We start from the raw sequence: 57,671 nt of genomic DNA, 5'->3' as shown, positions 1-57,671 counted from the left end.
TTGAATCATAAATAAAGAGATTGTGTCTTATTGAGACACAATCTCTTTTTATAATTGGGATTCAAAATATGTTTTTAACTGTTGAGACGATAAACTATTACTTAAACCAACTAATAATTTCAAACGTGCTTTAGGGCCATTTAATCCATTAGAAAAGATAACGCCTTTATCCGCCAACGTTACGCCTCCACCTTCATACGCATAAATAGGGCCTACGATACCATTAAAGGATCTAGATACTAGTATAATAGGTATATTTTTATTTAAACATGCTTGTAACCCTTCCAGACAAGTAGGGGGTAAATTACCTTGTCCCAATGCTTCTATAATAATGCCATCTACTTTATTTTGACTATGAAAATTTAACACATCGCTATTCATACCCATATAAGCTTTTACTAGCGGAATATTTAATTCGTGATTAATGTTAGCCAATACTTTTTTAGCGAAAGGTCTATGGTGAAATTGCACACTATTTTTAGTAATAACACCTAACGGGCCGTGATTGGGACTTTGGAAAGTATTTGTATTAGATGTATGTGTTTTAGTGACGTTACGTGCAGTATGTATTTCGTCATTAAAAACAACCATTACACCCATGTTTTCTGCTGCATTCGTAGTCGCTACTCTAATAGCAGCAATAAAATTATATAATCCGTCAGAACCTATTTCATTAGAAGAACGCATCGCACCTGTAATTACAATTGGTTTAGAAACTTTTAAAGTTAAATCAAGTAAATATGCTGTTTCTTCAAGCGTATCAGTACCATGAGTAATAACATAGCCATCATATAATTGCTCTTCTTCTGCATTGTCGATAACTTGTTTTAGATGTTGAACATCACTAATTTGCATATGTGGAGAAGGAATATTAATAGGTGTTATTTCTGTAACTTCAGCATATTGGTCAATTATTTTTGCATGTTTCGTAATTGGGTTTTCGTCGTTTGTTATTACCTTATTTGATTCATCTTGAGACATACTAATTGTCCCGCCCGTATGAATAACGAGAAGTTTTTTCATGTATACTTTCCTCCTAGTTTTAAAATACATATTTATGATAAAATATTATTCATAAAACAACAAGGAAGGGTTTCTTACAATGAAATTAATAAATATCGCTTTAGATGGTCCAGCTGCAGCAGGTAAAAGTACAATTGCTAAATTAGTTGCCGCAAAATTATCCATGATATATGTCGATACGGGCGCTATGTATCGAGCAATTACTTACAAATATTTACAAAATAATAAAGATGATGATTTTACTAACTTAATTAATAACACTACATTATCTTTAACTTATGATGCTGAAAAAGGACAACGTATCATTTTAGATGATCAAGATGTAACGGACTATCTAAGAGAAAATGATGTGACAAATCATGTATCTTATGTAGCTTCTAAAGAACAAGTACGTTCATTTGCAGTTGAAAAACAACAAGAATTAGCAAGTAAAAAAGGTATCGTCATGGATGGTCGCGACATTGGTACCGTAGTATTACCAAACGCAGATTTAAAGGTTTATATGATTGCATCTGTTGAAGAACGTGCAGAACGTAGACAAAAAGATAACGAATTAAGAGGTATTGAATCTAATATCGAACAACTTAAAGAAGAAATAGAAACACGCGATAATTATGATATGAATCGTGAAATTTCACCTTTAACAAAGGCACAAGATGCCGTTGAGCTTGATACAACAGGTAAATCAATTGAAGCTGTAACTAATGAAATTTTAGCTATGGTTGAGCAAATCAATTAATCCAAACAACCCGAGTTATTATAACTATTTAAAAATATTCACTGTTACGTTTAGTCATACTTTGATGTAGGGTATAACATAACTATCTATCAAATAAATACAATTGCGGTGGTTAAAATTTATTACGATTCAGTTGAAATTTTGTTAATTGAGATATTTAACCATTTTAAATTTTAACTATTTAAAATACCGTTCAAATTAAAGCGGTATTCCTTGACAATTTAGTGACTTTGTAAGATGTTATAATTATGTAGTGTAATAAGGAGGCAGACAAGATGACGGAAGAATTCAATGAATCAATGATTAATGACATTAAAGAAGGTGACAAAGTTACCGGCGAAGTACGTTCTATTGAAGACAAGCAAGTCATTGTAGACGTTAATGGTGGTAAGTTCAGTGGTATCATTCCAATCAGTCAATTATCTACACATCATATAGATAGCCCAAATGACGCTGTAAAAGTTGGCGATGAAATTGGTGCTTATGTGACTAAGATAGAATTAGACGAGGAAAATGAAACTGGTACTTACATTTTATCTAAACGCCAACTTGAAACAGAGAAATCTTACGAATTTTTACAACAACAATTAGACAACAATGAAACTATTGAGGCCAAAGTAACTGAGGTAGTCAAAGGTGGACTCGTCGTTGATGTTGGTCAACGTGGCTTTGTTCCAGCTTCATTAATTTCTACTGATTTCATTGAAGATTTCTCTGATTTTGAAGGACAAGTATTAAAACTTAAAGTTGAAGAACTTGATCCTGAAAATAATCGTGTCATTCTTAGTCGTAAAGCTGTAGAAGAAGTGGCAAATGCTCAGAAGAAAGACGAGTTATTACAATCACTTAATGAAGGTGATGTCATTGAAGGTAAGGTTGCTCGTTTAACTAATTTTGGTGCATTTATTGATATCGGCGGTGTAGATGGACTTGTTCACGTGTCCGAATTAGCTCACGAACATGTTAAATCACCCGAAGACGTTGTGGCTATTGGTGATACAGTTAAAGTTAAAGTTAAATCAGTAGATAAAGATAGTGAAAGGATCTCATTATCAATTAAAGATACTTTACCAAGTCCATTTGAATCTATTCAAGGTCAATTCAATGAAGGTGACGTTATCGAAGGTAAAGTTGCTCGTTTAGCTAACTTTGGTGCCTTCGTTGAAATTAAACCAGGTGTACAAGGCTTAGTACACATTTCTGAAATAAGCCATAAACATATTGGAAGTCCAGGTGAAGTATTAACACCCGGTGACGATGTAAGTGTCAAAATTCTTGGTATCGATGTAGAAAACGAACGTATTTCACTTTCTATCAAAGCTACGCTACCTAATGAAGATGTAGCTGAAAGTGATGATGCAACAACAAAAGCTTATCTCAGTTCAAACGATGAAGATGAAGACAACCCTACTTTAGGAGACGTTTTCGGAGATAAACTAAAAGATTTTAAATTTTAATTATAACTATATTTAATCTTGCCTTATTTATTAAGGCAAGATTTTTATTTATGCCAAATCTTTTACGTAATTTATAACAGCTATCAAAATATCTTTTTCTTTATGTTTGCCATATGATAAAATTATAGAGATTCAAAATAGAGAGGAAGTTAGTTTATGACTAAACCTATAGTTGCAATTGTAGGCAGGCCAAATGTTGGTAAATCTACAATTTTTAATAGAGTAGTAGGTGAACGTGTTTCCATCGTAGAAGATACGCCTGGCGTAACTAGAGACCGTATATATTCTACTGGTGAATGGTTAACACATGAATTTAATATTATTGATACAGGCGGTATCGAAATAAGTGATGCACCTTTCCAAACACAAATAAGAGCACAAGCTGAAATTGCTATTGACGAAGCCGACGTCATTGTGTTTATGGTTAATATTAGAGAAGGATTAACACAAAGTGATGAGATGGTCGCTCAATTATTATACAAATCCAAAAAACCAGTTGTTTTAGCGGTAAATAAAGTAGATAACCCTGAAATGCGCAATGAAATCTATGACTTTTATGCTCTAGGATTTGGTGAACCTTATCCAATTTCAGGTTCTCACGGACTAGGCTTAGGTGATTTATTAGATGCCGTTGTCGAACATTTCAAAGAGGAAGAAGAAGATCCATACGATGATGAAACAATTAGATTATCAATCATTGGCAGACCAAATGTAGGTAAATCAAGCTTAGTTAACGCAATATTAGGTGAAGATAGAGTGATTGTATCAAATGTCGCAGGAACAACGCGTGATGCAGTAGATACAGAATATTCTTTTGATGATCAAGATTATGTATTAATCGATACAGCTGGTATGCGTAAAAAAGGGAAAGTATATGAATCTACTGAAAAATATTCAGTATTAAGAGCACTTAAAGCGATAGAACGTTCCAATGTAGTTTTAGTCGTTATCGATGCTGAACAAGGTATCATTGAGCAAGATAAGCGTGTAGCTGGTTATGCTCATGAAGAAGGGAAAGCAATCGTAATCGTAGTAAATAAATGGGATACTGTAGAAAAAGAAACCAATACAATGAAAAAATTCAAAGACAAAGTGCGACGTGAATTCCAATTTTTAGATTATGCTGAAATTGCATTCGTTTCTGCTACAGAACGTCAGCGTTTAACGACACTATTCCCGTATATTAAACAGGCTAGTGAAAATCACAAAAAGCGCGTCCAAAGCTCTACTTTAAATGAGGTTATTACGGATGCCATTTCAATGAATCCAACGCCTACAGATAAAGGGCGCAGACTTAATGTCTTTTATGCTACCCAAGTAGCAATCGAACCACCAACGTTCATTGTTTTCGTTAATGATGTAGAACTTATGCACTTTTCTTATAAACGCTATTTAGAAAATCAAATCCGTGATGCATTCGGATTTGAAGGTACACCAGTGCATATCGTGGCTAGAAAGAGAAATTAAAACACGGAGGGGAAATCGATGACTAATATTACTGTATTTGGTACTGGAAGCTTTGGTACAGCTTTAGCAAATGTACTTGCTGAAAATGGCCATGAAGTTTTAATGTGGGGTAAAAATGAAGGTACCATCAACGAAATAAACACAAGTCATAGCAACACAAAATACTTAAAAAGTGCTCAGCTGAGCACTAAAATTATAGCTACAAACAAGCTACAAGAAGCGGTAGAGCATGCCGATATTTATTTAATCGCACTACCGACTAAAGCTATTCGCGCAGTCGTTTCAGAAATCGATCAATTTTTAGCAACGTCAAAAGTATTTATTCACGTAGCTAAAGGTATCGAAAACGGTACATTTAAACGTGTATCTGAAATGATTGAAGATTCACTAACATCTTCACACAATGGCGGCATTGGCATCTTATCTGGTCCGAGTCATGCTGAGGAAGTGGTAATTAAACAACCAACAACAGTTGCAGCATCATCTAAAAACATAGAAATAAGTAACTTAATACAAGACTTATTTATGAATGATTATTTACGCGTCTATACGAATAATGATTTAATCGGTGTTGAACTAGGTGGCGCATTAAAAAATATCATCGCTGTGGCTAGTGGTGTTATAGCAGGTATGGGCTTTGGTGATAACGCTAAAGCAGCATTGATGACTAGAGGATTAGCAGAAATTAGTAGATTAGGTGAGACATTAGGTGCTGATCCAATGACTTTCCTTGGTTTAGGCGGCATTGGTGATTTAATTGTAACTTGTACTTCTACACATTCTAGAAACTTCACATTAGGCTATAAATTAGGTGAAGGAAAATCTGTAGATGAGGCTTTAAACGAAATGAATATGGTTGTGGAAGGTATTTATACGACTGAATCTGTTTACCATTTAGCTGAAAAACATCAAGTAGATATGCCGATTACCGCTACTTTATATGGAGTTTTATTTGAAAACAAACCTGTAAGTGAAAGCGTTAAATACTTGATGGGACGCGAAAAGAAAGCAGAATAACAGTGTAAATTTACAATATAGTATCTAATTTCTCTAAATTGTGATAAAAAACCTATAATTACAACGTTTTTTGCATATAAATCATTGCAGTGTCAATAATCGTTGTGTTAAAGTCATAGCATAATGATATTAAATTATCATTATTAACCCTAGGGGAGGTGAATTTGTAATGAATAAAACAGATTTAATCAACTCAGTTGCTGATCAAGCTGATTTAACAAAAAAACAAGCAGGTTTAGCTGTTGACGCAGTATTCGAATCTATTCAAGCTTCACTTGCTAAAAGTGAAAAAGTTCAATTAATCGGATTCGGTAACTTTGAGGTACGTGAGCGTGCTGCACGTAAAGGACGTAACCCTCAAACTGGTAAAGAAATTGAAATCCCTGCAAGTAAAGTTCCAGCATTCAAAGCTGGTAAAGCACTTAAAGATGCAGTTAAATAATTCTTTACTTATTAAAAGCCCTTTTTAAAAGGGCTTTTCTTTTTGCCTTCATTCTAAAGATTACTTATTAAAATAAAGCTAAACGCTTTCATTCACTAATTAGTCAAATACTTTAATACATACATATATAATGAACTGTGTTGTTAATGTTATAATTTATATCTATGGAAAACATAATTTTATTGTAAACTTTCATTATTTCTTGTTAACTCAATCATCCTGCATTTTATTTTTTTACATATAATGTTAATATGAATATTGATTACAACGTGAGGTGTGAAGATGGAAACGACATATAGAATATTAGAAAATCAAATTACGCAACGGTTGGCTGGTATAAATAATTACGAACCAATACATATTAACCATACCTTAAGTCATTATTTAGATTCGTACCAATTGCCAATGAAAGCTAAACTAGCTTGCCTCACAATTGACACGGCTATGCGCCACTTAGATACAACTTCAGCAAATAATTTATCGAGACACTCTATTTTAATTGGCGATTTATTGAGTGCTCATTTTTATACGTTATTAGCGGAATTAAATGAACCTACATATCAAGACAAAATAAGTAAAGCAATTGTTACAGTAAATGAATTAAAATCTTCTATACAACATCAACAATTGAGCGTGGAGGAATTAGTTAATGCCATTGTGAAGATTGAAACAATTTTCCCACATATTACTGCAGATTACTTTTCTGTTAAAGTATCTTTGACAGATTTAATTAAACAACTTATTCCATCAATCGCTGAGAATCCCCCGATTTATTTAAGTAACTTTTCTCACGCTAGCTTAATTGAACTGCAAAATGAAATTGAAGCTTATTATATATAAAAGAGGTAATTAACATGACTGAAAATAAAGCTAAAAAAGAACAGGTACACACAGTATTTCAAAACATATCAAATAAATATGATCGTTTAAACAATATTATTAGCTTCGAACAACATATCATTTGGAGAAAACATACCATGAAAGAAATGAATGTTAAACTAGGAAGCAAAGCATTAGATGTATGTTGTGGCACTGCAGATTGGACTATCGCATTAAGTAAAGCTGTGGGCAACAATGGGCATGTTACTGGCGTAGATTTTAGTGAAAACATGTTAGCCGTCGGTGAAGAAAAAATTAAAGGCTACAATAATATTAAATTAGTTCATGGTGACGCAATGAATCTACCATTTGAGGATAATACTTTCGATTATGTAACAATTGGTTTTGGTTTACGTAACGTACCAGATTACCTAGCTACTTTAAAAGAATTAAACAGAGTATTAAAACCAGGTGGCATGGTTGTGTGTTTAGAAACAAGCCAACCTACAATGCCTGTATTTAAACAGTTTTATAAAATGTACTTTAAATTTGTAATGCCTATTTTCGGTAAAATATTTGCCAAATCCAAGGATGAATATGAATGGTTACAACAATCAACATTTAATTTCCCTGATAAAGAAAAATTAAGACGCTTGTTCAATCAAGCTGGTTTTAGCAATTTAAAAGTTCGTAGCTATACAGGTGGCGTTGCTGCAATGCACCTTGGCTATAAATAAATCGAAACAACCAAAGGTGATTAACGTGGCAAAGTTAAACATGAACAACGAAATCAAGAAAATTGAAAAGTACTTACAACAAGCAATAAAAAGTAATGATAAAGTTTTAGAAGAAGCTGCTTTTCACTTACTATCATCAGGGGGCAAACGCGTTAGACCTGCTTTTGTTATTCTAAGTAGCCAATTTGGTAAAGGAAATGAAAGTTATACGAATCGTGTAGCGGTCGCCTTAGAACTTATTCATATGGCCACACTAGTACATGATGATGTCATTGATAAAAGTGATACGCGCAGAGGGCGTTTAACCATTTCTAAAAAATGGGATCAACAAACGGCAATACTAACAGGAAATTTTTTACTTGCTCTAGCTTTGGAACATATTTCATACATTCCTGATCAACGTGTCCATAGTGTTATTTCAAATGCGATTATCGATGTATGTAAAGGAGAGTTATTCCAATTCCAAGATCAATTTAATAGCCAACAATCCATTACAAATTATTTACGACGCATAAATAGAAAAACAGCACTCCTTATACAGTTATCTACTGAAGTAGGTGCAATCTCATCAGGTGCAGATGAACAAACTGTTCATCGTTTAAAATTTATTGGTCATTATATTGGCATGAGTTTCCAAATCGTTGATGATATTCTAGATTTTACTAGTACAGAGAAAAAGTTAGGCAAGCCAGTAGGTAGTGACTTAATGAACGGTCACATTACTTTACCAGTATTATTAGAAATTAGAAAAAACCCTGAATTCAAGCAATATATTGCGGCTTTAACACCAAACAGCTCCAAAGAAGATTTTAAATACTGCATCGATGTTATTAGAAATTCTGATAGTATTAACGAAGCTCAAGCCGTTAGCGATAAATATTTAAACAAAGCAGTAACACTTATCAATTCGCTTAATAATAAAGAAGCCCAAACGCTGTTTAACAAATTAATTCAAAAAATGAGTAAAAGAAATGTGTAACATTTATGAAAAGCATTGAAAGCGCTTTTACATACTGTTATCATAATATTGTGTTGTTAGATATGACATACTATTTGAATATTTTTAACACAATATATTGATACATAAACACAGGGGGATTTACTCACAATGGAAAGAACATTTTTAATGATTAAACCTGACGCAGTTCAACGTAACTTAATCGGAGAAATTATTACTCGTATAGAACGCAAAGGACTAAAACTTGTCGGCGGTAAATTAATGATGGTTGATACATCTTTAGCAGAAACACATTATGCTGAACATGTAGATAAACCATTTTACAACAACTTAGTATCATTTATTACTTCTGCTCCAGTATTTGCAATGGTAGTCGAAGGGGAAGACGCTATCCACGTAGCACGTCATATTATCGGCGCAACAAATCCTTCAGAAGCCACACCAGGTACGATTAGAGGCGACTTAGGTTTAACAGTTGGCAGAAATATTATTCACGGCTCTGATTCCGTAGAAGCCGCGACTAAAGAAATCAATTTATGGTTTAATACTGACGAATTAAGTGATTACGAACAGCCACGTAATCCTTGGTTATATGAATAATAATTTTACTAATTAACTTATTTTAATATATCAGGATGACTTCGAAATGATATTTGTGTAGAAGTCATCCTTTTTATGTTTTAATAAAACGAGCGATTCATTGAGTAAAAGTTAATAATAAAATACTTTTAATTTTACTCATACACTTTAATCATGTTTTACTTAAGTTATAATAGTTAGAATATTTTCACATTATATAAAGTTTTGAAGTCACGATAAAATTGCTTAGCCATACATGAATGTCGAATGCAAATTGACTATGATTGAAACAAAACTTATCAAATCGTAAAAATACTATTAATATGACTATATTAATGTGATAAGATATAGAACATATTATAATTTAAAGCACTAAAGAACGGAGAGATTATTAATGAGATATTTAACATCGGGCGAATCACATGGACCACAATTAACAGTTATAATTGAAGGAGTACCAGCAAATTTAGAAATCAATGTTGAAGATATAAATGAACAAATGTTCAAACGACAAGGTGGTTATGGCCGCGGTCGCCGTATGCAAATCGAAAAGGATACTGTAGACATTGTATCTGGCGTACGTAATGGTTATACATTGGGGAGTCCAATTACTTTAGTCGTAAAAAATGATGATTTTACGCATTGGCGAAATATAATGGGCGCTGATCCAATTAGTGACGAACATCGAGAAAATATGAAACGTGTCATTACTAAACCAAGACCAGGACATGCAGATTTAATCGGTGGTATGAAATATAATCATCGCGATTTACGAAACGTATTAGAACGTTCTTCTGCACGTGAAACTGCTGCTCGTGTTGCAGTAGGTGCAGTTTCAAAAATACTTTTAAAACAATTAGATATCGAATTTTATAGTCGTGTAGTAGAAATTGGCGGCGTTAAAGATCAAGGTCTGTATGATTTAGAAACAATTAAAAATGGTGTAGATAAAAATGATGTACGTGTAATTGATGAAAGTATTGCTCAAACTATGCGTGACAAAATCGATGAAGCGAAAAAAGCAGGCGATACTTTAGGTGGCGTAGTACAAGTTGTTGTTGAAGGCTTACCTGTAGGTATTGGCAGTTATGTACATTATGACCGTAAATTAGATGGCAGAATCGCACAAGGCGTTGTCAGTATCAATGCATTTAAAGGTGTAAGTTTTGGTGAAGGCTTTAACGCTGCAGAAAAACCAGGAAGTCAAATCCAAGACGAGATTTTATATGATGAAACTAATGGCTATTACAGAGGTTCAAACCATTTAGGTGGATTTGAAGGTGGAATGTCAAACGGCATGCCAATTATCGTAAACGGTGTAATGAAACCTATCCCAACACTTTACAAACCTTTAAACTCAGTTGATATAAACACTAAAGAATCATTTAAAGCTTCTATAGAACGTTCGGATAGTTCAGCCGTGCCAGCTGCAAGTGTAGTAGTTGAAAATGTAGTAGCATTTGAAATTGCAAAAGCATTATTAGAAGAATTCCAATCAAATCATATTGAACAATTACAAGCACAAATTAAAGAACGCCGTTTACTTAATATTGAATACTAAGATTAATTATTTAATTTAAATCATGAATAGGTGAGTATATGAAACTAGAAACTACGTATCAATCAAATAATTATCCGATTATCGTAGCGCGAAATGCATTAAAACAACTACATCAATATCTTGATTCATATAAAGATGTAGTATTAGTAGTAGATGCAGAAGTGAATCAATTATGGGAAGATGTATTAAGTTTTATAACAACAGATTATGATGCACATAAAATTGTAATACCATCAGGTGAAAGTACGAAGACATTAGCATTTTATGAAGAAACAATCGAATCTCTTTTAAGCAAACATTTAACAAGAAATACATGTCTAATCGCTGTTGGTGGGGGTGCTACTGGTGATTTCACTGGCTTTTTAGCTGCAACATTATTACGTGGCGTAGATTTTATTCAAGTACCTACGACTATTTTGGCACATGATTCAAGTGTAGGAGGTAAAGTAGGTATTAATTCACAGCACGGTAAAAATTTAATCGGTGCATTTTACCGCCCTAAAGCCGTTATTTATGATTTGAACTTTTTAGATAGTTTGCCATATAGCGAAGTTATAAGTGGTTATGCTGAAATATACAAACATGCATTATTAAATGATAAGGATGCTGTGTCCGCTTTAGAAACGCAATATAATAATAGCGACAGTTTACACCAACTTACAGATATTGACTATTATATTTATAAAGGTATTGAAACAAAATTAAATATTATTATTCAAGATGAAAAAGAAAGTAACGTGCGTAAATTTTTAAATCTTGGTCATACTTTTGGACATGCTGTAGAGTACAATCATAAAATTCCGCATGGTCACGCGATTATGATAGGTTTAATTTATCAATTTATCGTCTCAAATAAACAACTAAATACTAGTTTTGATATTCAACATTTTATTAATTATCTAAATGCGCTTGATTACCCATTAGATCTTATTAAAACATTCAATTTTGATATTTTATATGATTTGATGCTTAGTGATAAAAAGAATGACTTTGAAGGCGTACAAATGGTATTACTAGAAGATTTTGGTAAACCTATAGTACAACACGTTAATAAACAAGTACATAAACAAGCTTTTGAAACTTTACAATCATATTTTAAGTAGGTGACTATATTGAGCAACAGTGAAACAATAAACATAAATGGCCCTTTAGTGGGCGAAATTGAAGTACCTGGAGACAAATCCATGACACATAGAGGTATTATATTAGGGTCGTTGGCAAAGGGTAAAACAACGATATATAAACCTCTTTTAGGTGAAGATTGTTTACGTACTGTAGAAATTTTCAAACGTCTGGGTGTAGATATTACAGTGAACGATGATAAAATCTCTATAGATTCTCCAGGATACGAACACTTCAATACACCTCACCAAGTACTGTATACAGGTAATTCAGGTACTACAACACGCTTAGTCGCAGGATTACTTTGTGGTCTTGGTATTGAATCTGTATTATCTGGTGATGCATCCATAGGTAAAAGACCTATGGATAGAATTATGAAACCTTTAACATCAATGGGTGCTCACATTTCAGGTATTGATGATAACTACACGCCATTAATTATTAAACCAGCTAAAATATATGGCATAAATTACCAAATGGAAGTGGCTAGTGCGCAAGTTAAAAGTGCTATTCTTTTTGCCAGTTTATTTTCACAAGAAATTACGACTATTGAAGAAATAGATATAACGCGTAACCATACGGAAACGATGTTTAAACATTTCAATATACCTATAGAAGTGAATGGCAATAAACTTCATACACAACCTAATGCTATCAGTCATATTAAACCCGCTGATTTTACTGTACCTGGTGATATTTCTTCTGCCGCATATTTTATTGTAGCAGGTTTAATTACGCCCGGAAGTGATGTTACAATTCATAATGTTGGCATTAACCCTACACGTTCAGGTATTATAGATATCGTTGAAAAAATGGAAGGGAACATTGAGTTATTTAATGTCACTGAAGGGCCAGAACCTACTGCATCAGTTCGAGTTCGCTACACATCGAATTTAAAAGGCATTCATATTGAAGGTGACTTAGTACCTAGGGCGATTGATGAAATGCCTATCATCGCTCTATTATGTACTCAAGCAGCAAACAGTAGCGTTATAAAAGATGCCGAAGAATTAAAAGTTAAAGAGACAAATCGTATTGATACTACAGCAAATATGTTGAATTTATTAGGATTTACATTACAACCAACAAATGATGGTTTAATCATACATCCTTCTAAATTAGAGCAAACGGCTACTGTCGATAGTTTTACTGACCATCGTATTGGTATGATGCTAGCAATCGCTTCTCTATTAACAACTGAGTCACTTACGATTGAACAATTTAATGCAGTTAATGTTTCGTTCCCAGGATTCTTATCAACATTAAAACAATTAGAAAACGAGGGATAATCTATATGCAAGATATCTACAAACTTATAGACGATATCAATGTACAAAAATTGGATAATTTAGATACTCGTGTTAATGATGCATTAAGTTCTACAAATGATGATGCTTTATTTATTTTAGGTGAGACTTTATTTAATTTTGGTTTAACACCACAAGCTATTGAGGTATTTAGAACGCTTTATAGTAAATATCCAGATGAAAGTGAATTATTAATTTATTTAATCGATGGTCTGATAGCGGAAGACCAAACTGATGAAGCTTTAGAATATTTAACAGAAGTTGAAGTATCACCAGAAAAATTAATGCTTGAAGCCGATTTATATCAACAACTTAACATGTTAGAAGTAGCAATAGATAAATTAACTGAAGCACGTGAATTACAACCTAACGATCCAATTATTCATTTCGCATTGGCAGAAATATTATATTATGATGGCCAATACTTAAGAGCTACCTCAGAATATGAGACAGTACTTGAAACAGGTGAATATGAAATTAATGGCGTAAATCTATTTTCGCGTATTGCTGACTGCAGTTTACAAAGTGGGAACTATAGTGATGCTATAAAGATGTTCGATGAGATAAATGATGACGAAATGAACTCTGAAGATTACTTTAAAAAAGCAATTGCGTATGACAAAAACGAATTAACGCAAGAAGCAATTAAATTAGTTCAAACGCTATTATCTAAAGACCCAGACTTTTTACAAGGTTACTTTTTCTTACAACAATTGCATGAACAAGAACATAATTATGCGGATGCTATCGAAATCGGTAAAGAAGGATTACGTTTAAGTCAATTTTATAAAGAATTAATGGTAACGACAGGTAAACTTGAAATAGACCACGGCGATGCAAATGAAGGTGTATCACTATTAACACAAGCATTGGATGTAGATAATTCTTATCAAGAACCTTTACTTATTCTTAGTGATCTATTTAGAAGTGAAGAAGATTATGAATCTCTAATTTCACTTTTACAATATGTAGATGAAGAAGATCTTGACCCAGTATTTATGTGGCATTTAGCTTATGCCTATGGGCAAGAAGAGCGTGATAAAGAAGCGCAACACTTCTTTAATCTTGCTTATCCAACTTTACAAACACAAGCAGAATTTTTAAGCGACTACTATTACTATTTAATTGAAATTGGTCAAATAGATACTGCTAAAACGATATTAAATCAATTATTAGAACTTGAACCAAGTAATGAAACTTGGCATGAAGAAGCACAACGTATACAATAAGATAAATCTATAGTGAGGTGAGCGCTAATGACAACAACTTTAAATCAAATGAAAATTAACTTTATCGAATATTTGTTGTTCCAATATGAATTTAAATCTAGAATTAGCGTCTGGGTGCTAAACTATCTTAAAAGCTCACCTCAACATATAGATAACATTCATTTTGTTTACGAAATAATCCATAATCATAATACATTGGATATATCAACAAAATCTGCCAATGAAGAAGCGATTACTTTAAAAACAACAGATAGTATTCTCATCAATAGCAATGAAATATTTACTTTCATTGCTAATTCTAATTTATCGCTAGATATTAAAATCAATTTTGCTCAAAACAGTAAACGAGATCGCCGACTGGATGAATTATTAGTATATCAATTACTAAAGTCTCCATATTATGCCATTTATATGAATGATATCTTTACAATACCGTTGTCTACACAACACGAGTCATCAATTATTCAACACTTACAAGACAATATTGATTTAAGTTTACAATTTAGACAGCCAGAACAATTTTATCAATTATCTCAAATTTTAAAGCTATTTAAATCTAGAAATTCAAATTCTTAGAGGAACGACTTATGTCTATACAAACAATCATTAACGCGTTAATTTATAATAAAGTAGCCTTATGGATATTATTAATATGCAATTTGGCAGGTACAATTTATGGTTATATTTGGTACGATACGCAATTGAGCATAACTGATTGGCAGTTCGTCATATTTGTACCAGATAGCCCGACCGCTTCATTATTCTTATGTTTTGTTATCTTAGCTGTTATATTTAACAAAAGTAATTCCGTCATTGAAGCTTTAGCCTTCGTATCTTTATTTAAATATGGTGTGTGGGCTGTATTAATGAATATAATAATGTTTATCGATGAGCGTCAGGTCTTTTTAAACGGCTTAATGTTAATTATCTCTCATAGTATAATGGCTTTAGAGGCAATCATTTTCTATCCTAGAATGAAAGTGACAATATTAGGACTTATTATTGGAATGATTTGGGTCTTTCATAATGATGTTATAGATTACGTTTTTAAACAATATCCATATTACCCATTTATCGAACAACACGTTAGCGCTATAGCATATTTAACGATGTGGTTAAGCATTATCTCAATACTATTATATTTATGGCGCGTTTTTAAGAGTAAAACATTTGACCATTTTTAACGTTGACAGTAAAATAAGAATACAAAGGAGTGAGGATTTTTGTCTTTAATATCTTATATTATATATATTGTTATTTTAATGCTCCTACCATTGTGGGCGCAGCACAAAGTCAAATCAAACTATGAAAAATATTCACAAGTTAGATCCACGAGTGGTAAGACAGGTCAAGAAGTTGCATTAGAAATCTTACATGCGAACGGCATTTATGATGTTGATGTCGTAGAAGGTGAAGGCTTCTTAACAGACCATTACGATCCACGTAAAAAGGTCGTTGTATTATCACCAGCCAACTTTAGTAGACCTTCTGTAGCCGGAACAGCAATTGCAGCACATGAAGTTGGACATGCGATTCAACATGCACAAGGCTATTTCTATTTAAGATTTAGAACAGCATTAGTACCATTGGCTTCTATTGGTAATTCAGTAGGATATATCGCTATTATTGCTGGTATCATCTTAACAAGTATGCAAAGTGCAATAGGTACTACTGCTTTATGGATTGGTATTGCATTTATGGCTTTCGCGGTACTATTCTCTATCGTTACTTTACCAGTGGAGTTTAATGCCAGTAGCCGAGCAATGAAACAAATTACTAAGTTAAACATTGTTAATGAGAATGAATACAAACATGCTAAAAAAGTATTATCAGCGGCAGCAATGACATATGTTGCATCAACAGCAGTTGCTTTAGCAGAACTTGTAAGATTTATTCTTATTGCTAGATCTAGTGATTAATCATTTTTATAGTAGCACATCTTTTCAATTGAAAAGATGTGCTTTTTTCTTATGTTATTACATTAAATTTAATGCCATATTGTTGTTGCATCATTAATGCATAGCGCTTTGATTTAGTCTATACTAAATAGGACATGATTATACAAAGGAGCGATTAAATTGAAATCAATGACAGAAATGCAAAAAGAAGTAGATGCGTTTATTGGTCAATTTAACACTGGCTATTTTTCACCGTTAGCAAATTTAGCTCGTTTAACAGAAGAAGTTGGAGAGTTATCTAGAGAAATCAATCATTTATATGGTGAAAAAAAGAAAAAAGATAGGGAAGACGACAATACAATTAAAGCAGAATTAGGTGACAACCTGTTTGTGTTACTATGTATTGCAAACTCACTTGATATAGATATGACTGAGAGTTTTAATGAAACTATGGATAAATACAACAAACGCGATAAAAATCGTTACGACTGATAGAAAGGGAGTGAGCTCCTGATGAAAATTGGAATTACTTGCTATCCATCTATGGGTGGATCAGGCATCATTGCTACAGAATTAGGTATAAAATTAGCAGAGAGAGGCCATGATATACATTTTATTACTTCTAATATCCCTTTTAGGATTCGTAAACCATTACCAAACATTACATTCCACCAAGTAGAAGTTAATCAATATGCTGTATTTCAATATCCTCCTTATGACATAACACTTAGTACTAAAATTGCCGAAGTGATAAATGAATACGATTTAGACTTACTACATATGCACTATGCCGTACCTCACGCTGTTTGTGGTATTTTAGCCAAACAAATGTCTGGCAAGGATATCAAAATAATGACGACACTACATGGCACAGATATCACAGTATTGGGTTATGACCACTCATTAAAAAATGCTATAAAATTTGGTATCGAAGAGAGTGATATTGTTACGAGTGTAAGTAAATCATTAGCTGCACAAACACAAGAAATTATAGAAACATCTAAAGACATTATCCCTATTTATAATTTCGTGAGGGAAAATGAGTTCCCTACAATAAGAAATACCAATTTAAAGCAGTATTATGGTATTAAAGAAGCGGAAAAGGTTATTATTCACGTTTCAAATTTTAGAGCTGTTAAGCGCATAGACACCGTGCTTGAAACGTTTGCTAAACTTCATAAACAAATGCCATCTAAATTATTATTAATTGGTGATGGACCCGAATTAATGGATATGAAACAACTCGCAAAGGATTTAGATGTAGAAGAACACGTTATCTTTTTAGGTAAACAAGATTGGGTAAGTGAGTTTTATCAATTAGCTGATTTAGTGTTATTATTAAGTGAAAAAGAAAGTTTTGGCTTAACGCTTTTAGAAGCCATGAAATCCGGTGTCGTACCAATCGGTTCAACCGCTGGAGGTATTAAAGAGGTAATTAGACACGGTGAAACCGGTTATTTAGTAGATGTTGGTGATAGTACACAAGCAAGTGAATACGCACTTAAACTATTAACTGATGCTACACTATATAATAATTTACAACAAGCAATGCTTAAAGATATAGAACAACGGTTCTCATCTGATTTAATTGCTGATCAATATGAATACTATTATAGACAAATGTTAGAGGGTAATCATGACTAATATATTATTTGAAGATGCTAAACCTATTATAAGTAAAATAAAAGAACATGGGTTTGAAGCATACTTTGTAGGTGGTTCCGTACGAGATTATTTAATGAATAAAGACATTCATGATATCGATATCACTACAAGTGCTACGCCAGAGGAAATAGAAAGCATTTTTCCTAAAACAGTACCTATTGGTAAAGAACATGGTACGATAAATGTATTATTTAATAATAGCAGTTACGAAATAACTACATTTAGAATCGAAGAGGAATATGTAAATCATCGTAAACCTAACGGCGTTGTTTTCGTTCGTGATTTATACGAAGATGTTAAACGTCGTGATTTTACCATTAATGCCATTGCAATGGATGAAGAATATAACATGATTGATTATTTTAACGGCAAAGCAGATATTAAAGCAGAAAAAATTAAAACTGTTGGTCATGCTGTAGAACGATTCGAGGAAGATGCACTTAGAATTATTAGAGGATTAAGATTTCAATCACAATTAGCATTTACATTAGACAACAAAACCTTTGAAGGTATGCAATCAAAAATTCAAAATATTGAATCTCTCTCTATAGAACGCATCATCGTAGAATTCAAAAAATTGTTCTCTGGTAAAAATGTGGCTGTAAGTTATAACAATCTTATAAGATTAAATGCATTTGCTTACATTCCATTTTTCAGTAGTTACGATATGAATAAAATTAATATAAATGAACCGCTTCCATTTAATCTATTAATTGCATTAATTCAACATAAGTTAACGAATGGTAACGCGCAACTAACTCAATTAAAAATAAGTAATAACGAAAAGAAGGAAATCTTAACTTATAATACTTTATTAACTTCTCTTCAACACATTAATACAAAACAACAACTTAAATTACATATTTATGATTATGGGTTACACTATAACTTAACAATTTTATCTTACAGCGAAACATTGAAACAAAATGATATTGCGTTACCGTCACCAATTATTTTCAATGAACAACTTATACGTGAAGTCGCACATGAAATGCCTATTAACAATAGGTCAGAAATAGACATTTCCGGTAAAGACTTAATTGACAGTCTGCAACAACGAAGTGGTCCATGGATAAAAGAAGCATTGAGAATGATTGAAATTGCGATAATTGATGGTCAATTAACGAATTATAAACCTAAAATTTTAGAGTGGGTGAAAGAACATGTCAAAGTATAGTCAAAATGTCATTCATATTTTATATCAACATCAACTTGAATATGTATCTGGGCAATATATCGCCGAACAACTTAATATCTCGCGAACTTCAGTAAAAAAAATTATCGACCAACTCAAAAATGAAGGCTGCGATATAGAATCAATAAATCATCGTGGGCATCGACTTATTACGTTACCTGACAGGTGGTATGAAGGTATCGTAGTGCCATTAATTCAGGAACAAAGTCTTTTTAATACTATAGAAGTTTATGAATCTATTCATTCTACGCAACTGCAAGCTAAACAACAATTAGTTGGAAATAAAGAAACTTTTTTAATTTTAAGTGATGAACAAACACAAGGTAAGGGGCGCTTTAACAGACCTTGGACTTCTGCCAAAAGTAAAGGATTATGGATGTCGATCGTACTGCGTCCGGAAGTAGCGTTTTCAATGATCACTAAATTTAATTTATTTATGGCTTTAGGTATTCGAGATGCTATTCAACAGTTTTCTAACGATGAAGTTAAAGTTAAGTGGCCGAATGATATATATATTGAAGGGAGAAAAGTTTGTGGTTTTCTAACTGAAATGGTTGCAAACAGTGATGGCATAGAAGCGGTTATATGTGGTATTGGAATTAATATGAATCATCACGCAGAAGATTTTGTTGATGAATTAAAACACAAAGCAACTAGCATCGCGTTGCATAGTGATGACAAGATAAATCGTTATCACTTTTTAAAATCACTTATCACTAATATAGAATATCGTTATGCTCAATTTAGTACTAAACCATTTGAAGCAATTCGTGATGAATACATAGAAGCTTCAAATATTTGGAATAAAGAGTTAAGATTTACTGAGAATAATATTCAATTTAGTGGAAAAGCTATAGACATAGATAAAGATGGTTATTTAATTGTAAAAGACAGTACTGGCGAAACAAAAAAATTAATGAGTGCTGATATAGAAATATAAACAAGGAAAGGAGGAAAATAATAATGACCGAACCGTGTTACGCTGTAGTCGACCTAGAAACTACAGGAAACCAATTAGATTTCGATGAGATAATACAAATTGGTATTACTTTCGTACGTGAAAACAAAATTATCGGTACTTATCATTCTATGATAAAAACAGATTTAGAAATTCCTCCATTCATTCAAGCACTAACATCAATAGAAGAAGATATGTTGACACAGGCACCATATTTTCAAGATATAGCAGAGGATATATACAACCAGCTCAAAGATTGTATTTTTGTTGCTCACAACGTGGCATTTGATTTGAATTTTATCCGTAAATCATTTAAAAACTGTGGTATTAAATATAAACCTCGTAAAGTTTTAGATACATTAGAACTATTTAAAGTAGCATTCCCTACAGATAAAAGTTATCAACTAAGTGAACTTGCAGAAGCTCATGACATTCCATTAAACAATGCACACAGAGCAGATGAAGATGCAACCACTACGGCTAAATTAATGATTCTAGCTTTTGAAAAATTCTCACAATTGCCTTTAGATACACTTAAGCAATTATATTATTTAAGTAAAAACCTTAAATACGATTTGCATAATATTTTATTTGAATTAGTACGTGCCCATCAAACTACGGATTTGCCACAACATTTTGCTAAATTTGAGCAAATTATTTATAAAAAGCAAAAAGATTTTAAAATGCCACACCTAGATTATAACGGCACTTTAAAAGCGTTATATACAAATATTATTGAGCGGTTAGATATGACGTATAGACCGCAACAACTTTATCTAGCAGAAATTATATTAGAACAACTCATGCATAGTAGTAAGGCAATGATTGAAGCCCCATTAGGTAGCGGAAAGTCATTCGCTTATTTATTAGCAGCCTTAATGTATAACATTGAAACTGGCAAACATGTCATGATTTCAACGAATACCAAATTACTGCAAAATCAATTATTAGAAAAAGATATACCTATGATTAAGCAGGCTTTAAATTTCAAAGTCAATACTACGCTGATCAAAAGCAAAAATGAATACATTTCGTTAGGTTTAATTAGTCAAATTTTAAAAGATGAATCAAGTAATTACGAAGTAAACATATTAAAAATGCAATTATTAATATGGATTACCGAAACAGATACTGGTGATATTCAAGAGCTAAATTTAAAAGGCGGTCAAAAAATGTATTTTGATCAAAAATTGGAAACTTATGTACCTGTTCGTAATGATATTCATTTTTATAATTTTATTAAACGTAATGCACATAATATTCAAATAGGTATAACAAACCATGCACATTTAATACATTCTTCACCTGATAATTCAATTTATCAACTTTTTGATGATTGTATTATTGATGAAGCACATCGCTTACCCGATTATGCTTTAAATCAAGTTACAAACGAATTGAGTTATTCAGATATAAAATATCAGCTTGGATTGATCGGTAAAACAGAAAATGAAAAGCTTTTAAAATCTATTGATATGCTCGAACAAAAGCGTATATTAGAAAAACTTGATATACCACCCATTGATGTTTTTGGTCTTAAAGTTACAATAAACGAGATTCATGATTTAAATGAACAACTGTTCGACACTATTTTTAAAACTATTAATAATTCAGAAGTGCATGATGACGATATGAACAAACTTCATTTCGTATACCATTTTGATAGCGAGCCTATTATTAAAGAGTTATCAACAATTATTCATAAATTGAATATGTCTTTAGAATTCTTCAATGGTATGAGTCATAAATTGATTAAATCAGTTAGAAAGCAACTGTTATATATAAATGATCGTTTTAAGGCAATTGAACAAAGTTTAAAAAATAAACATACGCGTTATTTATCTATTAAAAACTTGTCACAGAAATCTACAATTAAGTTACATGTAAAAGATTATAACGTTAAAGATGTTTTAACGTCTCAAGTCTTAAATAAGTTTAATGCCTTAACATTTATCTCTGGTACTTTAACTTTCAATCATTCATTTGATAATTTTAAAAATTTGTTTAACGAAGACGTATCGTTCAACACTTATGAGATTGACAGTAACGTGCAAAATGCAAATCAAACTACAGTGTTTATTCCTAATGATGTAGCATCCTACAACTATAAAAATATTAATGATTATGTTTCTTCGATAATTAATTATGTGACGGAATATGTCAATGTAGTAGCGTCAAAATGTTTAATACTGTTTACTAGTTATAGAATGATGCACCTTGTTCAAGAATTATTAAACGAATTACCTGAATTTGAAGACTATGTCATACTTACACAACAACCAAATCAAAATTATAAAATCGTACAACAATTTAATAGTTTTGACAAAGCCATTCTTTTAGGTACGGGTACATTTTTTGAAGGTTTTGATTTTCAATCAAATGGTATTAAATGTGTAATGATTGCTAAACTCCCATTTATGAATCAAAATAATACGAAATTTTGGTTAATGGAATCAGAATTTACATCTACATTTAAAGAATACGTATTACCAGACGCCGTAACACGGTTCCGACAAGGCATTGGCCGTTTAATCAGAAGTGAAAATGATAAAGGTATACTCGTATCATTTGATGACAGATTGATTAATAGTAACTACAAACACTTCTTTGAACAATCATTAGAAAATTTCAGACAAAACAAAGGTGATATAAAACAATTTCATCGTTTGTTAAATAAAATTAAAAAGTAACATCGTACTACATTTAATTAACTAGATGTTATGTAATGATTTTGTTAAAATATATAAGGATAAATTAATTATAGGAGACTGGTTATGAAGACAACAATTAAAGAAGCAAAAAATTACCTTAACCAAGAAGTGACGATTGGTGGTTGGCTACACAATAAACGTTCAAGTGGTAAAATCGCTTTTTTACAACTTAGAGATGGTACTGGATTTATGCAAGGTGTCGTAGTGAAGGCAGAAGTTTCAGAAGACACATTCCAATTAGCTAAAAATATTACCCAAGAATCTTCGCTTTTTGTTACTGGCGAAATCACAGAAGATACACGTTCAGACCTTGGTTACGAAATGCAAGTTAAATCTATAGAAGTAATAGACGAAGCTCATGATTATCCTATTACGCCAAAAAATCACGGCACAGAATTTTTAATGGACCACAGACACTTATGGTTACGCTCTAAAAAGCAACACGCTGTTATGAAAATTAGAAACGAAATTATTCGTGCGACGTACGAATTTTTCAACAATAATGGATTCACGAAAATTGATCCACCGATTTTAACAGCAAGTGCACCTGAAGGTACGAGTGAACTTTTCCATACTAAATATTTTGATGAAGATGCATTTTTATCTCAAAGTGGTCAATTATATATGGAAGCTGCAGCAATGGCACATGGTAAAGTTTTTTCATTTGGTCCAACGTTTAGAGCTGAAAAATCTAAAACACGTCGCCATTTAATCGAATTTTGGATGATTGAACCAGAAATGGCATTTTATAATCATGCTGATAGCTTAGAAGTACAAGAACAATACGTGACACATCTTGTTCAATCAGTGTTAAAAAATTGTAAAATCGAACTAAAAACTTTAGAGCGCGATACAGAAAAATTAGCTAAAGTTGCAACACCTTTCCCAAGAATTACTTATGATGATGCAGTTAAATTCTTAAAAGAAGAAGGTTACGACGACATAGAATGGGGCGAAGATTTTGGTGCACCTCACGAAACTGCAATCGCTAATCATTATGATTTACCAGTATTTATTACGAACTACCCAACTAAGATTAAACCTTTCTATATGCAACCAAATCCTGATAACGAAGACACTGTATTATGTGCTGATTTAATTGCACCTGAAGGTTATGGTGAAATTATTGGTGGATCAGAGCGTATCAATGACTTAGCGTTAATGGAACAACGTATTAACGAACATGAATTAGACGCTGAAAGTTATAGTTATTACTTAGACTTACGTAAATATGGTAGTGTTCCACATAGTGGCTTTGGTTTAGGCTTAGAACGTGCCGTAGCATGGATATCTGGTGTAGAACACGTAAGAGAAACATCACCATTCCCAAGATTACTAAATCGTTTATATCCATAAAATATAGAGCAAATTGTCCAGTCATCATCATAACGGCTGGACTTTTTTAACACTTATTTAATTATAAAAAGGAGGAAACTGGATGAATGCCTATCAATTAAAAACAAGACCGGTTGTTATTCGTAAAGAACTCCTTTATCACTACAACGAACTTGGCATTAATGAAGCTGAATTAGTTATTTTGATTAAGTTACTCCATGATGGCGAAACTTCGAATAAGCAGCCATCAATCGAGTCGTTACAACGGGGAACGACTTTAGAAGCTAGACAAATTACAGCAATTATTCAAAATTTAATTCAACGTGATTTATTAAACCTTAACGTGCGTAAAGACGAAGAGGGCAAATTCACCGAATATATGGATTTAGATCCTTTTTATGATAAGCTAAGCTCAATTTTGACTCAAACTGACATTACCCAAAAGACTGAACAACATGAGTTAGATTTTAATCAATTATTCCAAAATATCGAACAAACTTTTGGACGACCATTGTCACCATTTGAAATGGAGACATTAAACCAATGGATTGATGTAGATCAACATGATTTAGATGTGATTCAAACTGCGTTAGATGAAGCGTCTAGTCAAAATAAATTATCGTTTAAATATTTAGATCGCATTTTATTAAACTGGAAGAAAAATAATGTGAAGACGATTGAAGATTCAAAAAAAATAAGCCGACAATTTAATCAGCCTAAAATGAAACATACTGTGGAAAATATACCAAAAGTTGATTGGCTTAATGGAGGTTCACCTGATGGTAAGTAATAAAAAAGCTTTAAATATGATAGACGTCATAGCTAAAATGTTTCCAAACGCAGAATGTGAACTTGTACACGACAATCCTTTTGAACTCACAATTGCCGTCTTGTTATCTGCACAAACAACAGACAATGCAGTCAATAAAATGACTAAGCCGCTTTTTGAAAAATATAAAAGTCCAGAAGATTATTTAGCGGTAGACATTGCTGAATTAGAAAATGATATTAGAACAATTGGACTATACAGAAACAAAGCTAAAAACATTAAAAAGCTATGCCAATCATTGTTAGATAAATTTGATGGGCAAATCCCTCAAACGCACGCCGATTTAGAAACCTTAGCTGGCGTAGGTAGAAAAACTGCTAACGTAGTTATGAGTGTCGCTTTTGGTGAACCATCATTAGCAGTTGATACACACGTCGAAAGGGTATCTAAACGACTTGGCATTTGTCGTTGGAAAGATAGCGTAAGACAAGTAGAAGACAAACTTTGTAAAGTAGTACCAAGAGAACGTTGGAATAGAACACATCATCAATTAATATTTTTTGGTAGATATCATTGTCTAGCACGCAGCCCTAAATGTGATATTTGTCCACTTTTTGAGGACTGTAGAGAAGGACAAAAACGTTATAAAGCGACATTGAAAGAAGCGTGATAAATATGATTACTAAAGAGGACTTTAATAGTATAGAAACAGAGTTAGATTATTTTGCACATCATAAACTATTGAAATCTGATAAAGCAAAAACATACTTAGATCAATACTTTGATTTAATTATCGATTATTTTAAACAAATAAATAACATTCAGTCATTAAATTTAGATAAATTAAAACACTTACCAATCGTTCCTATGAATTTTCAAGAACGTTATCAATATATGCAACAAAGAAAATACCATTTTATGGGTTATCGGCAAATGAAAACTTTAAAATCTGAATTAATAAAAATGAATGCATCTTATCAAATAAGACAAAAAAGCTCCGGTCTCAATAATTGAGACCGGAGCTTTTATCATTTAGTTAACGCGTTGTTGCTTCTATTTGAAGTAGCGTTGCCTTATTGTTGTCTTGCGCTATTATTACTTTGAGTATTTGAATTGTTTGAATTATTGCTTGAATTACTGCTAGAACTACTGTTTGAACTTGATGAGTTAGAACTACTGCTTCCGCCTTGACCAGTTGGTTTGTTATCAGTAGTGTCATCATCTTTATGGCCCTTAATGTACAAGCTATCCTTACTGTCGCCACCAACTGAATCTGGTTTTTTGTAATCCTTACCATCTTTAGGGTTGATTTGTGACATAACATCTTTTAATAGATGCTGTGGATATTCTTGTTCAGTATGACCAACGAATGAATTAGTACCACCTTGTTTGACTTTATTAAAGCCCATCCATACTGACATAGTATATTTAGGTGTAAATCCGTTTATCCAAACATCTTTTGCTGCGTCATCAGGTAAGTTGTACTGCTGATAAGTTTCCTGACCATAAGTACCTGTACCTGTTTTGGCAGCTAGATTTATGCCTTCTACACCGTGTCCATATGCTGAACCATATGCTTCGAATGTACCTTTAAGGATTTCAGCAAGCATGTAAGATGTAGAATCTTTCATAGCTTTATGGCTAGTGTGATCATATTCAATCGTATCGCCATCTTGTTTAACAACTTTTTTAATAGAGTGTGCATTGTTATAAGTACCACCATTTGCAATTGAAGCAAATGCTGAAGCTAATTGTGTAGGTGAGAATTCAGAAGCTGAACCACCAAGTACTTCAGAAGGACCAATGTCACTACTATAATCTAAGCCAACTTTCTTAGCAAAGTTCTTCGGTGCGTCTTTACCAGCGTCTTGAACTGTTTGTTGCCAAGTTTTTAATGCTGGAATATTGAAACTTTCTCTCAACGCGTCGTAAATCTTAACTGTACCGTGACCTTTAGTGTCATAGTTTCTAAATGTTACACCGTCTACTTGATAAGAACTTTCGTCTTTAACCGAGTGATTAGTTGCCCAGTTCATATTTTCAATAGCTGGACCGTATGCTAAGAACGGTTTTAAAGAAGATCCGGTAGGGTGTGCATCAGTTGCTTGGTTTCTATCTACAATATCTTTATAGTTACGACCACCAGAAATGGCTGCTAGTGCACCTGACTTACTGTCTAAGATAGATGCACCAACTTGTTGGTCGCTATTTTTGTAGTAGCTACCATTATTAATGCGATCTTGTAATGTAGATTGAGCATCTTTATCCATGTTTGTATAAATCTTGATACCACTATTTAATACAGAACCTAAATTTTTATTTTTGAATTCTGGATTATTCATTAATTCTGATTTAACAAAGTTAAGGTATGAATCATAGTCTTTATGCTCATTCTTATCTGTAACTTGACGTTGCTTGTCAGTACGTTTAACTAAATTATCTTGAAGTGACGTTTTTTCTGCCTCTTCTTTTTGTTTCTTAGTTATTCTATGGTGATATTGCATTAGATAAAGTACCGTATCTTTTCTTGATTCTGCTTCTTTAGGGTGATCATAGATGTTGTATGTGTTTGGTACTTGAGGTAAACCTGCTAAATATGCTGATTCAGATAGATTTAAATCTTTTAAATCTTTATTGAAATAATACTTAGCTGCGGCTTTAACACCGTATACACCGTCAGAGTAATAAATTTTGTTTAAGTATATTTGGAATATTTCATCCTTACTATACTCTTGTTCTAAACGGTAAGATAAGTATGCTTCTTGTGCTTTACGTGCGATAGATTTTTGATCTGTAAGGAATGAACGTTTAACAACTTGTTGTGTTAACGTTGATGCACCTTGTGAACCAAAACCACCTGTAAGGTTTTTAGCAACAGCACCAAATAGACGTTTATAGTCTAAAGCACCATGATCATAGAATCTATTATCTTCAGTAGCCAATACTGCATTTTTCATGTTTTTTGGCACTTCATCAAGATCCACATGGGCACGACGTTGGCCATTATCAATAGTTTTAATCAAATCACCGTCTTTATCATAAATCTTAGCTGGGATGGGATCTTGTAATTTCGACTCAGTAAATGCTGGCGCTTTCCAAGCATAATAAGCGAATAACAAAATACCTACAAGCGCTAAAATGATAAAGGCAATGATTAAAAAACCAATGATTTTAATGACTGTACGCTTAATATTTCTATTCTCTTTTTTCTCAGACTTTCCATTGTTTGCATCGGAAGTCCTCTTGTTCTCCGTCATACGCGGTCCTCACTTTCATCTAATATCAACTTATCAACTGCTTTGAGATAATTCAATCGTGGTTGATACTGATAAGGAATATAGTAACCATTTTTTTTAAATTCTTCAACCGTTATAGACTTTTTAACGTTATTTTTATATCTATCCCAAAACAATTCAAATTTAGAATAGGGTAAAAGAAAGACTTCATCTAGCGATTTGAAACGTATTAACAAAAATACGATACCTCCATGTTTATAACAAGCTTTCATGTGTTTGACTTGATGTTCATGAATGTTACTTAGTGGAAAGGAAGTTTTATTTTTAGTTTCTTTTGCTTCAAAGTCTACATAATAACCACTATATAAGCCATTATAATCGGTTGTAGATGGTGTCCTAAAATAAGCCTCATTAATTACGGCTTTACTACGCCTTGGATAGTCGACGTTCACAATTTGGACTGGTGTTGGCTTCTTATGTATCACTGCAACACCGTTTTGTAAATAATAAGTATTGCTTTTTTCAATATCACCTTCCAGTGACATACCTCTACCACCGTAGTCAATGCTACTAGATTGCGTAGGTTGTTTACGTCCGACTTGAGACTTATTTCTATTAACAAATGGTTTGCCATTAGGGTAATTCATGTTTTTCACCACACTCGTCTCAGATTCAAAATACTATTGTCTTTAGTATATGAATTTAAGTGATTATACTATCTCTTGAGAAAGGTAAACATGTATGTGTGTACCACTACATACATCCTTATACATTTTAACGCTCTTTCTAAAATTAAACAATCATTCTAAGAAGTAATATCATAATTTTAATTTAAATATAATTTGACATTATAAATGACTCAAAATGTCTTTTATGGTAAATTGATTGTGTAGGAGGTTATCTCATGCCACAATTTATTGATGACTTAATAAATGATGTACAACTTATGCAAACGCGTTATGAGATTGCCAAAGAAAAAGGGGATTACGATTTTTATGAGGTAGTTAAACCTTTTACAACTCATATCGATAATTTACTCACTCAAATAAAAGCTCATGAAACCGAAATATTAAGTCTTTCTTATATGAACAAACAGAAATTTGAAATTTTAATTTCTAATATAGAAACGTTGTCGGTTGAATGTCATTTTAAAAGGACAAGTAGGAAATTGTTTATGGAAAAACTAAAGGCTGTGCAATATGATTTAGGTTATATACACAGAAGTGAGTACCTATTATGATTAAAACAATTTATATCACCGGCTATAAATCTTTTGAGTTGAATATTTTTAAGGATGACGCCCCTGAAGTATTTTATTTAAAGCAATTTATCGAACATAAGTTTAAACAATTGATTGACGAAGGGTTAGAATGGGTATTAGTACAGGGGCAGCTTGGTATAGAGTTATGGGCAGCCGAAGTAGTATTATCATTAAAAGCTACTTATCCTGAGTTGAAATTAGGTATCATTACGCCATTTTATGGTCATACAGAAAGATGGAACGATGCTAACAAAAGCAAGTATATGCAAATAGAACAGCAGGCTGATTATGTAGACAGTGTTTTTCATACTAAGTATGTAGGACCGCATCAATTCCAACAGACCGATCAATTTATGTTAGACCATACCGATCAAACGATTTTAATTTATGACGAAGAACAAGAGGCAAGCCCAAAGTTTTTTAAAACGAAGTTAGTTGAATTTAAAGATAAAACAAACTATACTTGTGACATAGTGACGTTTGATGAATTAACAGAGTTCATTAACGATTTACAATGGTCTCAAGAACAAAGTTTTGAATGAGGTGGAGAGAAAAATGTCAGATGTTTCATTAAAACTATCAGCAAAAGATATTTATGAAAAAGATTTCGAAAAAACGATGACTCGTGGTTACAGAAGGGAAGAAGTTGATGCATTTTTAGATGATATCATTGCAGATTATCAAAAAATGGCCGACTTGAATAATGAGGTAGTAAAACTTTCCGAAGAAAATAGTAAACTAAAAAAAGAACTTGAAGACTTAAGATTACGCGTTGCTACAACAAGACCACAAGAAAATAAAAACTTTTCATCAAACAGTAACAACAATAACAACAGTAATAATAACGTAGATATTCTTAAACGTATTTCTAACCTAGAAAAAGCAGTATTCGGTAAATAAACTTACTATCTAACTGCAATCAATGAGTTACAGTACATACTAAAGTAGGTTTTGATTTTTCAAAACCTACTTTAATTTGATTGTTTAACTTTAAATAAAGTGATACAATCTTAAAGATGGTATTTTGGGTAATCGCTATAGCGATATAGAGGAAAGTCCATGCTCACACAGTCTGAGATGATTGTAGTGTTCGTGCTTGACGAAACAATAAGTCAAGGCATTAATTTGACGGCAACGAAATAACCTAAGTTGTTTCAATATGGTTAAAATAGTTTGAAAGTGCCACAGTGACGTAGCTTTTATAGAAATATAAAAGGTGGAACGCGGTAAACCCCTCGAGTGAGCAATCCAAATTTGGTAGGAGCACTTGTTTAGCGGAATTCAACGTATAAACGAGACATTCTTTTACGATTAAAAGAAGTGTAGACAGATGGTTACCACCTGCGTACCAGTGTGACTAGTACACGTTATGAGTACAACGGTACAGAACATGGCTTACAAAAATATCATCACTAGTTACAAAGCTCTCCCATATAGGAGAGCTTTTTTAATTGAAAATAAATCAACAATTAATGTAAAAGTTTAACTTATATCTATTTAAAACAACTTTTGATACGATAGAGTATATACTTTTTTAAGGAGAAACAATATGTATAAATTATTAGCTGTATGTCCAATGGGACTTGAATCAATTGTAGCTAAAGAAGTACAAGAATTAGGCTATGAAACAACAGTGGAAAACGGAAAAATCTTCTTTGAAGGTGACGAGACTGCGATAGTAAAATGTAATTTATGGTTAAGAACTGCAGACAGAGTCAAGATTGTTGTTGGCCAATTTACAACAACAACGTTTGATCATTTGTTTGAACAAACAAAATCTTTACCATGGGAAGCTTTTATAGATCAAGATGGTAGTTTTCCAGTCCAAGGTAAAAGTGTTAAATCAACATTGTATAGCGTTCCAGATTGCCAAGCTATAGTTAAAAAAGCGATCGTAGAACGTCTGAAATCTGCTTACAACGAAAGCGGTTGGCTAAATGAAACTGGCGCTAAATATCCAATTGAGGTATCTATTTTAAAAGACAAAGCTTTATTAACGATTGATACTTCAGGTTCTGGTTTAAATAAAAGAGGATATAGGCTTGCACAAGGTGAGGCACCTATTAAAGAAACTTTAGCGGCAAGTTTAATTAGACTAGCTAATTGGAATGGTGATACGCCTTTAATTGATCCATTTTGTGGTTCAGGTACGATAGCAATTGAAGCGTGTTTAATTGCCCAAAATATTGCGCCTGGTTTCAATAGAGATTTTGTTTCGGAATCATGGGAGATTATTCCAGAAAATTTATACGATGATGCGCGTAATGAAGCAGATCATATGGCAGACTACGATCGTCAAATTGAGATTTATGCTTCAGATATCGATCCAGAAATGATTGAAATCGCTAAAAGAAACGCCGAAGAAGTAGGTTTAGGTGACATTATTCAATTTAGCGTTAAAGATGTTAACACTTTAACAATTGATACTGAAGATCCTGTTGCCTTAATAGGTAATCCACCTTATGGTGAACGTATTGGTGATAGAGCCGAAGTTGAAGAAATGTATAGATATATTGGCAAACTAATGAACGACCATCCATATTTATCCACATATATCTTAACGAGTAATAAAGAATTTGAATTCTTAACGAACCAAAAAGCTACAAAAAGAAGAAAATTATTTAATGGTTATATTGAATGTACATATTTCCAATATTGGGGAGCTAAGAAACCGAAAAACTAAATAAATATAAGCGGAGGTGTCTACATGAATAATGAATTTAAAAGAGGGATTTTATTTGCCTTCGCAGCGTACTTCTTATGGGGCATTTTGCCAATATATTGGGACTTAATACACGGCTTTGGCGCCTTTGAAATACTAGCATATAGAATTGTATTTTCCATGATTTTTATGGTTTTAGTCGTCATTTTATCTAATAAAACAAAACCATTTATTAACAACGTCAACCAACTTATTAAACAACCTATCCAGCTTATCGCAATTATTGCAGCTGGATACGTAATTACGATTAACTGGGGGACTTTTATTTGGGCCGTAACTAACGGGCACGTCCTACAATCTAGTTTAGGATATTATATCAATCCACTAATCAGTATTTTACTAGCCTTTATATTTTTAAAAGAGCGTTTCAATAAATTTGAATGGATTGCAATTGTATTAGCCTTTATCGGGGTTTTATATATGACATTTGAAATCGGTGAATTTCCATATGTTTCATTATTATTAGCGTTTTCATTCGGTTTATATGGCTTGATTAAAAAATTAGTTCCGATTGATGCAATTAGTAGTATTACGATTGAATGTATCGTAACTGCACCGGCTGGACTGATATATTTATGGTATGTCATACAACAAGGTCATAATAGTTTTGGCATGAATATTTCTTCATTATGGATTGTCTTTTCTGGTGCTGTAACTGCAATACCACTCATACTGTTTTCAGCAGGTGCTAAACGTATACCTTTATCATTAACTGGTTTTCTACAATACATCGGGCCTACACTTATGTTTGTATTAGGCGTCTTTGTTTTTAAAGAACCTTTTGATATCCATCAATTTATAACGTTTATCTTCATTTGGTTAGGTATTATCGTTTATAGCATTTCACAGTACTTAAAAATCAAAAAAAGTAAAAATCCAGTGATTCAATAATTTTATAAGCATTAAAGCAAGGCGCATACTACATTAACCAAACAGTAAGCGTCTTGTTTTTTTATTAAACTTATAAATAATTAATTCTATCTATGCATCTAATATAATTTAATGCACTGTGATGCTAATTATTATAACGATAAAAGCGTTAGCGCCATAATTTTTTTATTTTACAAATGATGAAATTCTACAATAATATAATAATGCTACCGAATCACTAACACTTAATTACAATGATTAAATAGAGTTTAATACTAGAATAATTAGCGCAACTGTATTATGGTAAATGTAATGAGAAATATAGAGTTTGAAACCATACAATTTACAAAATATATTGTTAAAATATTAAAACTAAGCGTTAGCTATAAACTTTAAAGCTAACTTAATTTTTAAGTAGGAGTGAGATAATGAGAAGAGTATTAATTTTAGGCGCAAACGGAGCAGTTGCAAAAGCTGCAATAAATTCATTTTTGGAAAACACTAACTATACTTTACGACTCTTTTTAAGAGATGCTAATAGATTACCGGACTATGCATCAGATCGCATTAGAGTCCGTGAAGGAGATGCAACAAATTACGAAGACGTCGAAAGAGCGATGGACGACGTAGATTTCGTAGTAGCTAGTTTATCAGGAGAATTAGATAAAGAAGCCACTGTCATTGCTAAAGCTATGGCAAATAAGCACGTCAAACGTTTAGTGTTTGTTACAGCACTAGGTATATATGATGAAGTACCAGGTAATTTTGGTGAGTGGGTCAAAGACCAAGTTAGTGACAAATTAAAAGTTTATCGCGAAGCAGCTAATATTATCGAATCTTCTGGTTTAGATTACACAATCTTAAGACCAGCATGGCTCAGCCATAAAAATGAAATCGATTATGAAACAACTGCTAAAAATGAACCATTCAAAGGTACCGAGGTTTCACGCAAAAGTGTTGCGGCAGTTATAGTTAATATTGCTAAAGATCCAGAGCTATATGTCAATGAAAATATTGGTATTAATAAACCAAATAGTACTGGGGATAAGCCATCTTGGCTATAAAAGAAATAGACCCATTATTTGAGTCCGTATAATGTAATCATGCGAAAGCGATTATATATACGGACTTTTTGTGTTTAAATAGACATTAGAGATAAGTAACCAAGTATTATAAACTATAATGTAAGTGATACTTTAGACGAACGTTAATTTGTTATACAATATAAATAATTATAAGTAAGCATTAAAGGAGACTTTGGCAAATGGGTAACACAGAGCAACTCGATATATTATATAAATTAAAAAAAGAAGTAGAAAAATCTAGTAACAATAGACTTATTCATATTATTAACCAAGTAATTAAAAAGGTTTACTTAAATCAATACACAGCAACATTTGTAGGTCATTTTTCAGCAGGTAAATCAACATTAATTAACTTATTATTAGAACAAAGTATTTTACCAAGTTCTCCGGTACCTACAACAAGTAACACGGCCATTGTATCCGTCGATGACGACCCAGGACTTATAGCGAATTTAAGTAATAAGCAATACACACAATTAGACTCCTATGATGAAGTTAAACAGATGAATAGACAAAACGTCGACGTAGAATCAATCGAGATTAAATTTCCTTCATCTAAGTTTAATAAAGGTTTTACTTTACAGGACACGCCTGGAGTGGACTCAAACGTTTCTACACACCAGTCCAGTACAGAACAATTTATGTACACGTCTAATGTGATTTTTTATACAGTAGATTATAACCATGTGCAATCAGCTTTGAATTTCCAATTTATGAAGCAACTGAATCAAGCAAATGTACCTATTGTTTTTGTTATCAATCAAATAGATAAACATAATGACGACGAATTGCATTTTGATGATTTCAAAAAACGTGTAGAAAAATCAGTCAATGAATGGGATATTGATTTAGATAAAATATTTTATGTTTCAAAATATGAACATCTTAATAATGAAATTAATGCGCTATCTAATTATTTAGTCGAAAAAGATAATCACAGAGAGACTCTTGAACACTATGTAGAACGTATAGTTAAATTTATTACTGATGAACAATTATCTTATATTCAAAATGAAATTCAAGATACTTTAACGCAATTGGATATCGAAGAAGAAGACTTTGACCAAGCTTATATTAATTTCCAACAACACCAAGAAGTAAGTGAAGAAGCTCAATTATTAAATGATCCAGACAAGTTATATAACTTTTTATATCAAAAAAGAAAAGATATATTAGAAAATGCTTATATTATGACGCATGATACACGCGAATTGATCAGAAATTATTTAGAAAGTTTAAGTAAACAGTTCAAAGTAGGCGGCTTATTTAATAAAAAGAAAAAGACGTTAGAAATTCAAGAAGAGCGTCTAAATTTAGTAGTAGAACAATTACAAGATAAGGTTAATCAACAGATTAGACAGCCATTAAGAGAAGACATGTCGTTTTTAACAAGATTCATTAATTCTTCTGAAGTCAACGACGCTATTCTGAACCAACATTATGTCATAGAGCCAAGTCTTGTACAAAGTCTTTATAAAGAACAAATAAGTATAAGTAATCAATACGTGTTAACTTTTTGTGATGAAGTATTAAAAGCAATACAGCAATTTATAAAAAAAGAATCTGATCCATTATTTAAAAAAGCCATAAATTTATCCCATGCGTCTGAAATCAATGATGAATCTCAAGATGATTATAATGATTATGCGAATTTTATCGCTTTACGTAACTTAAGAGAATCTTTAACTACACGAAATTACAGACATTATTATATTCATATCGATGATTCTCTAGATAAATTAATTGATCGTAAAGAAATTACGTTTGAATTATCTACCACAGAAGAACAACAAGAAAATCATGCACAAACAGAAGTGCAATCTACAGTAGCTAAAGAAGACCAAACAAGTAAAATTAAACAAGGCTTATCATTAATTGAACAAATACCTTTATTTGAACAAACAAAACAAGATATTGCTAATACCATCAAACGTATGGATAACAAAATTGTGAAAATAGGTGTCTTCGGTACATTTAGTGCAGGTAAAAGTAGTTTAATCAACGCATTATTAGGTGGTAACTATTTAGTTAGTTCGCCAAATCCTACGACTGCTGCTATGACTGAAATTTCATACGGTGAAGTTAGTGAAATTACATTAAAATCAGAAGCGCAATTACTAGAAGAACTTAATAGCGTTTATGAAGTTACAGGGCAATCTTTCGAAACGATTCCATCATATATTGAATCTATAAATGACAAATTAAAAGAGCAATTAGAAAAAAATCAACTTGCTTTTGTTAATGCAATCGAAAAACACTATAATGATTATCATGAAAAAATTGCGTCAGGCTTAACGCATAAAATTGCCAAAGATGAAATTAAAAAATGGAGTGCAGAAGATGAATATGCTACTTTCGTTAATACTGTACACTTAAAGTTACCATTGCCATGGTTAGAAGATAAAATCATTGTCGATTCACTAGGTTTACATTCAAATAACCAACGACATACGAATGAAACAGAAAAAGTATTAACCTCATCAGATTTAATATTATATGTAAGTTACTTTAACCATGCCTTTACCGATAACGATAAGAAATTTATTGAACATATGAAAGATATGAACCAATTAAATTCTAATCAAGCTTTCAAAATGGTAATTAACGCCGTTGATTTAGCAGAAAATAACGAAGATTTAACAGCAGTGTATAATTATGTGAGAAGCGCCTTACTTCAAGTCAATATGGACCCAACGATTTATTCAGTTTCTAGTAGAGCGTCACTTAAGGGAAATGATGGTGAAATGAAATCTTTACGTGATGATATTGAACACTTCACTGTCGTAGAATCAAAATATATTTTACAAGACCAAATGCTTAACCAATTACAACATGTTTCAACTGCATATGAGCAAATGATTGATGAATACGAAACAAATAAAGTCCAAATAGAAGAAAGAACGTCTAAATTACGTAAATATGATGGTAAAAATGTTATTCAACCTTCATTAATGCAAAATGTTAATAACAGTACTGATAATGAAGTTGATGACCAGCTATATCATTTAGTAGAACGTTTAAAAATTCAATTACGCGACGAAGTGCGTTCAGTCTTTAATAGTCAAATGACTAAAAGTAGCGACTTTAATGAAGAAAAGAAAAAAGCGACGAAAATTTATTTAGACCAAATTCACCAACGTCTATATTTAGAACAGTCATTACTTGTTGAACGTATTAAAAAGCATTTTGAAGAACAATATATTAATGAAATGGCACCAATCAAACAAAAACTAGAAAATTTACATGTCTTTGTTACTCCTGAAATTGATGCAACATTTTTACGTTTAGATGAGCCGTATTTAAGAGTCGATTTCAATGAAATGTTATCACTATTACCAAAATCATTAACGAAGAAAAAATTAATTCAACCGAATGTACTACAACACATACAAGATGACATCACTGAAAGTACAATATCACAATTACAACCAAAAATTGCTGATTTAAGAGAAGGACTTAACCATGTAGTAACAGATATGTCTGAAAAAGTTTATGACATAAACGAACAATTAGAACAAGAAATACAATCTCAAATTCAAGAATTGCTATCATTTAAACTTGATGACGAGTTAATTAAATCATTAAAAGCGACAAATGATGATTTAGCACAAATTTTGTAACATAAAGAAAGAAGGCTACTATAATGTCGAACAAAGTTTTACTCGTTGATGGGATGGCTTTATTATTTCGTCACTTTTATGCAACGAGTTTACACAATCAATTTATGAAAAATTCTCAAGGTATTCCTACAAATGGCGTTCAAGGATTTGTACGCCACGTTTTTACAGCTTTAAATGAAATTAATCCTACACATGTAGCCGTTTGTTGGGATATGGGTCAACAGACATTCAGAAATGAAATGTTTGAAGGTTACAAACAAAATAGACCTGCGCCACCAGAAGAATTAATTCCACAATTCGATTTTGTCAAAGAAGTATCAGAACAATTCGGTTTTGTTAACGTGGGTGTGACTAATTATGAAGCGGACGATGTAATAGGAACATTGGCACATCATCTATCTGAAGACAACGAAATTTATGTCGTGACTGGTGATAGAGATATTTTACAATGTATAAATTCAAACGTTGAAATATGGTTAACGAAAAAAGGATTTAATATTTACAATCGCTATACTTTAGACCGCTTCGTTGACGAATATGGTGTCGAGCCAAAACAATTAATAGACATTAAGGCCTTTATGGGAGATAGTGCAGATGGTTATCCTGGGGTAAAAGGTATTGGTGAAAAAACAGCAATTAAGTTAATACAACAATATGGTTCTGTAGAAAATGTTATTGCAGCAATTGACGAATTAACGGCAGGACAACAAAAGAAAATCAACGCTGACTTAGCTAATTTAAAAATTTCTAAAACATTAGCTCAAATTCATACAGAGGTACCATTAAATATTGCACAATTATTGCCAGCAATGCAATTTGGTACATCATTAACAAATGCATTAGATGTGTGTAAAGAACATGAATTGTATGTATCTGGTAAATATTTAGCTACACATTTCAAATAATAAAAAAGAAGCGGTTATGACGTAACTTGTCATTTCCGCTTCTTTTCTTGTTGTGTATTTTTATATAGTGCTTGTTGAGCATGGTGATTTGCTTCTTTATTTTGATTACGGGGAACCCATTTAACAAACATTAACTCAAATTTATGTGCAAGGGCTAATGTTTTATTCAAGTAAGGTTTGAATTTATCATTTTTTACTTGCTCTCTATTAACACTATCTTCTATTAATTTTGAATCAGTAAAAACTAAAGCATTGTCAATTTTCAAATCAATTGCACAATGTAATGCGAACTCGAATGCAGCCCATTCGGCGCTATGATTATCTAATATACCTAAATCTTTTTCAAATACGTAGCGTTCCTCTTCTGTAACGATTACGACAGCACAACTACTTAATCCAGGATTGCCTCCAGTTGCTGCATCAAAATATATTTTAGCCAATATATACACCTCTTAACATAGATTATCTTTATTTTAGCAAATTACTAAATATGATAATAATTAACTTGCATTGACGAAATGTTTTACTATGATTATCTTAAATTGTGATAACGTAATATCTAAGTTGGCGTAATTTAAATTAAACGTGAAGGAGATACTAATGAAAAATTTATTTATAATACATGGTTATAAAGCCAATACCAAAACCCATTGGTTTCAATGGTTAAAATCCTCTATGGAGCAATATGGTTATACCACAACAATCATACCATTGCCCAACTCCGAACAACCAGAATACGAAGCATGGTCACAAACACTAGACGATTACTTAGGTAATAAATTAACTAATGAGACAATTATAGTCGCACTTAGCTTAGGTGTTATCACTACATTAGATTATTTATCACAACATGCTACTGAAACTACTATAAAAGCATTGTTTCTCATCTCTGGATTTAATGAGTATTTACCAAACTTACCTGAATTAAACCATTTTATTGCACAAACAGAAATTTCATTAGACAATATTAATACACATACTATAAAGGGCATCGGCGCAACTGCTGATCCAATCGTTAATATAGATGCGACGCGTAGATTGTCTGCCTCTTTAAACATTGATACCATAGAAATTCCACACGAAGGGCATTTTTTAGCTAATGAAGGTTATACAACATTTGAATTCTTATTAGAGCAAATTACTCATTTATTAAATATAAAAAGAGATTGAATCACTTCAATCTCTTTTGGACTTAATAGCCTTCATCTTTACTTGTAATTTTGCCTTTACGATACATAGATTTTGCAACATAACCAAAAGGCACGTTAAAAATTGTAGATAATAGTTTCAATACATAAGTCGTAATGAAAATTTCAAAAACTGCAGCGTTAGGCATTGAACCTGCAAATGCAATTAAGACAAATAATGCTGTATCTATAATATTACTAAATAAAGTACTACCGTAGGCTCTTATAATAAAAGTTCTATCTGAACTAAATACTTTTTTAATAAGTGAGAAAATCATAACATCTAGATGTTGTCCTATAATATAGGCGATAATAGATCCTAATGCGATTCGTGGAACAACATTAAATATTGTTTCTAAAGCATGTTGTGACGTATCAACCGGGGAAGGCGTAAAGTGTAATGATAATTGCATAACGATAATCATCACTATTGTTGAACTAAATCCTAACCATACAGCTCTTTTTGCTACTTTTCGACCATAAATGTCATTAAGGATATCTGTCGCTAAATAAATCGAAGCGAACATTACATTACCTAAAGTAGCTGAAATAGAAAATAAATCAATCGTTTTAATTACTTGTATATTAGCTATAATTGTCCCGATAGCTACCCATGCAAGTAATCCGTGTTTCCCAAACATTCTGTACATAATTATTAATAATACAAAGGTAACTATAAAAGTAAAGATACCAAATAACTCGTTAAACATTTAATTTCCTCCTAAATTTTGATTAAGCGGGTGTTTAGAAACCGCAAAATACAACTTACTAATTTTAATAGATTGCTAGGTAAATTGCAATAACGTAAAAAGTTGAACAGGTTATTTTAAATTTATTACAACTTATATTAACCTTTTACAATGTACAACCTTTTGCATTCAACATTCTAACTTACAAATGCTATAATGTGATTAATTGCTTGTTTTGAACTAATAATAAAGTATTAGTTATATAAATAGCTACACATTTTAAATATGATGTGTCAATACTATATTGTTTTATTAAACTACAGGAGTGTGAATAGCAATTCTAACTTATTCTGAAAAAGAAGCTATTGCAGCAATTGATAACTTAATGAATACTTACTGCCATCAATGTATGCTGAAGGCTCATAATAGAAAAGAACATGGTAAAACTTATGCACATCATTTTTGCATAAATAAATGTTCAATTGGTAAACAAATTAAACAAATTGGAAATAACTTACAATAGGGAGGTAACATATATGGAAATAGTACGCGTAGAACCTACACCAAGTCCAAATACAATGAAAATAGTACTAAGTGAAAAAAGAGAAGATAATAAATCAAATACTTATACAGCAGTAAAAGAAGGGCAACCTCAATTTATAAATGATTTATTAGCTTTAGACGACGTTAAATCAATTTTTCATGTTATGGACTTTTTAGCAGTGGATAAACAACCTAAAGCTGACTGGGAAGAAGTATTACCTCAAATTACCTCTACTTTAAATGACGAGATAGGTGAAACGGAAGAAGCAACACCAGACGAACATTTTGGTGAAATCCAAGCTGAAGTTTTAATGTTCAAAGGTATACCATATCAAATCAAACTGACTAATAATGAAGAGGAAAAACGTAAACAATTGCCAGAAATATACGTAGATAGTATGCTTGCTGCACAAAAAGAAAATGATAATGTCGTTTTTCTAAGAAAATGGGAAGACTTTGGTATAAGATATGGTGAATTTGATGATATCATGTCGGAAATTAGCGATGAAATTACGGCGATGTATCCACAAGAACAATTAGATAAATTAGTAAGTGATGCACAAGCAACTGACATTGTTGTGCCTGAAAAAGTTTATACCCACGTCACTTTGGAAGAGTATAATAGCGCTGAAAATTGGAAAGATAGATTGCGCATGTTAAAACAATTCCCAACACCAACATTAGAAGATTTACCATTACTAGGTAGTGTATTAAGCAATGAAGAAAAAGCACCATTAAGACGTGAAGCGGTTGTGCTTTTAGGTATGCTTGAAGATGAACAAGTGTTACCGTATTTATATAAAGGGTTAAATGATAAGAGTCCTGGTGTGCGACGTACAGCAGGTGATTGTCTTAGTGATTTAGGCTTTAAACAAGCGCTACCAGAAATGGAAAAGGCACTAGATGATCCACAGAAAATAGTACGCTGGAGAGCGGCAATGTTTTTATTTGATGAAGGTGGACCAGAACAATTAAATAGTTTGAAAGCACATGTTGATGATGACGCCTATGAAGTTAAGTTACAGATTGAAATGGCTATTTCTCGTATCGAAAATGGCGATGAAGCACTAGGTTCTGTTTGGAAACAGATTGCCAATAGAAACAATAAATAGCACGAAAATATTATTTATTATTTTAAACTTAGGAGTGTATTATTATGAACGCTTATGAAGCATATATGAATGAGTTAGCGACTCAAATGCGTGAAGAATTAACTTCTCACGACTTTGTTAGTTTAGAAACGCCAGACGCAGTTAAAGCGCATATGGATAAAGTACCAGAAGACGAAACGACATTTGTCGTAATCAATTCAACTTGTGGTTGTGCAGCAGGCTTAGCACGTCCTGCGGCAGTTACTGTTGCTGAGCAAAATGACAACAAACCTCAACACAAAGTTACTGTTTTCGCAGGTCAAGATAAAGAAGCTACGCAAGAAATGAGAGATTATATACAACAAGTACCTTCAAGTCCATCATTTGCATTGTTTAAAGGTACTGAACTTAAACATTTCATTCCTAGAGAACATATTGAAGGTCGCGACATACAAGATATCTGTATGGATATTAAAGATGCATTTGATGAACATTGTTCATAATAATTAAAAATTAAACTATTTTAAAAATTTTTCGCGATTGGCAAGTAAAGTCAATCGCTTTTTCTATATATAATTACTTTAAATCGATGACAATATGCAATATTATTAATACTAAGTAGCTTATTATTGAGAGGAGCGTGAGTTTAAATGTTAAATGCTTTTGACAAAGCTTATCATGATTTATGTGAAGAAGTATTAGAAATAGGAAAATCAAAGGATGATCGAACGCATACGGGTACAGTTTCTAAGTTCGGACACCAATTACGTTTTGATTTATCACAAGGTTTCCCATTATTAACTACAAAAAAAGTATCATTTAAATTAGTTGCTACCGAATTATTATGGTTTATTAAGGGTGATACGAATATAAAATATTTACTACAATATAAAAACAATATTTGGAATGAATGGGCATTTGAAAAATACATTAAGTCAGATGACTACCATGGTCCAGATATGACAGATTTTGGACATAGAGCTCAAAGTGATGAAGACTTTAACGCGCTCTATAAAGAAGAAATGGCGAAATTTAAACAACAAATTTTAGAAAATGATACTTTTGCCGAAAAATACGGAGATTTAGGAAATGTTTATGGTAAACAGTGGCGTGATTGGCAAGATAAAGATGGTAATCATATTGATCAATTAGCTAATGTTATCGAGCAAATTAAGCAAAATCCTAATTCACGTAGACATATTGTTACAGCTTGGAATCCCGCCGAGATTGATACGATGGCCTTACCACCCTGTCATACAATGTTCCAGTTTTATGTTCAAGACGGTAAACTCAGTTGCCAATTATATCAACGTAGTGCCGATATCTTCTTAGGTGTACCATTTAATATAGCTAGTTATAGTTTATTAACACATTTAATTGCAAACGAATGTGGTTTAGAAGTAGGCGAATTTGTCCATACTTTTGGTGATGCACATATTTATTCTAATCATATGGAAGCAATTGAAACTCAACTTGAACGCGATAGTTTTAATGCTCCAACAATTAAAATTAATAGCGATAAATCTATTTTCGATATAAATTATGAAGATTTGACGCTTGAAAATTATGAATCACATCCTGCAATAAAAGCACCCATTGCGGTGTAACAAAAGTAATTAAACTTTTTAAAGGAGAATATTATGACACTTTCGATATTGGTAGCCCATGACCAACAACGCGTTATTGGTATAGACAATCGCTTACCTTGGCATTTACCTAACGATTTAAAGCATGTTAAAAAATTGTCTACCGGCCATACACTTGTAATGGGTAGATCAACATTTGAATCTATTGGTAAACCGTTGCCTAATAGAAAAAACGTTGTACTAACTAGGAACACTTCATTTGAAGCTGAAGGTGTAGAAGTTATACATTCCATAGATGATATATATGATTTAACTGGCCATATTTTCATCTTTGGGGGACAAACACTTTTCGAAGAAATGATTGATATCGTTGATGATATGTATATTACGGTTATAGAAGAGAAATTTAATGGTGATACATTTTTCCCTCCTTACACTTTTGAAGACTGGGAAGTTGAATCTTCAGTAACAGGTACTTTAGACGATAAAAATACAATACCACATACATTTTTACATCTAGTTCGTAAGGCACAAAAGGGAGGTTAACTTATGGCAGAACTAAAAATTGTGACAGATTCGACCTCTGATTTATCTAAACAATATCTTCAAGCCAATGATATACACGTTGTCCCACTTAACTTAACGATTGATGGGGAATCTTATATTGATCAAGTTGATATAACCTCTGAACAATTTATAGAAAAAATAGAGGCCGATGCCGATGTTAAGACAAGTCAGCCACCTATTGGTAAATTCATTGAATTATATGACAAACTTGGTGCAGATGGTTCTGAAATTATTAGTATTCATATGACTTCTGGTTTGAGTGGAACGTATCAAACAGCCGTGCAAGCGAGTCAAATGACTGAAAGTAAAGTAACTGTCATTGATTCAAAATCCATTTCTTATGGTCTCGGTTATCAAATCAAACAAATAGTAGAGTGGAAACATGAACAATTAGACGTTGCAGATATTGAAAAACAAATCATTGAATTACAAAAAAATATCAAACTCTATGTAGTCATTGGTCAACTACACCAGCTAATAAAAGGTGGTCGTATTAGTAAAACAAAAGGTTTGATTGGAAATATGATTAAAATTAAACCAGTAGGAACTTTAATTGATGGTAAAATTGAATTAGTCCATAATTCACGCACGCAAAATTCAAGTATTCAATTTTTAAAAAAAGAAGTTGCACAATTTGTTGAAAATCATAATATTAAAGCGATTGGTATAGCGCATGCTAATATTATGCAATTTGTTGATAAAGTTAAAAAACATTTTTCAGAAGAATTTGATTTTAATGATTTTGATGTAAATACAACTACACCTATTATTTCTACGCATACAGGTCAAGGTGCCATAGGTTTAGTCGTATTAAAATCTTAACTATTATATATTAATTAACAGTTATTTCTTCAAACACTTTAATAGCAAATTGCTTAAATTATTGTTAATTTTATGACAAGATATATTTTAGGAGGCTTATTATGGCATATGCAACACTAGCCGGAGGATGTTTTTGGTGTTTAGTTAAACCATTTACATCATACCCAGGTATAAAAAATGTAGTCTCAGGATATAGCGGTGGAAACATTGACAATCCTACCTATGAACAAGTAAGTACAAATCAAACTGGTCATGTAGAAGCAGTACAAATTACTTATGATACAGACATTACAACATTTGAAAATATTCTAGATATATATTTCAAAACGTTTGATCCAACGGATAATACCGGTCAGTTTTTCGACCGTGGTGAACATTACGAACCCGTTATTTTTTACCATGATGAAGAACAAAAAAAAGCTGCAGAACATAAAATCCAACAATTGAATGAGCAGCAAATTTTTGATAAACCCGTTATTACACCAATCAAACCATATAAAAACTTTTACCCAGCAGAAGATTACCATCAAGATTATTATAAAAAGAATCCGTTACATTATGAACAATATCAACGTGGTTCAGGTAGAAAAGCGTTTATAGAAAAACATTGGGGGGGACAACATGATTAAGAAAAGTAAAGATGAATTAACAGAAATGGAACATTTAGTAACACAAGAAGATGGCACGGAACCACCATTTCAAAATGAATATTGGAACCATTTTGATAAAGGTATTTACGTAGATAAATTATCTGGTAAACCATTATTTACTTCTGAAGAAAAATTTGAGTCAGATTGTGGTTGGCCAAGCTTTTCAAAAGCTTTAGACGATGAAGAAATTATTGAACTCGTTGATAAATCAATGGGCATGATTAGAACTGAAGTTAGATCAGAAGATTCAAATAGTCATTTAGGTCATGTCTTTAATGATGGACCTAGAGAGACGGGTGGTTTGCGTTACTGCATTAACTCTGCGGCAGTACAATTTATCCCTTATGATAAATTAGAAGAATTAGGCTACGGAGATTTGATACCACATTTTAAAAATTAAGGAGCGGATTAACTATGTTTAAAAAATTATTCGGTAAAGGGCAAGAAGCGAACAAAGAAATTGAAATCTATGCACCTATTACAGGTGAATATGTAAAAATTGACGATATTCCAGACCCTGTTTTCGCACAAAAAATGATGGGTGAAGGTTTCGGCATTCAACCAAGCGAAGGTGAAGTTGTATCACCAATCGATGGTAAAATCGACAATGTATTCCCAACAAAACACGCAATTGGTTTAAAAGCTGAAAATGGCTTAGAACTATTAGTTCATATTGGTTTAGATACAGTTCAATTAGATGGAGAAGGTTTCGAAATATTAGTTGAAAGTGGCGACACTGTAAATGTAGGTGACCCAATTTTAAAATTTGATAAAGACTTTATCCAAAACAATGCGAAATCTACAACATCACCTATTATTATTACAAATTCAGATCAAGCAGCATCTGTTAACTTTGCAGAAACTACGAACGTAGTAAAAGGTGAAACTAAAATTGTAGATGTGACAATGAAGTAATGAAAAATTATTCATTTTACCAATTTGCATTAACAGTGAGAGGACGTAAAAATGATAAAGGCGAATTAGCAGAACAAATATTTGATGATTTGTCTTTCCCAAAACACGAAAAAGATTTCAATATTCTTTCTGAATACATTGAAACTCACGGTGATTTTACAGTATCTATGTCTGTTTTTGATGATTTATATGATGAATATTTAGAATGGTTACAATTCTAAATAGCGATATTATTTGAGATTTCCATTAGATTTATACTATTATATTACAGTAGAATAATTGGGGCTGGGGTAAATCTATTTAGGTTCTATCCCAGCCACTTTTATTTTCAGCAAATTTATGTTTAATATACATAAGCCATTAGGAAGTGATGAAATGACAGAAAATAATGCAGAACAACAATCAACTAAACAGCAAAAGAAGAAAGTTAATTTTAAACTAAGTTCTTTTATATTAATGTTAATTGGCATAATTGTATTAACCGCAGTTATTACCGTTTTTGCCACTATAGCTATAAGTCATTGGGCGAGTGGACTTAATAGCGAGCAACGTGCTTCTGTAAAAAAAATAGAACAAGCTTACAAAACATTAGATAAAGAATATTATAAACCTACAGATTCAAAAGAACTTTCAGATGCTGCCATTAAAGGCATGGTAAGTAAATTACATGATCCGTATTCAGAATATATGACAAAGGAACAAACAAAATCATTTAACGAAGATGTCTCTGGTGACTTTGTAGGTATTGGTGCAGAAATGCAAAAGAGACATAAGACAATACAAATCACGAGTCCGATGAAGGATTCACCTGCCGAAAAGGCTGGTATTAAACCTAAAGATGTCGTAACGAAGGTCGATGGAAAATCCGTTGCAGGTAAACCATTAGAAGATGTAGTAAAAAAAGTACGAGGTAAAAAAGGTACTACCGTAACGTTAACTGTAGAGCGTAACGGTCAATCACATGATATTAGTATTAAACGTGATACGATACATGTTAAAAGTGTTGAATATAAAAAACATGGAAAAGTTGGCGTATTTACTATTAACAAATTCCAAAGTGGTACTTCAGCAGAGCTTAAATCACAAATAATTAAAGCACATAAACAAGGTGTTAACAATATCGTGTTAGATTTAAGAAATAATCCTGGCGGTTTACTTAATGAGGCAGTTAAGATGGCTAATATCTTTATCGATAAAAATAAAACTGTAGTTTCTTTAGAAAAAGGTAAACATACAGAATCGATTAAAGCACCTAACGATGCACTTAAAGAAGCAAAAGATATGCATGTAGCTATATTAGTTAATAAAGGTTCAGCTAGCTCGTCTGAAGTCTTTACTGGTGCAATGAAAGATTATCATAAAGCCAAAGTTTATGGTACGACGACGTTTGGTAAGGGTATTGTTCAAACAACAAAAGAATTTAAAGATGGTTCATTACTCAAATATACAGAGTTAAAATGGTTAACACCACACAAGCATTATATACACGGAAAAGGTATAAAACCTAATGTTGAAATTAACGAGCCTGCTTATCAGACACTTACTGTAATTCCAAATAATACTACTTATCAACTTAATGATGATAATAAAAATGTAAAATCAATAAAAATAGGTCTACAAGCTTTAGACTACAATGTAGATAGCAAATCTACAAAATTTGATTCTGAGTTGCAACAAGCTATTAAAACATTCCAAGAAAAAAATAATTTATCTACGACAGGTAATTTTGATAAAGCAACTAATGATAAATTCACACAGCAATTAGTTCAAAAAGCTAATAAAGATGATTCTGTATTAGATAAAGTAATTAAACAATTGAAATAAAATATATAATGGTGAGGTGTAACCATATGATTAGAACTGCAACAAAACATGATTTAGATACCGTTATGTTACTAGTAGAAGATGCTAAATCCGTGATGCAACAAGATAATAATAACCAGTGGGATGAACATTATCCTCTATCTGAACATTTCGTTGACGATATTGATAATGAATCATTGTTCGTCCTTGAATCAAACGATAAAATATATGGCTTTATTGTGGTCGACCAAAATCAATCCGAGTGGTATGATAAAATTGAATGGCCAATTAATAGAACAAACGCATATGTTATACACAGATTGGCGAGCTCACCTGATTATAAAGGCGGCGCCACTGAATTATTCGATTTTGCCGTTAATTTAGCTGAAGACCATGGTGTTCATATGTTAATCACTGACACTTTTGCATTAAACTATCGTGCACAAAGTTTATTCAAAAAATTTGGCTTTACTAAAGTGGGAGAAGCAGAAATGGACTATCATCCTTTTAATAAAGGCAAACCATTTTATGCATATTATAAAAAATTAGAAGAATAGAGGTTATATTATGTCAAAAATTGCATTTACCGGTGGTGGTACTGTTGGACACGTTTCAGTCAATTTAAGTTTAATTCCAACTGCAATTGAAAAAGGTCATGAAACTTTTTATATCGGTTCTAAAAACGGTATCGAAAAGGAAATGATCGCATCGCAATTACCTAATATTACTTATCATAGTATCTCTAGCGGTAAGTTAAGACGTTATCTCTCTTTAGAGAATATTAAAGACGTATTCAAAGTGTTAAAAGGTGTGCTTGATGCTCGCAAAGTATTAAAAAAAGAGAAACCTGATTTATTATTTTCAAAAGGTGGATTTGTGTCTGTACCTGTTGTTATGGCAGCGCGTTCTCTTAAAATACCTACAATAATCCATGAATCAGATTTAACACCAGGGTTAGCGAATAAAATCGCCTTAAAATTTGCTAAGAAAATTTATACAACATTTGAGGATACAGTTAAATATTTACCTCAAGATAAAGCAGATTTTGTCGGTGCAACTGTTCGCGAAGATTTAAAAAGCGGCAATAAATCAAGAGGCTATCATTTAACTAACTTTACTAATGACAAAAAAGTGTTACTCGTTATGGGTGGTAGTTTAGGTAGTAGAAAGTTAAATGAAATTATTCGAGGCAATTTAGATGGTTTATTAAAATCTTACCAAATTATTCATTTGACTGGTAAAGGATTACTTGATGAACAGTTACAAGACCGTGAAGGGTACTGTCAATTTGAATTTGTTAAAGATGATTTGACTGATTTGTTAGCCATTACTGATACTGTTATTAGTCGTGCAGGCGCAAATGCGATTTATGAATTTTTAACATTAAAAATACCAATGTTATTAATACCTCTTGGTTTAGATCAATCTCGTGGCGACCAAATCGACAATGCGAAAAACTTTGCCAAAAAAGGGTTTGGTGACTACATTATGGAAGATGAGTTAACAGAAGATAAATTAACTAAACAATTGATTAATATTGAAAATAATAGAGCTACGATTATAGAACAAATGAATTCCTATAAAGAAAGTTACACAAGATACGACTTATTTGATAAAATCATCACAGATGCATTGCAATAACAAAAAGGGGAAGGTGCATAACAATGTCACGCTGGAAAAGAATTTCATTACTAATTATTTTCACTTTAATATTTAGCGTGATTGCATTTTTCCATGAATCACGACTGGGTAAATGGATTGATAATGAAGTTTATGAGTTCATTTATTCATCTGAGAGTTTCATTACGACGACCGTATTATTAGGATTTACAAAAGTCGGCGAAGTTTGGGCAATGGTATGCTTATCATTATTGTTAGTGGCATATTTAATGTTAAAACGTTATAACGTCGAAACTCTATTTTTCGTCATCGCAATGAGCTTATCTAGTACTTTAAATCCACTACTTAAAAATATTTTTGACAGAGAGCGTCCAACGTTATTACGTCTAATTGATATTTCTGGTTTCAGTTTTCCTAGTGGACATGCAATGGGTGCAACGGCCTTTTTCGGTAGCGGCATCTATATTGCTAATCGTGTCATGAAAGATAAAGCAAAAGCTTTTACAATTGGTTTATGCGCTTTATTTATAATTATGATTTCAGCTTCACGCGTTTATCTAGGCGTACATTATCCTACTGATGTAATAGCTGGCATCATTGGCGGCGCTTTTTGTATAGTATTAAGCACACTTATATTAAGACATAAACTACAAATATAGCGTTATATTATTCACACGCATTCTGATGATTGAAAATCTGGATGCGTGTTTTTTTTACGAAGAGCTATATACAATAGAAAATAGCTAATAACGATACAAAAAAACCGGTTTTACCGAGGTAAAACCGATTTTATATGTTACGTTGACTCGCAACGTTAGTCTTTTACGGGCATATAAAAGGGGATATTTCTGAAAATGATCATTCCATCAAAGAACGAAATGTGTGGGGGGAATGTCTTTTTGGAATTGATAATCATTTTCAATTACATTATACATCATTGAGAATCATTGTCAATTAAATTCCGGTATTTTTTTCAAAATTTTCATTACCATAATGATCAGTAGTCATCTACACACATTGAAACTAATGAGTTACTTCAAATTACGTTCATAAATTGATAATATATGATAGATATAAACTATTATTAAATAATAATTTCCCTAATATCATAGATAAGGAGTTAGTTGCATGACAAAAATTTTAATTGTTGAAGATGAACAAAATTTGGCACGTTTTATAGAATTAGAACTACAACACGAAAACTATGACGTTGACATCGAGTATGATGGGCAACAAGGCTTGGATAAAGCTTTAAGTAATACATATGATTTAATTTTATTAGACTTAATGCTACCAAGCATAAATGGTTTGGAAATTTGTAGACAAATAAGACAATCTCAAAATACACCCATTATAATTATTACGGCCAAAAGTGATACCTATGATAAAGTAGCTGGGTTGGATTATGGTGCAGATGATTACATTGTAAAACCTTTCGATATTGAAGAGTTACTTGCTCGTATACGCGCAATGTTACGTCGACAGCCTAAAAAGAACGAAATTAATATAAATGGTTTGGTCATAAACAAGGAGGCTTTTAAAGTCACAGTAAATGGTGAACCATTAGGTTTAACCAAAACTGAATATGACTTATTGCTATTGTTAGGTAATAATATCAATCATGTAATGCAGCGTGAACAAATCTTAGATGATGTTTGGGGTTATGATAGTGAAGTTGAAACAAATGTCGTAGATGTCTATATTCGTTATTTGCGTAATAAATTAAAGCCTTATGATATGGATAACTATATTGAAACGGTAAGAGGCGTAGGTTACGTGATAAGACGATGACTAAAAGAAGACTAAAAACCCAATGGATGATAATAACGACGACAATTACATTTTCAACTATATTAATTTTTAGTATCATCATCATTTTTTATGTCAGCAATGCATTAAGACAAAATGAGATTGCGGAAGCCGAACGCAGTTCGAATGACATTAATAATTTATTTGAAACGAAACCTATAGATCATATTTCTCCTTTAGATTTAAACGCTTCTTTAGGAAATTATCAAAAAGTTATGCTATTTAATAATAATGAAAAATTAAAACTAGAAACATCTAATGATAATTCGATTAATTTTTCACCCAATTTACATGTACATAATTTTCATCATAAGGAAATAAAATCTGACCACGGTATAAATTATTTAATTATTACTAATAAAATTGAGTCTCAAGGCTTTAATGGTTATAGTGTCATTGTTCATTCGTTGAAAAATTACAACACTTTAGTGAATTCTTTATATTTCTTTGCACTAACATTTGGCGTGATTGCCACATTGTTAACTGCGATGATTAGTTATATTGTTTCATCACAAATAACAAAACCACTCATCACTATGTCTAACAAAATGAGACAAATACGACGTGATGGCTTCCAAGAAAAATTAGAATTACCGACTAATTATGAAGAAACTGATCACCTTATTGATACTTTTAATGCGATGATGGCACAGTTAGAAGAATCATTTAACCAGCAACGACAATTTGTAGAAGATGCTTCACATGAATTGCGTACGCCATTGCAAATTATTCAAGGGCACTTAAATTTAATCCAAAGATGGGGCAAAAAGGACCCTGCAATCCTAGAAGAGTCATTACATATCTCACTAGAAGAGATGTCACGAATTACAAAGTTAGTTGAAGAATTATTATTGTTAACGAAAGAAAATAATTCAGTCAATGATAGAGAAATTGAAAGTGTCGATATTAATAAAGAAATTCACTCAAGAATTAAATCTATGGAACACTTACACCCAGATTACACTTTTAAATTCGAACCTTTTGATAAGCCGTTAAATATTAAAATAAATCGTTACCAATTCGAACAGATATTAATAATTTTTATTGATAACGCCATTAAATATGATCAAAATAATAAATTTATTCAAATTCAAACTAATTTAAGAAACAAACAAATCTCTATAGAAATTACCGACCACGGCATGGGTATACCAAAAGAGGATATAGAATTTATCTTCGATAGATTTTACAGAGTTGATAAATCACGCGCGCGTAACTTAGGCGGCAATGGCCTAGGATTATCAATTGCTAAAAAAATAATTGAATATTACAACGGTACGATACAAGTTGATAGTGAAGTAGGCAAACACACTACTTTTAAAATCACTTTTTAGTTTAGTCAATGATTGTTACAATATAAATATAATATTGCACACTAGTTATCGACGAAGCTTGTAAGTACAAAATGTTAAATAAACCATTATTTATTACAATTTAATGGTTTATTTTTTATGATAATTTTATAGGCGTTATAAAATTATATCTTAAACTATTTTTTTATCTTTTACAGGCTTTTGGTGCTTTTATTTCAATAGATTTAATGCTATTATTGGTGTGTAAGCGTTTCAACTATTTTGTGGAGGGTGTAATATGAGCAACGAAAGACAGGTTTCCGAGGCACCTGTAAATTTCGGGACAAATCTTGGTTATGTACTTGATTTGTACGACATCTATTTAGAAGATCCATCTGCAGTTCCTGAAGATTTGCAAGTCCTTTTCAGTACAATTAAAAACGGTGAAGCAGACATCGTAACAAAATCAAGCGCCGATAGAGGCGATGCAAAAGGTGATAGCACGATTAAACGTGTTATGAGATTAATTGATAATATTAGACAATACGGGCATTTATTGGCAGATATTTATCCGGTTAATCGTCCTGAAAGAAAACATGTACCAAAGCTAAGCATTGAAGATTTTAATTTAGACCAAGAAACATTAGAATCGATCTCGGCCGGTATTGTTTCAGAGCATTTCAAAGACATTTATGACAATGCGTATGAAGCAATTGATCGTATGGAAAGACGATATAAAGGCCCAATAGCTTTTGAATATACACACATTAATAACAACAAAGAACGTGTTTGGTTAAAACGTCGTATAGAGACACCTTATAAAGCCACACTAAATGAAAACCAAAAAATTGAATTATTCAAAAATCTTGCACATGTTGAAGGTTTTGAAAAATATTTACACAAAAACTTTGTAGGTGCTAAACGTTTCTCTATTGAAGGTGTTGATACACTAGTACCTATGTTACAACAAACTTTAAGATTAGCTGGCGATGAAGGCATTCAAAATATTCAAATTGGTATGGCACACCGTGGTAGATTAAATGTTCTAACTCACGTGCTAGAAAAACCATATGAAATGATGATTTCTGAATTTATGCATACTGATCCAATGAAGTTTTTACCAGAAGATGGTAGCTTGCAACTAACGAATGGTTGGTCTGGAGATGTTAAATACCATTTAGGTGGAGTTAAAACTACAGACTCATATGGTATCGAGCAACGTATATCATTAGCGAACAACCCAAGTCATTTAGAAATTGTTGCACCAGTTGTCTTAGGTAAAACGAGAGCGAGCCAAGATGATACCGAGCAAGCAGGATCTGTAACGACTGATTTTCATAATGCGATGCCAATTCTTATTCATGGTGACGCTGCTTATCCTGGTCAAGGTATTAACTTTGAGGCGATGAATCTTGGTGGTTTAGAAGGCTATTCTACTGGTGGTACTTTACATATCATCACGAATAACCGCATTGGATTCACTACTGAGCCAGAAGATGGTCGTTCAACTACTTATTCTTCTGATATTGCTAAAGGCTATGATGTGCCAATTATGCACGTTAATGCCGACAATGTAGAAGCAACTATCGAAGCGATCGAAATTGCAATGGCATTTAGAAAAGAATTCCACAAAGATGTTGTTATTGACTTAGTAGGTTATCGTCGTTATGGCCATAACGAAATGGATGAGCCATCAATTACTAACCCAATACAATACCACGAAATTCGTAAGCATGATTCAGTAGATGTATTGTACGGAAAACAATTAGTTGAAGATAAAATATTATCTGAAGATGAAATGAATTCAATTATGGATGAAGTGCAAAAAACACTACGTACAGCCCACGATAAAATTGATAAAAGCGATAAAATGGACAATCCTGATATGCAACGTCCAGAGAGCTTGCAAGATCCATTACAAGGTGACGACAAAGTATTTAGCTTTGACCATTTAAAAGAAATCAACGATGCAATGTTAAATTATCCATCAGGTTTCAATGTCATGAAAAAGTTAAATAAAGTCTTAGAAAAACGTAGAGAGCCTTTTGAATCAGAAGAAGGCTTAGTAGATTGGGCACAAGCTGAACAATTAGCATTCGCAACAATTACACAAGATGGTAAACCCGTACGATTAACTGGACAAGACAGTGAACGTGGTACTTTCAGTCATCGTCATGCTGTATTACATGACCCTGAAACAGGTGACACTTATACACCATTGCACAATGTTCCAGATCAAAAAGCGACTTTTGAAGTGTATAATTCACCACTTTCAGAAGCAGCTGTCGTTGGATTTGAATATGGTTACAATGTACAAAATAAAGATTGTATGACTATTTGGGAAGCACAATATGGTGACTTTTCTAATATGGCACAAATGATTTTTGACAACTTCTTATTTAGTTCAAGAGCTAAATGGGGTGAAAGATCAGGATTAACATTATTCTTACCACATTCATTTGAAGGTCAAGGTCCTGAGCACTCTTCAGCAAGATTAGAAAGATTTTTACAACTTGCTGGTGAAAATAATATGACTGTTGTTAACTTATCTAGTGCTAGTAACTATTTCCATTTACTACGATTACAAGCAGCTAACTTAGGTACACAATCTATGAGACCACTTGTGGTAATGTCACCTAAAAGTTTATTACGCAATAAAACTGTAGCTGACCCAATTTCAAAATTCACTTCTGGAAAATTCGAACCAATCTTACCAGAAGAACATGATCAATCAGCTGTTAAAAAAGTTATTTTAGCATCTGGGAAAATGTTTATTGATTTAAAAGAATATTTAGCTGATAATCCAAACGAGTCCATTTTAATCGTTGCAGTAGAAAGACTATATCCTTTCCCTGCTTCAGAAATTGAAGCGTTATTAGACGATTTACCAAACTTAGAAAATGTCGCTTGGGTACAAGAAGAACCGAAAAACCAAGGCTCATGGTCATTCGTTTATCCTTACTTGAAAGAGTTAACAATTGATAAATATGATTTAAGCTACCATGGTCGAATTCAACGTTCAGCACCAGCTGAAGGTGATGGAGAAATCCATAAACTCGTACAAAATATGATATTAGAACAAAGCACAAATAATAACTAGGGGGAAGTTAGGCATGCCAGAGGTAAAAGTTCCAGAATTAGCAGAATCAATCACAGAAGGTACCATTGCAGAATGGTTAAAACAAGTAGGAGATAGCGTAGATAAAGGTGAAGCTATCTTAGAATTAGAAACAGATAAAGTTAACGTAGAAGTAGTTTCAGAAGATGCGGGCGTACTTCAAGAAACACTTGCTAACGAAGGCGATACTGTTGAAGTAGGTCAAGCAATTGCTGTTGTAGGCGAAGGTGAACCTTCAAATAGCGGTAGTAGCGAATCACAAGGTTCTTCAGATAAAGAAGCAAGTGCATCTTCAAATGAGAAAGCTGAAGCTTCTAACGATCAACAACCTGCAAGTTCTGAAGCATCAGAAAGCAGTAGCAGTGACAATGGACAACGCGTAAATGCGACACCATCTGCTAGAAAATATGCACGCGAAAAAGGTATTGATTTAACTGATGTTGCTTCTAATTCAGGAGATGTTGTGAGAAAAGAACACATCGACCAAAGTCAAAACAAACAAGCTTCATCAAGCAATGCAGCTGATTCAAGTAAGAAAGAAGAGTCAAAAGCATCAGCAAATCAAAACCCTTCAAAACCAGTTAGAAGAGAAAAAATGTCTCGTCGTAAGAAAACAGCTTCTAAAAAGTTATTAGAAGTATCTAACAACACTGCAATGTTAACTACATTCAATGAAATCGACATGACAAATGTTATGAACTTACGTAAACGTAAAAAAGAACAGTTTATTAAAGATCATGACGGTACAAAACTTGGATTTATGTCATTCTTCACAAAAGCAGCCGTAGCAGCATTGAAAAAATATCCAGAAGTTAATGCTGAAATCGATGGCGATGACATGATTACGAAAGAATTCTATGATATCGGTGTAGCAGTTTCAACTGACGACGGTTTACTAGTACCTTTCGTTAGAGATTGTGACAAGAAAAACTTTGCTGAAATCGAAGCTGAAATTGCTAACTTAGCAGTTAAAGCGCGCGATAAAAAATTAGGATTAGATGATATGGTTAACGGATCGTTCACGATTACTAATGGTGGTATCTTTGGTTCAATGATGTCAACACCAATTATTAACGGTAGTCAAGCAGCAATCCTAGGCATGCACTCTATCATTACACGTCCAATTGCAATTGATGCAGACACAATCGAAAATCGTCCAATGATGTATATTGCGTTAAGTTACGACCACAGAATTATCGACGGTAAAGAAGCAGTTGGATTCTTAAAAACAATTAAAGACTTAATTGAAAATCCAGAAGATTTATTATTAGAATCTTAATTCACAAACAAAA

Annotated in this window: 58 protein-coding genes and 1 other RNA gene (1 of these 59 running past the window's edge); 54 read left to right on the top strand and 5 right to left on the bottom strand. The window is 32.4% G+C overall.

Features of this window, described 5'->3' with window-relative positions; genetic code table 11:
* Positions 1–11: the end of a bacillithiol disulfide reductase YpdA gene (gene ypdA / locus RPL90_RS12845; protein ID WP_313550416.1), read on the top strand. 976 nt of this gene lie to the left of the window's left edge; only the last 11 of its 987 coding nucleotides appear in the window; its start codon lies off the left edge, out of view; its stop codon occupies positions 9–11.
* Between the two features lie 37 nt (positions 12–48).
* Here ypdA and RPL90_RS12840 read toward each other — a convergent pair whose 3' ends face one another.
* Positions 49–1,023, bottom strand: coding sequence for an asparaginase (locus RPL90_RS12840; protein ID WP_313550413.1), 975 nt, complete (start codon positions 1,021–1,023; stop codon positions 49–51).
* Between the two features lie 79 nt (positions 1,024–1,102).
* On the opposite strand from RPL90_RS12840, the gene cmk reads away from it, so the two are divergent.
* The 25 genes from cmk to RPL90_RS12715 all read left to right on the top strand — a co-directional run bounded on the left by cmk (position 1,103) and on the right by RPL90_RS12715 (position 26,002).
* Entirely contained in the window at positions 1,103–1,762 is a 660-nt protein-coding gene (cmk, locus tag RPL90_RS12835) for a (d)CMP kinase (protein ID WP_313550410.1), read from the top strand.
* Positions 1,763–2,037: 275 nt separating this feature from the next.
* Positions 2,038–3,219, top strand: coding sequence for a 30S ribosomal protein S1 (gene rpsA / locus RPL90_RS12830; RefSeq protein ID WP_313550407.1), 1,182 nt, complete (start codon positions 2,038–2,040; stop codon positions 3,217–3,219).
* A gap of 156 nt (positions 3,220–3,375) precedes the next feature.
* Positions 3,376–4,686 carry a ribosome biogenesis GTPase Der gene (der, locus tag RPL90_RS12825; RefSeq protein ID WP_313550403.1) on the top strand — a complete coding sequence of 437 codons (1,311 nt, stop codon included), beginning with the start codon at positions 3,376–3,378 and terminating at the stop codon, positions 4,684–4,686.
* An 18-nt stretch (positions 4,687–4,704) separates the two neighbouring features.
* Positions 4,705–5,703: an NAD(P)H-dependent glycerol-3-phosphate dehydrogenase gene (locus tag RPL90_RS12820; RefSeq protein WP_313550400.1), complete on the top strand. Its 999-nt coding sequence runs from the start codon at positions 4,705–4,707 to the stop codon at positions 5,701–5,703.
* 169 nt (positions 5,704–5,872) lie between these two features.
* On the top strand, positions 5,873–6,145 hold the full coding sequence (locus RPL90_RS12815; protein ID WP_313550397.1) for an HU family DNA-binding protein: 273 nt from the start codon (positions 5,873–5,875) through the stop codon (positions 6,143–6,145).
* A 282-nt stretch (positions 6,146–6,427) separates the two neighbouring features.
* The gene (locus RPL90_RS12810) at positions 6,428–6,985 is read left to right on the top strand and encodes a heptaprenyl diphosphate synthase component 1 (RefSeq protein ID WP_313550394.1); all 558 of its coding nucleotides are present in this window, start codon (positions 6,428–6,430) and stop codon (positions 6,983–6,985) included.
* Between the two features lie 14 nt (positions 6,986–6,999).
* Positions 7,000–7,701, top strand: a complete 702-nt coding sequence (locus RPL90_RS12805; RefSeq protein WP_313550392.1) for a demethylmenaquinone methyltransferase — start codon at positions 7,000–7,002, stop codon at positions 7,699–7,701.
* Positions 7,702–7,726: 25 nt separating this feature from the next.
* The gene (locus tag RPL90_RS12800) at positions 7,727–8,680 is read left to right on the top strand and encodes a polyprenyl synthetase family protein (RefSeq protein WP_313550390.1); all 954 of its coding nucleotides are present in this window, start codon (positions 7,727–7,729) and stop codon (positions 8,678–8,680) included.
* A 129-nt stretch (positions 8,681–8,809) separates the two neighbouring features.
* Positions 8,810–9,259 carry a nucleoside-diphosphate kinase gene (gene ndk, locus RPL90_RS12795; RefSeq protein WP_313550388.1) on the top strand — a complete coding sequence of 150 codons (450 nt, stop codon included), beginning with the start codon at positions 8,810–8,812 and terminating at the stop codon, positions 9,257–9,259.
* A gap of 373 nt (positions 9,260–9,632) precedes the next feature.
* A complete protein-coding gene (aroC, locus tag RPL90_RS12790) occupies positions 9,633–10,799 on the top strand; it encodes a chorismate synthase (protein ID WP_313550385.1) in 1,167 nt (388 codons plus the stop codon).
* A 38-nt stretch (positions 10,800–10,837) separates the two neighbouring features.
* Complete coding sequence (gene aroB, locus RPL90_RS12785; RefSeq protein ID WP_313550383.1) at positions 10,838–11,902, top strand: 3-dehydroquinate synthase; 1,065 nt, start codon at positions 10,838–10,840, stop codon at positions 11,900–11,902.
* A 9-nt stretch (positions 11,903–11,911) separates the two neighbouring features.
* Entirely contained in the window at positions 11,912–13,210 is a 1,299-nt protein-coding gene (gene aroA / locus RPL90_RS12780) for a 3-phosphoshikimate 1-carboxyvinyltransferase (RefSeq protein ID WP_313550380.1), read from the top strand.
* A gap of 5 nt (positions 13,211–13,215) precedes the next feature.
* Complete coding sequence (locus RPL90_RS12775) at positions 13,216–14,457, top strand: tetratricopeptide repeat protein (RefSeq protein ID WP_313550377.1); 1,242 nt, start codon at positions 13,216–13,218, stop codon at positions 14,455–14,457.
* 27 nt (positions 14,458–14,484) lie between these two features.
* A complete protein-coding gene (locus RPL90_RS12770; RefSeq protein ID WP_313550374.1) occupies positions 14,485–15,033 on the top strand; it encodes a YpiB family protein in 549 nt (182 codons plus the stop codon).
* A gap of 11 nt (positions 15,034–15,044) precedes the next feature.
* Complete coding sequence (locus RPL90_RS12765) at positions 15,045–15,641, top strand: DUF1405 domain-containing protein (RefSeq protein WP_313550371.1); 597 nt, start codon at positions 15,045–15,047, stop codon at positions 15,639–15,641.
* Between the two features lie 39 nt (positions 15,642–15,680).
* The gene (locus RPL90_RS12760; RefSeq protein ID WP_048793663.1) at positions 15,681–16,376 is read left to right on the top strand and encodes a zinc metallopeptidase; all 696 of its coding nucleotides are present in this window, start codon (positions 15,681–15,683) and stop codon (positions 16,374–16,376) included.
* 159 nt (positions 16,377–16,535) lie between these two features.
* Entirely contained in the window at positions 16,536–16,847 is a 312-nt protein-coding gene (locus RPL90_RS12755) for a nucleotide pyrophosphohydrolase (RefSeq protein ID WP_313550368.1), read from the top strand.
* A 21-nt stretch (positions 16,848–16,868) separates the two neighbouring features.
* Positions 16,869–17,999, top strand: a complete 1,131-nt coding sequence (gene bshA / locus RPL90_RS12750; protein WP_313550365.1) for an N-acetyl-alpha-D-glucosaminyl L-malate synthase BshA — start codon at positions 16,869–16,871, stop codon at positions 17,997–17,999.
* Positions 17,992–19,197, top strand: coding sequence for a CCA tRNA nucleotidyltransferase (locus RPL90_RS12745; RefSeq protein WP_313550362.1), 1,206 nt, complete (start codon positions 17,992–17,994; stop codon positions 19,195–19,197). The genes bshA and RPL90_RS12745 overlap by 8 nt, the downstream gene beginning before the upstream one ends.
* On the top strand, positions 19,184–20,155 hold the full coding sequence (locus tag RPL90_RS12740; protein WP_313550359.1) for a biotin--[acetyl-CoA-carboxylase] ligase: 972 nt from the start codon (positions 19,184–19,186) through the stop codon (positions 20,153–20,155). Before RPL90_RS12745 ends, RPL90_RS12740 begins: the two co-directional genes overlap by 14 nt.
* Before the next feature lie 23 nt (positions 20,156–20,178).
* Complete coding sequence (locus RPL90_RS12735; protein ID WP_313550356.1) at positions 20,179–22,863, top strand: helicase C-terminal domain-containing protein; 2,685 nt, start codon at positions 20,179–20,181, stop codon at positions 22,861–22,863.
* An 84-nt stretch (positions 22,864–22,947) separates the two neighbouring features.
* Positions 22,948–24,240: an asparagine--tRNA ligase gene (gene asnS / locus RPL90_RS12730; RefSeq protein WP_313550353.1), complete on the top strand. Its 1,293-nt coding sequence runs from the start codon at positions 22,948–22,950 to the stop codon at positions 24,238–24,240.
* An 82-nt stretch (positions 24,241–24,322) separates the two neighbouring features.
* Positions 24,323–25,009 carry a DnaD domain-containing protein gene (locus RPL90_RS12725; RefSeq protein ID WP_313550350.1) on the top strand — a complete coding sequence of 229 codons (687 nt, stop codon included), beginning with the start codon at positions 24,323–24,325 and terminating at the stop codon, positions 25,007–25,009.
* A complete protein-coding gene (gene nth, locus RPL90_RS12720; protein WP_313550347.1) occupies positions 24,999–25,658 on the top strand; it encodes an endonuclease III in 660 nt (219 codons plus the stop codon). The genes RPL90_RS12725 and nth overlap by 11 nt, the downstream gene beginning before the upstream one ends.
* 5 nt (positions 25,659–25,663) lie before the next feature.
* Positions 25,664–26,002, top strand: a complete 339-nt coding sequence (locus RPL90_RS12715) for a YpoC family protein (protein ID WP_313550345.1) — start codon at positions 25,664–25,666, stop codon at positions 26,000–26,002.
* A gap of 59 nt (positions 26,003–26,061) precedes the next feature.
* Here the strand turns inward: RPL90_RS12715 and RPL90_RS12710 are convergent, their stop codons facing one another.
* Both RPL90_RS12710 and recU read right to left on the bottom strand, forming a co-directional pair.
* Positions 26,062–28,245, bottom strand: coding sequence for a transglycosylase domain-containing protein (locus RPL90_RS12710; protein ID WP_313550342.1), 2,184 nt, complete (start codon positions 28,243–28,245; stop codon positions 26,062–26,064).
* On the bottom strand, positions 28,242–28,871 hold the full coding sequence (gene recU / locus RPL90_RS12705) for a Holliday junction resolvase RecU (protein WP_313550339.1): 630 nt from the start codon (positions 28,869–28,871) through the stop codon (positions 28,242–28,244). The genes RPL90_RS12710 and recU overlap by 4 nt, the downstream gene beginning before the upstream one ends.
* 257 nt (positions 28,872–29,128) lie before the next feature.
* Between recU and RPL90_RS12700 the strand changes: the two genes are divergently transcribed.
* The 9 genes from RPL90_RS12700 (at position 29,129) to RPL90_RS12660 (ending at position 38,687) form a co-directional block, all read left to right on the top strand.
* Positions 29,129–29,464, top strand: coding sequence for a DUF1798 family protein (locus tag RPL90_RS12700; protein WP_313550337.1), 336 nt, complete (start codon positions 29,129–29,131; stop codon positions 29,462–29,464).
* The gene (locus RPL90_RS12695) at positions 29,461–30,027 is read left to right on the top strand and encodes an SLOG family protein (RefSeq protein ID WP_313550335.1); all 567 of its coding nucleotides are present in this window, start codon (positions 29,461–29,463) and stop codon (positions 30,025–30,027) included. Before RPL90_RS12700 ends, RPL90_RS12695 begins: the two co-directional genes overlap by 4 nt.
* 13 nt (positions 30,028–30,040) lie before the next feature.
* Positions 30,041–30,385 (top strand): cell division regulator GpsB, encoded by a 345-nt coding sequence (gene gpsB, locus RPL90_RS12690; protein WP_313550332.1) that lies wholly within the window; start codon positions 30,041–30,043, stop codon positions 30,383–30,385.
* Positions 30,386–30,505: 120 nt separating this feature from the next.
* Positions 30,506–30,888, top strand: an RNA gene (gene rnpB / locus RPL90_RS12685) — RNase P RNA component class B.
* 146 nt (positions 30,889–31,034) lie between these two features.
* Positions 31,035–32,168 carry a THUMP domain-containing class I SAM-dependent RNA methyltransferase gene (locus tag RPL90_RS12680; RefSeq protein WP_313550330.1) on the top strand — a complete coding sequence of 378 codons (1,134 nt, stop codon included), beginning with the start codon at positions 31,035–31,037 and terminating at the stop codon, positions 32,166–32,168.
* A 24-nt stretch (positions 32,169–32,192) separates the two neighbouring features.
* Positions 32,193–33,098: an EamA family transporter RarD gene (rarD, locus tag RPL90_RS12675; protein ID WP_313550327.1), complete on the top strand. Its 906-nt coding sequence runs from the start codon at positions 32,193–32,195 to the stop codon at positions 33,096–33,098.
* A gap of 407 nt (positions 33,099–33,505) precedes the next feature.
* Positions 33,506–34,141 carry an SDR family oxidoreductase gene (locus tag RPL90_RS12670; protein ID WP_313550324.1) on the top strand — a complete coding sequence of 212 codons (636 nt, stop codon included), beginning with the start codon at positions 33,506–33,508 and terminating at the stop codon, positions 34,139–34,141.
* Positions 34,142–34,341: 200 nt separating this feature from the next.
* Complete coding sequence (locus RPL90_RS12665) at positions 34,342–37,782, top strand: dynamin family protein (RefSeq protein ID WP_313550321.1); 3,441 nt, start codon at positions 34,342–34,344, stop codon at positions 37,780–37,782.
* Positions 37,783–37,805: 23 nt separating this feature from the next.
* Complete coding sequence (locus RPL90_RS12660) at positions 37,806–38,687, top strand: 5'-3' exonuclease (RefSeq protein WP_103295408.1); 882 nt, start codon at positions 37,806–37,808, stop codon at positions 38,685–38,687.
* A 29-nt stretch (positions 38,688–38,716) separates the two neighbouring features.
* On the opposite strand, the gene RPL90_RS12655 is transcribed toward RPL90_RS12660, so the two are convergent.
* On the bottom strand, positions 38,717–39,127 hold the full coding sequence (locus RPL90_RS12655) for a ribonuclease HI family protein (RefSeq protein ID WP_313550316.1): 411 nt from the start codon (positions 39,125–39,127) through the stop codon (positions 38,717–38,719).
* A 160-nt stretch (positions 39,128–39,287) separates the two neighbouring features.
* Here RPL90_RS12655 and RPL90_RS12650 point away from each other — a divergent pair, with 160 nt between their 5' ends.
* The gene (locus RPL90_RS12650; protein ID WP_313550313.1) at positions 39,288–39,857 is read left to right on the top strand and encodes an RBBP9/YdeN family alpha/beta hydrolase; all 570 of its coding nucleotides are present in this window, start codon (positions 39,288–39,290) and stop codon (positions 39,855–39,857) included.
* A gap of 22 nt (positions 39,858–39,879) precedes the next feature.
* Here RPL90_RS12650 and RPL90_RS12645 read toward each other — a convergent pair whose 3' ends face one another.
* Positions 39,880–40,584, bottom strand: a complete 705-nt coding sequence (locus tag RPL90_RS12645; RefSeq protein WP_313550311.1) for a queuosine precursor transporter — start codon at positions 40,582–40,584, stop codon at positions 39,880–39,882.
* A 310-nt stretch (positions 40,585–40,894) separates the two neighbouring features.
* Here RPL90_RS12645 and RPL90_RS12640 point away from each other — a divergent pair, with 310 nt between their 5' ends.
* From RPL90_RS12640 to sucB, 18 genes are all read left to right on the top strand, one after another.
* Complete coding sequence (locus tag RPL90_RS12640; protein WP_313550460.1) at positions 40,895–41,086, top strand: zinc-finger domain-containing protein; 192 nt, start codon at positions 40,895–40,897, stop codon at positions 41,084–41,086.
* 13 nt (positions 41,087–41,099) lie between these two features.
* The gene (locus RPL90_RS12635) at positions 41,100–42,218 is read left to right on the top strand and encodes a conserved virulence factor C family protein (protein WP_313550308.1); all 1,119 of its coding nucleotides are present in this window, start codon (positions 41,100–41,102) and stop codon (positions 42,216–42,218) included.
* A 44-nt stretch (positions 42,219–42,262) separates the two neighbouring features.
* On the top strand, positions 42,263–42,700 hold the full coding sequence (gene brxA, locus RPL90_RS12630; protein ID WP_313550306.1) for a bacilliredoxin BrxA: 438 nt from the start codon (positions 42,263–42,265) through the stop codon (positions 42,698–42,700).
* Between the two features lie 147 nt (positions 42,701–42,847).
* Positions 42,848–43,804, top strand: a complete 957-nt coding sequence (locus tag RPL90_RS12625) for a thymidylate synthase (protein WP_313550305.1) — start codon at positions 42,848–42,850, stop codon at positions 43,802–43,804.
* 33 nt (positions 43,805–43,837) lie between these two features.
* On the top strand, positions 43,838–44,329 hold the full coding sequence (locus RPL90_RS12620; protein ID WP_313550303.1) for a dihydrofolate reductase: 492 nt from the start codon (positions 43,838–43,840) through the stop codon (positions 44,327–44,329).
* A 3-nt stretch (positions 44,330–44,332) separates the two neighbouring features.
* Positions 44,333–45,172, top strand: coding sequence for a DegV family protein (locus RPL90_RS12615; protein ID WP_313550301.1), 840 nt, complete (start codon positions 44,333–44,335; stop codon positions 45,170–45,172).
* Positions 45,173–45,273: 101 nt separating this feature from the next.
* Positions 45,274–45,801, top strand: a complete 528-nt coding sequence (gene msrA / locus RPL90_RS12610; RefSeq protein ID WP_313550298.1) for a peptide-methionine (S)-S-oxide reductase MsrA — start codon at positions 45,274–45,276, stop codon at positions 45,799–45,801.
* Positions 45,794–46,222 (top strand): peptide-methionine (R)-S-oxide reductase MsrB, encoded by a 429-nt coding sequence (gene msrB / locus RPL90_RS12605; RefSeq protein WP_313550296.1) that lies wholly within the window; start codon positions 45,794–45,796, stop codon positions 46,220–46,222. Before msrA ends, msrB begins: the two co-directional genes overlap by 8 nt.
* 14 nt (positions 46,223–46,236) lie before the next feature.
* Positions 46,237–46,737 carry a PTS sugar transporter subunit IIA gene (locus RPL90_RS12600; protein WP_313550293.1) on the top strand — a complete coding sequence of 167 codons (501 nt, stop codon included), beginning with the start codon at positions 46,237–46,239 and terminating at the stop codon, positions 46,735–46,737.
* Complete coding sequence (locus RPL90_RS12595; protein ID WP_313550291.1) at positions 46,737–46,958, top strand: YozE family protein; 222 nt, start codon at positions 46,737–46,739, stop codon at positions 46,956–46,958. Before RPL90_RS12600 ends, RPL90_RS12595 begins: the two co-directional genes overlap by 1 nt.
* 154 nt (positions 46,959–47,112) lie before the next feature.
* The gene (locus RPL90_RS12590) at positions 47,113–48,561 is read left to right on the top strand and encodes a S41 family peptidase (RefSeq protein WP_313550288.1); all 1,449 of its coding nucleotides are present in this window, start codon (positions 47,113–47,115) and stop codon (positions 48,559–48,561) included.
* 26 nt (positions 48,562–48,587) lie between these two features.
* Positions 48,588–49,097 (top strand): GNAT family N-acetyltransferase, encoded by a 510-nt coding sequence (locus tag RPL90_RS12585; protein WP_313550285.1) that lies wholly within the window; start codon positions 48,588–48,590, stop codon positions 49,095–49,097.
* 10 nt (positions 49,098–49,107) lie between these two features.
* Positions 49,108–50,181, top strand: coding sequence for an undecaprenyldiphospho-muramoylpentapeptide beta-N-acetylglucosaminyltransferase (locus RPL90_RS12580; RefSeq protein ID WP_313550282.1), 1,074 nt, complete (start codon positions 49,108–49,110; stop codon positions 50,179–50,181).
* Positions 50,182–50,204: 23 nt separating this feature from the next.
* Positions 50,205–50,819 (top strand): phosphatase PAP2 family protein, encoded by a 615-nt coding sequence (locus tag RPL90_RS12575; protein ID WP_313550279.1) that lies wholly within the window; start codon positions 50,205–50,207, stop codon positions 50,817–50,819.
* Positions 50,820–51,288: 469 nt separating this feature from the next.
* Positions 51,289–51,951, top strand: coding sequence for a response regulator transcription factor (locus RPL90_RS12570; RefSeq protein WP_313550276.1), 663 nt, complete (start codon positions 51,289–51,291; stop codon positions 51,949–51,951).
* The gene (locus RPL90_RS12565) at positions 51,948–53,303 is read left to right on the top strand and encodes a HAMP domain-containing sensor histidine kinase (protein WP_313550273.1); all 1,356 of its coding nucleotides are present in this window, start codon (positions 51,948–51,950) and stop codon (positions 53,301–53,303) included. Before RPL90_RS12570 ends, RPL90_RS12565 begins: the two co-directional genes overlap by 4 nt.
* 256 nt (positions 53,304–53,559) lie before the next feature.
* The gene (locus RPL90_RS12560; RefSeq protein WP_313550271.1) at positions 53,560–56,361 is read left to right on the top strand and encodes a 2-oxoglutarate dehydrogenase E1 component; all 2,802 of its coding nucleotides are present in this window, start codon (positions 53,560–53,562) and stop codon (positions 56,359–56,361) included.
* Between the two features lie 13 nt (positions 56,362–56,374).
* A complete protein-coding gene (gene sucB, locus RPL90_RS12555; protein ID WP_313550268.1) occupies positions 56,375–57,658 on the top strand; it encodes a dihydrolipoyllysine-residue succinyltransferase in 1,284 nt (427 codons plus the stop codon).
* Positions 57,659–57,671 lie beyond the last annotated feature (13 nt).

It is taken from the genome of Staphylococcus kloosii (genome assembly GCF_032139365.1).
Classification (GTDB): domain Bacteria; phylum Bacillota; class Bacilli; order Staphylococcales; family Staphylococcaceae; genus Staphylococcus; species Staphylococcus kloosii_A.
Note: the sequence above shows the minus strand (reverse complement) of the source record. Positions and strands in the feature narration are given on the sequence as shown.

Excerpts from the sequence above, each read along its gene's own strand:
- RPL90_RS12710 (WP_313550342.1), bottom strand. The coding sequence starts at position 28,245 with ATGACGGAGAACAAGAGGACTTCCGATGCAAACAATGGAAAGTCTGAG.
- RPL90_RS12765 (WP_313550371.1), top strand. The coding sequence starts at position 15,045 with ATGTCTATACAAACAATCATTAACGCGTTAATTTATAATAAAGTAGCC.
- RPL90_RS12680 (WP_313550330.1), top strand. The coding sequence starts at position 31,035 with ATGTATAAATTATTAGCTGTATGTCCAATGGGACTTGAATCAATTGTA.
- RPL90_RS12815 (WP_313550397.1), top strand. The coding sequence starts at position 5,873 with ATGAATAAAACAGATTTAATCAACTCAGTTGCTGATCAAGCTGATTTA.
- recU (WP_313550339.1), bottom strand. The coding sequence starts at position 28,871 with ATGAATTACCCTAATGGCAAACCATTTGTTAATAGAAATAAGTCTCAA.
- RPL90_RS12650 (WP_313550313.1), top strand. The coding sequence starts at position 39,288 with ATGAAAAATTTATTTATAATACATGGTTATAAAGCCAATACCAAAACC.
- RPL90_RS12620 (WP_313550303.1), top strand. The coding sequence starts at position 43,838 with ATGACACTTTCGATATTGGTAGCCCATGACCAACAACGCGTTATTGGT.
- sucB (WP_313550268.1), top strand. The coding sequence starts at position 56,375 with ATGCCAGAGGTAAAAGTTCCAGAATTAGCAGAATCAATCACAGAAGGT.
- RPL90_RS12735 (WP_313550356.1), top strand. The coding sequence starts at position 20,179 with ATGACCGAACCGTGTTACGCTGTAGTCGACCTAGAAACTACAGGAAAC.
- rarD (WP_313550327.1), top strand. The coding sequence starts at position 32,193 with ATGAATAATGAATTTAAAAGAGGGATTTTATTTGCCTTCGCAGCGTAC.
- RPL90_RS12670 (WP_313550324.1), top strand. The coding sequence starts at position 33,506 with ATGAGAAGAGTATTAATTTTAGGCGCAAACGGAGCAGTTGCAAAAGCT.
- RPL90_RS12580 (WP_313550282.1), top strand. The coding sequence starts at position 49,108 with ATGTCAAAAATTGCATTTACCGGTGGTGGTACTGTTGGACACGTTTCA.
- RPL90_RS12660 (WP_103295408.1), top strand. The coding sequence starts at position 37,806 with ATGTCGAACAAAGTTTTACTCGTTGATGGGATGGCTTTATTATTTCGT.
- RPL90_RS12595 (WP_313550291.1), top strand. The coding sequence starts at position 46,737 with ATGAAAAATTATTCATTTTACCAATTTGCATTAACAGTGAGAGGACGT.
- RPL90_RS12840 (WP_313550413.1), bottom strand. The coding sequence starts at position 1,023 with ATGAAAAAACTTCTCGTTATTCATACGGGCGGGACAATTAGTATGTCT.
- RPL90_RS12560 (WP_313550271.1), top strand. The coding sequence starts at position 53,560 with ATGAGCAACGAAAGACAGGTTTCCGAGGCACCTGTAAATTTCGGGACA.
- brxA (WP_313550306.1), top strand. The coding sequence starts at position 42,263 with ATGAACGCTTATGAAGCATATATGAATGAGTTAGCGACTCAAATGCGT.
- RPL90_RS12715 (WP_313550345.1), top strand. The coding sequence starts at position 25,664 with ATGATTACTAAAGAGGACTTTAATAGTATAGAAACAGAGTTAGATTAT.
- RPL90_RS12575 (WP_313550279.1), top strand. The coding sequence starts at position 50,205 with ATGTCACGCTGGAAAAGAATTTCATTACTAATTATTTTCACTTTAATA.
- RPL90_RS12725 (WP_313550350.1), top strand. The coding sequence starts at position 24,323 with ATGAATGCCTATCAATTAAAAACAAGACCGGTTGTTATTCGTAAAGAA.
- cmk (WP_313550410.1), top strand. The coding sequence starts at position 1,103 with ATGAAATTAATAAATATCGCTTTAGATGGTCCAGCTGCAGCAGGTAAA.
- RPL90_RS12805 (WP_313550392.1), top strand. The coding sequence starts at position 7,000 with ATGACTGAAAATAAAGCTAAAAAAGAACAGGTACACACAGTATTTCAA.
- RPL90_RS12635 (WP_313550308.1), top strand. The coding sequence starts at position 41,100 with ATGGAAATAGTACGCGTAGAACCTACACCAAGTCCAAATACAATGAAA.
- gpsB (WP_313550332.1), top strand. The coding sequence starts at position 30,041 with ATGTCAGATGTTTCATTAAAACTATCAGCAAAAGATATTTATGAAAAA.
- ndk (WP_313550388.1), top strand. The coding sequence starts at position 8,810 with ATGGAAAGAACATTTTTAATGATTAAACCTGACGCAGTTCAACGTAAC.
- der (WP_313550403.1), top strand. The coding sequence starts at position 3,376 with ATGACTAAACCTATAGTTGCAATTGTAGGCAGGCCAAATGTTGGTAAA.
- aroB (WP_313550383.1), top strand. The coding sequence starts at position 10,838 with ATGAAACTAGAAACTACGTATCAATCAAATAATTATCCGATTATCGTA.
- RPL90_RS12810 (WP_313550394.1), top strand. The coding sequence starts at position 6,428 with ATGGAAACGACATATAGAATATTAGAAAATCAAATTACGCAACGGTTG.
- RPL90_RS12615 (WP_313550301.1), top strand. The coding sequence starts at position 44,333 with ATGGCAGAACTAAAAATTGTGACAGATTCGACCTCTGATTTATCTAAA.
- RPL90_RS12570 (WP_313550276.1), top strand. The coding sequence starts at position 51,289 with ATGACAAAAATTTTAATTGTTGAAGATGAACAAAATTTGGCACGTTTT.
- RPL90_RS12665 (WP_313550321.1), top strand. The coding sequence starts at position 34,342 with ATGGGTAACACAGAGCAACTCGATATATTATATAAATTAAAAAAAGAA.
- RPL90_RS12820 (WP_313550400.1), top strand. The coding sequence starts at position 4,705 with ATGACTAATATTACTGTATTTGGTACTGGAAGCTTTGGTACAGCTTTA.
- RPL90_RS12590 (WP_313550288.1), top strand. The coding sequence starts at position 47,113 with ATGACAGAAAATAATGCAGAACAACAATCAACTAAACAGCAAAAGAAG.
- RPL90_RS12585 (WP_313550285.1), top strand. The coding sequence starts at position 48,588 with ATGATTAGAACTGCAACAAAACATGATTTAGATACCGTTATGTTACTA.
- RPL90_RS12645 (WP_313550311.1), bottom strand. The coding sequence starts at position 40,584 with ATGTTTAACGAGTTATTTGGTATCTTTACTTTTATAGTTACCTTTGTA.
- aroC (WP_313550385.1), top strand. The coding sequence starts at position 9,633 with ATGAGATATTTAACATCGGGCGAATCACATGGACCACAATTAACAGTT.
- msrB (WP_313550296.1), top strand. The coding sequence starts at position 45,794 with ATGATTAAGAAAAGTAAAGATGAATTAACAGAAATGGAACATTTAGTA.
- RPL90_RS12600 (WP_313550293.1), top strand. The coding sequence starts at position 46,237 with ATGTTTAAAAAATTATTCGGTAAAGGGCAAGAAGCGAACAAAGAAATT.
- RPL90_RS12775 (WP_313550377.1), top strand. The coding sequence starts at position 13,216 with ATGCAAGATATCTACAAACTTATAGACGATATCAATGTACAAAAATTG.
- msrA (WP_313550298.1), top strand. The coding sequence starts at position 45,274 with ATGGCATATGCAACACTAGCCGGAGGATGTTTTTGGTGTTTAGTTAAA.
- rpsA (WP_313550407.1), top strand. The coding sequence starts at position 2,038 with ATGACGGAAGAATTCAATGAATCAATGATTAATGACATTAAAGAAGGT.
- bshA (WP_313550365.1), top strand. The coding sequence starts at position 16,869 with ATGAAAATTGGAATTACTTGCTATCCATCTATGGGTGGATCAGGCATC.
- RPL90_RS12700 (WP_313550337.1), top strand. The coding sequence starts at position 29,129 with ATGCCACAATTTATTGATGACTTAATAAATGATGTACAACTTATGCAA.
- RPL90_RS12565 (WP_313550273.1), top strand. The coding sequence starts at position 51,948 with ATGACTAAAAGAAGACTAAAAACCCAATGGATGATAATAACGACGACA.
- RPL90_RS12695 (WP_313550335.1), top strand. The coding sequence starts at position 29,461 with ATGATTAAAACAATTTATATCACCGGCTATAAATCTTTTGAGTTGAAT.
- RPL90_RS12745 (WP_313550362.1), top strand. The coding sequence starts at position 17,992 with ATGACTAATATATTATTTGAAGATGCTAAACCTATTATAAGTAAAATA.
- asnS (WP_313550353.1), top strand. The coding sequence starts at position 22,948 with ATGAAGACAACAATTAAAGAAGCAAAAAATTACCTTAACCAAGAAGTG.
- nth (WP_313550347.1), top strand. The coding sequence starts at position 24,999 with ATGGTAAGTAATAAAAAAGCTTTAAATATGATAGACGTCATAGCTAAA.
- RPL90_RS12625 (WP_313550305.1), top strand. The coding sequence starts at position 42,848 with ATGTTAAATGCTTTTGACAAAGCTTATCATGATTTATGTGAAGAAGTA.
- RPL90_RS12740 (WP_313550359.1), top strand. The coding sequence starts at position 19,184 with ATGTCAAAGTATAGTCAAAATGTCATTCATATTTTATATCAACATCAA.
- RPL90_RS12770 (WP_313550374.1), top strand. The coding sequence starts at position 14,485 with ATGACAACAACTTTAAATCAAATGAAAATTAACTTTATCGAATATTTG.